Here is a 56,919-nt window from a genome sequence, read left to right as displayed (position 1 = left end):
TTCAGCCGTACCAGGGTCGGCAATACCGAAGTGAAGCAACGTGCTCGAGGCGCGAGCACGCCAACGTCCAAGCCAGGGCGTACCGATTGCGCAACGACGGAGCGTATTCATGCGCCGACGATGCGTAGCCTTCGACTTTCGCCATTCTCCACCCCGAGCTATCATCCCCGACACAACGCCGCCGGACTGCCTCGAATACTCGTCGCTGGACAAATCTAGCCGATCGCCGCCGGCCGCGCAAGCGCCGCCGGGCATCGAGCTCGCACTCGCGCTGAGGCGGTGCGGGCTCGCCCTGTCTTATCGAACGAATCTAGATCCGGGGTAAATTCTGGAAGGTCTGATGCTTCCCTGCGTTTTCGAGTGCCAATGTCTCGACCCCGCCGGGAAGTATGTCGATTCGGACTCTCGGGCCGGGGATCGTATTCGCACCGTCACGGAAGACCGTGAAGACGTGATCCCCGCCCATGATGACCTCAACCACGTCGATGACCGGATCGACCGCCGGCTCCGCTGCCCACGTGTTGGTATCCGTGTCGACGCGAGCCCATCGCACATGGGTAACGCGGCCCGTATCATCATTCAGGCGAACGCCATTGATGGCAAAAACGCTCATACGTGTCTCCTGTCGATTGGCAATCATGTGCGGCTAGCCGTTGCGCTTCTTGTCCCCCCTACGCTGATGGCCGCCTCGGGCATCCTAGCATGCGCCTGTCGGCACACCAAGGCGCTCCGATAAAGAACGTCGATCGACGGACGTCATGCGCGCGAAGATGCGTTCATTTCCCGCTATGCCAGCCGGTCAGCCGGTCTCGGCACCCCGAAGATTTCCATCAGCGTGCGCGCGTTGCGCTGCCCCTGATCCTCGTAGTTGTTGTTGAAGAATGCCGCGACGTTCTGCGCGCCTGCCAGATGCCGGCGCATCTGTTCAGCAAGTTCACGCAGCTCCTCGTCACTATAGTCGTAGTTGAATCGGTCGCCGGAGCTCGCGTGCCCCTTCTGGTTCCAGGTGACGGTATTACGCCCATGAAAACGCACCACGGCCAGCGACGGATTCGTTATCGCCCAGACCGCCGGCACGCTGTTGGCGAAGCCTTGCGGCTCATCCACAACCGTATGGACCAGCCCGTGATCGGACAGGAACCGCAAGGTCGCCTCGTGATGCCCGGGCGCGAACCACGACCGGTGCCGGAACTCGACTGACAGCGTCACGTCCGGCAACTGCCCGATGCACGCCTCAATGTGCGCGAACGCGGGCGGCCCGAACGTCACCCACGGCGCAAACTGAAAATGGACCGCACCCAGGCGTCCGGCGGCGCGCAACGGCGCAATGCCGCGACGATAATCCGCCCACAACGCGTCGACGACTTCGGCCGGCATGTCCTTGTAATACACGTTCGGCGTTTCCCCGGGCAAGGCTTCGCGCACCGCGGGCGGCAATGCCACGCGTGGCGTCTGGTGGTGCGTGAGTGCCCGGAACGCCTTGATATGGAAAACGAAATCCGCCGGCGTGCGCTCGACCCACTGTTGCGCGTTGTAGGCGCTCGGCATCGCGTAATAGCTGCTGTCGACCTCGACGGCCGCGAACTGACTCGCGTAGTAGGCCAGCCGCGCCGCCGGCGTACTCGCGCCACGGGGGTAGAAGCGTTTGCAGGCAATCAGGGATTTGTCTGTCCAGGATGCCGTGCCGATGCGAAGCTGCGCCATGCCCACCTCCGGAATTGCCAAGCCGCGCCTCGCGCGGCACAATGATCGCCAATTCGGCGTGCCGGTACATCGGCCGCCATGCCAATCAACGCGTCCCTCTCCCAAGACTACGCTCATGACCGCTTCTGCGTCCGAGACGTTGCTGATCAACGAGGCCGCCCGCCTCGCGGCACTGCGCCGCTATGATGTCCTCGACACCCCGCCGGAACCAGAGTTCGACCGCATCGTGCGGCTCGCGACGCATATGCTGGGCGCGCCGATCTCGTTGATCTCGCTGGTCGACGAGTCGCGCCAATGGTTCAAGGCGCGCCAAGGTCTCGACGCGGCGCAAACCCCGCGCTCCGTATCATTCTGCGCCCACGCGATCACGAGCGATGAGGTTTTCGTCGTCCAGGACGCGCAGAGCGATCGCCGCTTTGCCGACAACCCGCTCGTCAGCGGCGCGCCGCATATCCGCTTCTACGCCGGGGCGCCGCTGCGTACGCCGGAAGGCCACCCGCTCGGCACGCTATGCGTCATCGACCATCATCCGCGCACGCTCGACGCGGAAAAACGCGGCCTGCTGGCAGACCTGTCCGCGTTGGTCGTCAACGAACTCGAACTGCGCCGCGTCAACCGCGCGCTCCACGCGATGGCGACGACGGACCCGCTCACGGGCGCACTCAATCGCCGGGCGTTCCTGCAGGAAGCCGACCGCGCGTTCGCCCGCGCGCGCAACGAGCCGCGAAACCTGAGCACCCTGGTGCTCGATATCGATCAGTTCAAGGCGATCAATGACCGCTGGGGACACGACACCGGTGACCGGGTGATTACGGAACTCTATTTGATCGCCCGCAGCGTGCTGCGCAAAGGCACCCACGTCGGACGCCTCGGCGGCGAAGAATTCGCCGTGCTGCTGCCCGATACGGACGCTGTCGGCGCCGGTCACGCGGCCGAGCGCCTGCTCAAGGCCATCGGCGCCGCCCAGGTGCCGGGCCCTGCCGGCCAGGTGCGCTTTACCGTCAGCATCGGCATCGGCGGCATCGCCGCCGACGACAGCCAGTTCAGCATGCTGCTGCGGCGTGCCGACCAGGCGCTCTACTCGGCCAAGCATGCCGGACGCAACCGCGTGGCAGCCAATTAGCCATGGGAAAGACGCGCATCGAAGCGTTCAGCGATGGCGTTGTCGCCATCATCATCACGATCATGGTGCTGGAACTGAGGGCCCCGCACGGCAGTGAACTGGACGATCTGCTGCCGCTCGCCCCGACGTTCCTGACCTACATCCTCAGTTTCATCTACGTCGGGGTGTACTGGAACAATCACCACCACCTCTTTCATGTGGTCCAGCGCATCGGGGGCAGTGTCCTGTGGGCGAACCTTCACTTGCTGTTCTGGCTGTCGCTCGTGCCGTTCGTGACCCGCTGGATGGGCGAGAACCACTTCACGCCATGGCCCACGGCGTTGTATGGCGTCGTGCTCGCCATGGCGGCCATCGCCTACTATCTGCTGACCCGGGCGCTGCTCGCGCAGCACGGCGAAAACGCCAAGCTGGCCGCCGCGCTCGGGCGCGACGTCAAGGGCAAGCTGTCGGTAGTGGCATACCTGTTTGCCATCGCGCTCTCGTTTGTCCTTCCGGCGGTATCGCTCGCGATTTACGCGATCGTGGCGTTGGTCTGGCTGATCCCGGACCGTCGCATCGAGCACGTGATCGAGCGTTGACACGCGGGGCAGAGGCCGCGCCGGCGCGGCCCGCCCCGTCTGCCCCACTTGGCAGGCGGGCCCGGACGGGCGACAATGCCCGCCTTGCACGCCCCGCACCGAACGGGCGTGACCTAATCGAAGTCCGTCATGCAAAACCTTGAATTTCAGTTGACCGGCGAGTTCGTCGCCCTCAACGACCTCCTCAAACTCGCCGGCGTAGTCGATTCCGGCGGCGCCGGCAAAGCGCTCGTTGCCAGCGGCAACGTGTCCGTCGACGGGAAGATGGAAACCCGCAAGACGTGCAAGATCCGCGCCGGCCAGACAGTGTCGCTGACCGGGGTGCGCATCCGCGTGATCGCCGCCTAGGGAGAAGCGAGGATGCGCGGCGCCTTCCGGTAGCCCACAATCAAACGTGTGTTCCAAACCCTGCCTCGACGAATTCCGGGTATTTCCGACGAGTCGAGCACGGAGTGTCACACGCCGAACGTTATACTAGCCGGGAAAGCTGCGTACCGTGGCGCGGCCGCCTCGAAAACCCGTACGCGTCGGTCCAACGAAACGAACAGGCGGCTAGTGGCCGTCAACCGCAAGCCTCAGGGGAAGCTTTTGCGATGGTCGAGTCCCGCCAATCGCCGCCAGGCGCGCCTGGCTCTGCCGCCGGTCAGGATGCGCTTCTGGCCGCGCTCGACCGGTCTTTGGCGATGCTTACGCTCGGACCGGACGGCCGCATTGCCGATGTCAACGACAATCTGCTGGCCGCCGTCGGCTACGCCCGCAGTGACCTGATCGGCCAGCCCCACAGCATCCTGAGCGACCCGTCGCAGCCGACCGATACCGACGAACTCTGGCGCCAGTTGCGCGCGGGAAAGCCCGTGACCGCCCTCGTTCGCAGACGCGCGCGCGACGGCACCCCGGTCTGGTTCGAGGCGACCTACAACCCGGTGCTCGACGACCAGGGGCACCTGGTCGAGGTCATCAAACTGGGCGCCGACGTGACCGCGCGCGTCACCCGCGAACTGGCCGACGACGAACGCCTGCACCTCCTCTCGCTGGGTGTCGACGCCACTGACAATGCGGTGCTCATCAGTGACAAGATTGGCCGCGCGCGCTATGTCAACGCCGGCTTCACACGCATGTTCGGCTATACGGCCGACGATATCGTCGGGCGCCTGGCAAGCGAACCGTTCGGCGAGCAGCCGGCCCTGCGCCAGGCATTTCGCGAAAGCCTCATGGCCGTGCGCGAGGGCCAGGGCTGCCACACCGAAGTCCTCGTACTCGACAAGCTGCGCCAGCCATTGTGGGTCTCGCTCGTTTCCAACCCGATCTTCGACGAAGCCGGCGAGCTGATCCACATCGTCAGCCTGTTTACCGACATTACCCAGTCGAAAATCCAGGAAGTCCTCCAGCACAAGGCGCTGGCCGCGATGGTGCGCGACGCGCCGCTCGTGGAAGTGATGACGCTGATCTGCCGCGAACTTGAAACCATCGCGCCGGAGGTGCTCGCGTCGATCCTGCGCGTCGACGAAACCGGCCATTTGCACACCCTTGCCGGCCCCAGCCTGCCGCCGGAGTACCACGAAGCCGTCGACGGCCTGGCGATCGGCCCGTATGCCGGCACATGCGGCACGGCAGCGTATTTCGCCCGGCCGGTGATCGTCACGGACATGGAGACGGATCCGTTGTGGGCCAATTTCCGCTTCGTCGTGAAGCAGTTCGGCCTCGCGGCGTCGTGGTCCATGCCGATCGTTGCAAACGACGGACGGGTGTGCGGCACGCTGGCGTTCTATTACCGTACGAAGCGCGGCCCCGACGCCCTTCACGAGCAGCTGCTCGACGTTTGCGTGCATCTGTGCAAGCTCGCTTTCGAGCGCGATGAATCGCGCGCCCGCATCCGCCAGCTCGCCTTTTCCGACAGCCTGACAGGCCTGCCCAACCGCAGCATGCTGCATGCGCGCGCCGTGCAGGCAGTCGCCAGCGCGCAAGGGCTCGAAGCATCGTTGGCCGTGCTGTTCATTGACCTCGACCGTTTCAAGCAAGTCAACGACTCGCTGGGCCACCAGGCCGGCGACACGCTGCTGCGCACGGTTGGAGAGCGCCTGCGACGTGAATTGCGAGGCGCGGATATCGTCGCGCGGCTCTCGGGCGACGAATTCGTCGTTGTCCTCACCGAGTGCAACCGGGAAAGCGTCAATGTCGCCATCAACCGGCTGCAAACGGCCCTGTCCGCGCCGTGCAAGATCGGCCGCGTGACGCTGATCCCGAGCGGCAGCATCGGCGTCTCGCTGTACCCGGCCGACGGCCGCGACTTCGATACCCTGCTGCAACGCGCCGACATGGCGATGTATCAGGCGAAGCTGACCAACCGGGGCAACGTGTGCTTCTTCAGCGACGATCTCGATGCACGGGCGCAGGAACGGCTCGAGTTGGAAACGGCGATGCGCGACGCCCTGCGCCAAGGCACGCTGCGGCTGCACTATCAGCCGCAGGTGAATCTGCTCGACGAACACGTATGCGGCGTCGAGGCGCTGACACGCTGGATGCACCCGGAGCTGGGCGAAATTGCGCCGAGCCGGTTCATCGCACTGGCGGAAGAATGCGGCCTGATCGGCGAACTCGGCACCTGGACATTGCGCGAATCGTGCCGCCAGTTGGCGGACTGGCGCGACCGGGGCATCGGCATCTCCACCGTGGCCGTCAATCTGTCGCCGACCAATTTTCACGATCATGAACTGCCCCACAAGATTGCCGAAACCCTGCTCGAATTCGGCCTCTCGCCGTCCAACCTGTCGATCGAAATCACGGAAAGCGTGCTGATGGACAATAATCCGAACACCTTGCGGATCATCGACCGGGTGCATGCGCTGGGCGTGCGTCTGTCGATGGACGATTTCGGCACGGGCTACTCGAGCCTTGGCTACCTGCGCCGCCTGCCGGTCTCGGAATTGAAGCTCGACCGGAGCTTTGTCCATGATGTCGCGCGCGACGAAACCGTACGCGCGCTGACCAGCGCCATCATCAGCATCGGCCACAGCCTGCATCTGACGGTCGTCGCCGAAGGTGTGGAAAACGAAGACCAGCGTGCGGTCCTGGTCTCGCAAGGCTACCGTGTCGCTCAGGGGTATTTGTTCTCACCGGCGCTCGCGCCCCACGACCTGGAGCCGTGGCTGGCGCAATGGAACGCCAGCCGGCACGGCGCCACCGACAATGGCGGCGGCGAGCTGTCACGCCAGCCCCCCGTCGTGCCGACGCCGGCCGCAGGCTGACAACCTCGCAATGCCTGGCGCCGCACCCGGTCCGTGCTGCGCAGCCACAGGCCAATGGCCATGCCGAGTACGGCCGGCCCTGCAAATTGGCCAATGGCCTACACTGTAACGACCGTCACCCTGGTATTTCGATTTCGATCATGCCGCAAGTGACTTTTGCGCCCGCGATCCAGCGGCACGTGGCCGTGCCGCCGCTCGATGTCGGCGGCGAAACCGTCGCCGCTGCGCTCCATGACTGCCTGCGCCAGGCGCCCGGCCTGCAAGCCTACCTGTTCGACGACCAGGGACGCCTGCGCCCGCACGTCACCATCTTTATCGACGGCACCATGATTCGCGACCGGCGCGCCCTGTCCGACCGGCTACAGGCCACGAGTCGGGTCTACGTGGTGCAGGCATTGTCGGGCGGCTGAACCCGCGCACAACCGTACTGGAGACATTCCATGGACGAGACGCTTTACGTCGGCACCCGCAAAGGCCTGTTTACGCTGCGCCGCGAAGGTGAACATTGGTCCGCCGTGTCATCCACGCCCGAATTCCGCGGGGAGCCCGTCAGCATGGTGCTGCAGGACCCGCGTGACGATGTGCTGTACGTGGCCCTCAATCTGGGACATTTCGGCGTCAAATTGTGGCGGCGTACGCCCGGCGACACCGAGTGGACGGCCTGCGCCGCGCCCGCGTTCCCTGCCGTGGGCAACGACGATGCCGGGAGTGGCGAAGGCGGAGAAGGTGGCGGCGTCGCAGACAGCGACGCGCCGTCCGTCGAGCAGATATGGTGTCTTGAAGCGTCAGGCGCGGACGCGCCGGGCGAACTCTGGGCCGGCACGATCCCGGGCGGCCTGTTTCGTTCGCACGATCGCGGCGACACGTGGACGTTGGTCGACACGCTCTGGAATCTTCCCGAGCGCTCGGAGTGGATGGGCGGCGGCTATGATCACCCGGGCATCCACAGCATTTGCATCGATCCGCGCACGAGTGCGCATGTAACAATCGGCGTGTCCACCGGGGGTGTCTGGACGACCCGCGACAGTGGCGCGACATGGCGGCTTGCGGCGGCCGGCATGGAAGCCGACTACATGCCGCCCGAACGGCGGCTCGATCCGAACGTGCAGGACGTGCATCGGCTCGTGCAATGCGCGGGCGCGCCCGACGCTTTCTGGGCGCAGCACCACAACGGCATCTTCCGCACGGTGGACGGCGGCAACCACTGGCGCCGCATCCAGGCGCAGCCGTCGAGTTTCGGCTTTGCCGTCGCGGTACATCCTGACGATCCCGACCTCGCGTGGTTCGTACCGGCCGTCAAGGACGAGTGCCGCATGCCCGTTGACGGCCGCCTCATCGTCAACCGCACGCGCGATGGCGGCGAGACATTCACGGCCCTGACCGACGGACTGCCCGCCGAACCCGCCTTCGACCTTATCTATCGCCACGGCCTGTCCATCGACAGCGGCGGGCGACGCCTGGCGATGGGGTCGACGACCGGCGGACTATGGACCAGCCCGGACGGCGGCGATCATTGGCATTGCGTATCGGCGCACTTTCCGCCGATCTATGTCGTCCGGTTTGCCTAGCCCACCATTCAAGGACGTTCGTACGCCGTCGTTTACCTATATGAGGCGCGCCTTTTTCTGACGCGCCTCGGTCTCGTGCACTTCCGAGCTCCGCAGCACAACATGCGCCGGTCTTCACGGCGTATGCTCAACACTACTAATAAATCCATTGGAGTTACCACACATGCGAATCGCAGATTTGAAAATCAGGACACGGCTTGGACTGGGCTTCGGCACCCTCATCGTGATGCTGCTGGCGTTGCTGGCCATCGCGTTGGCGAGATTCATCGCCATTGAACAATCTAACGACATCCTGGTCACCCGCTCGTGGGCCAAGGCGGATGCCGCGCACACCATCAGTTCGATGGTGCGGGGCAACGCGCGCCGAACCCTGGAATATTTCACAACGGATGACCCCGCGCAGCGCAAGGTCGACGCCGAGCGCATCGCGAGGAACCTGGCCAGCATCCAACTGGCACAGGACGTGCTCGACAAGTACGTGACCACCAGCGAAGGTCATGCCCTGATCGCCAAGCTGCGCCAGCAAAACGATGCGTTCATCCTTGCCAATGACGCGATCATCAAGGCGCTGGCTGGCAATCAGCGCGATGTTGCCCTCGACATCGCCCGGCGCGACGCCCTGCCCACACTGGATGTCATGCAAAGCGAAGCACTGGAACTGGTCGCGCTGCAACGCGCCATCGTCGAAAAAAGCGGCGCACAGACGCGTGACGATATCGCCTTCGCGAAAATGCTGATGTCCGGCATCGGGGCGGCAGCGGTATTGCTCGGCATCGGGTCAGTTGCTTGCGGGCAACACCGACCTGTCGGCGCGTACCGAAGAACAGGCCGCATCGCTTGAAGAAACCGCATCGTCGATGGAACAGCTGACGGCCACCGTCAAGCAGAACGCCGACAATGCCCGCCAGGCGAGCCAACTGGCCGTCAACGCCTCCGAGATCGCTGCACGCGGCGGCCAAGTGGTCGGCGACGTGGTAGGCACGATGCAAGGCATTGCGGCAAGTTCGGGCAAGATCGGCGACATCATCGGCGTCATCGACGGCATTGCATTCCAGACCAACATCCTCGCACTGAACGCCGCCGTCGAAGCAGCGCGCGCCGGCGAGCAAGGCCGAGGATTCGCCGTCGTGGCCGGCGAAGTGCGAACCCTTGCGCAGCGCAGCGCGGCGGCCGCCAAGGAGATCAAGACCCTGATTGAATCGTCGGCGCAGCAAGTCACGGAGGGCTCGCGGCAGGTACGCGACGCCGGCCGCACCATGGACGAGATCGTGCAGGCCGTGCAGCGTGTCACAGACATCATGGGAGAGATTTCGGCCGCATCGAGCGAGCAAAGCGGCGGCATCGAGCAGGTCAACACCGCGGTCTCGCAAATGGACCAGGTGACGCAGCAGAATGCCGCGTTGGTCGAGGAAGCGGCCGCGGCGGCCGGATCGCTCGAGGAACAGTCGCGCCGCTTGCGTGAGGCCGTCGCGATCTTCCACATCGCGGGAAATGCGCACGATCTGCTGGCGGCGCCGCTGGACGCCGCCGCCGTGGCGCCCGATATGCCGCGTGCGCCGGTACTCCAGTTCTCGCAAAGCCGCGCGGGCCGCTGATTGCCGGGGCCGCGACTCAAGGCATTTCACCGATACGCCGAACGCGGGCGTTGAACTGCAGCGCCCAATCAGGCCGGTGGCTTGCGCCCGGCTTGCCTCGGCCACGCCGGCAGATGATGTCGGCGTGGCCGTCGTGACCGGGGAATCGACATTGGAGTATGATGACTTTTGCTCATTTCTCCCTCACCTTGACCGAGGTGTACCGTGGCCCGAAAAACCCCTATCGAGCGCTATCGCAACATCGGGATCAGCGCCCACATTGACGCAGGCAAGACAACGACGACCGAGCGGATCCTGTTCTACACGGGCGTCAACCACAAGCTTGGCGAAGTCCACGAGGGTGCCGCCACCATGGACTGGATGGAGCAGGAGCAGGAGCGCGGCATCACGATTACCTCGGCCGCCACCACCTGTTTCTGGCGCGGCATGGCCGGCAATTATCCCGAACATCGCGTCAATATCATCGACACGCCGGGGCACGTCGACTTCACGATTGAAGTCGAGCGTTCCATGCGTGTGCTCGACGGCGCCTGCATGGTCTACGATTCGGTTGGCGGCGTGCAGCCGCAATCCGAGACGGTCTGGCGCCAGGCCAACAAATACCGCGTGCCGCGCATCGCGTTCGTCAACAAGATGGACCGCATCGGCGCGGACTTCTTTCGCGTGCACAAGCAGATCCACGAGCGGTTGCGCGGCAACGCCGTGCCCATCCAGATCCCCATTGGCGCGGAAGACAACTTCCAGGGCGTGGTCGATCTCGTCAAGATGAAAGGCATTGTCTGGGACGAAGAGTCCAAGGGTGTGAAATTCGAGTACGTCGACATCCCGGCCAACCTGCAGGCGACGGCCGAAGCGTGGCGCGAGAAGATGATCGAAGCCGCCGCCGAGGCCGACGAAACCTTGCTCGAGAAGTATCTCGGCGGCGACGGCTTGTCCGAAGACGAAATCCGCCGCGGTCTGCGCAAGCGCACGGTTGCCGGCGAGATCGTGCCGATGCTGTGCGGCACTGCCTTCAAGAACAAGGGCGTGCAGGCCATGCTCGATGCGGTGATCGATTACCTGCCCTCGCCCATCGACGTACCCGCCATCGAAGGTCATGACGAGGACGACAAAATCATCGAGCGTCATCCGTCGGACGAGGAGCCGTTCTCGGCGCTCGCGTTCAAGATCATGACGGACCCCTTCGTCGGGCAACTGATTTTCTTCCGCGTGTATTCCGGCGTGGTCCAATCGGGCGACACCGTGTACAACTCGGTCAAGACCAAGAAGGAACGGCTCGGCCGGATCCTGCAGATGCACGCCAACCAGCGGCTTGAGATCAAGGAAGTGCGCGCGGGCGACATCGCTGCCGCAGTCGGCCTCAAGGAAGCGACCACCGGCGACACCCTGTGCGATCCGGAAGCGGTCATCATTCTGGAGCGCATGGAGTTTCCGGAGCCGGTGATCTCCCAGGCCGTCGAGCCCAAGACCAAGGCCGATCAGGAAAAGATGGGCCTCGCGCTGAATCGTCTCGCGCAAGAGGATCCGTCATTCCGCGTCAAGACCGATGAAGAATCCGGCCAGACGATCATCTCGGGCATGGGCGAGTTGCACCTTGAGATTCTCGTGGACCGCATGCGGCGCGAATTCGGCGTGGAAGCGACTGTCGGCAAGCCGCAGGTGGCCTATCGGGAGACCATTCGCAAGACCTGCGACGAAGTCGAAGGCAAGTTCGTCAAGCAGTCGGGCGGCCGCGGGCAATACGGTCACGTCGTGCTCAAACTCGAGCCGCAAGCGCCCGGCAAGGGCTACGAATTCATCGACGCCATCAAGGGCGGCGTCGTGCCGCGCGAATACATCCCGGCCGTCGACAAAGGCATTCGCGAGACCTTGAACGCGGGCGTGCTGGCCGGCTATCCGGTCGTCGACGTCAAGGCGACCTTGTTCTTCGGTTCGTACCATGACGTCGATTCGAACGAAAACGCGTTCCGGATGGCCGGTTCGATGGCGTTCAAGGAAGGCATGCGCCGCGCCGATCCGGTGCTGCTCGAGCCGATGATGGCCGTCGAGGTGGAAACGCCCGAAGAGTTCATGGGCAATGTGATGGGTGACCTGTCGGGTCGGCGCGGCATCATGCAGGGCATGGACGACATCATCGGCGGCGGCAAGATCGTGCGCGCCGAAGTGCCGCTGGCCGAGATGTTCGGCTACTCGACAGGCCTGCGCTCGCTCACCCAGGGGCGCGCCACGTACACGATGGAGTTCAAGCACTACGCCGAGGCGCCGCGCAACGTCTCCGAGGCGATCATCAGCGCCAAGGGCAAGTAGCGAGGCAACCGCAGACCCGACGTCAGGAAGGGGTGCGCTCGCACCCCTTTCTTTTTTTACGGACACGTCGCCGCGGTGGGAAGCCGTCGTCCGGCCAATGCAACCCTGCCATGGGTCTCACAGGCGCCGGTAACGATCCGACGCGCCTTGCAGGAAGTCGCCGATCAACCGTTCGTGCTCCGGATGCGGCATGTAAGCCAGGATCATGGTCACGTGCTCAAGGGTTGGCGCATGGTTCACGATCGCATCGAGCGACGCGCCGTTGACAGAGGGAAGCAGGCCTTCGAGGTGGATTCCGTCACCCGACAGATCGGCGTAAAGTCCATCGGCGTTGCCGGCGCCCAGCGTATCAAGTGTCTTGAGCTTCGCATGGGAGAATTCGTGAATCAGATCGGCTACCAAATCGTCGGTCGGTGTCAACACAAAGCAGTCTCGCCTCAGATAAATGATCGGCATCCCCAGGCGCTTGACCGGAATCGGAAACTCGAACGCGCCGGAAATGGCAAGCCCGGTTGTTGCGAGGTCGGCGACGCCCGGCGGTGGATTCCCCTCGAACGTAGCAAGCGCCACAGCATCCTCTCTTTGCTTACTGAATTCCGGGAAGCCATCGCGCAGGTCATGCAGCAGCACGCCAAGTGCCAAACGCAAGTCCGATTGCTTCAGTGCGTCGCCAGGCGCAAGCCGTGCGAGCAAGTCGTTGACTTGACTCTCGGTCGCCGGGTCGATCAGTGTCCGGCAAGCGTCGTCGAGAACGGTCTGCACGCGCGTGAAAGTGGCATCGAATTTCTGCCGCGTACCGGCATCGAAGTCCCGGACGTACGACAACCTCATATGGCCGTTTCCCGCGGTTGCCACAATCCCGCGAGGCTCAGCAGACCGTATTTCCCGAAACCGCTGATACAGCGCCACAGCGCGCTCATCGGCCCGCGTCACGAGAAATTTGCCCAGAGGTACAAAGGGCTTGTTCCACCCGTCCGGGATTTCAAAATCGTAGTGGCGGCCATCGGCTTCGATCATCCCCATGCATCGGTCATCCAACGTGGCATAGGTCCCATACGGCGAACTGATCACGAAATTGCGATGCATACCGCTTTCGGTAACGATCGGGAGCGCGACGTTGACGAGACGGCCGGAAGCGTCCAGCCTCGCATGCAGTTGGGGGGTCACGGCCAGCGGCCCGCTGGACGAGAGCGGAACATCCCGGGCCAACGCCGGGCCCTGGGGGATATCGCGCCGTAGCACCCTCCCGTCCCGCACGAAATACTCCCGCCTGACAGTCCCCTGATATGGCAATGGCTCGTTCACGACCACGCTGTCCATGCGCCCCGTGGAAGCAGCAATCATGGTAAATCCTGTACCGGGGCGGTACTGGTGGATCGGCAACCGGTTGGCGAGATGCTCGTCCCAAAGACGATAACGATATTCGGGGCCATTGCCGGCCAAGACACATGTGCCGCCGGACCGGCCGGCGCGCTTGCGCCGGCACAGGCGCGCGTCCGACGCATGCGTGGCGTCTTCCGGAATCGGCACTTCGGTCAATTCGCGAGTGCCGGGCACCTTCGCTTCGTACATGAGGGCTCTGCCGTAGGGCCGCCCACTGGCGGGATTGGCAGGATAGACCCTTTGCCCGTCGCGCCAGACGACGACGTCCCGATACCCGCCGACATCGGCGAGCGCAAGCCTTCGGCCATCAACATCAATCGTGTGGCTGTTCATCCTGGCAATGTTCGCGCCCGGCCGCACGCGCCAAAGACCCGCCTGCGCCTCGAAGATTTCCCGGTAGCGGTGACGGCGTTCCAACACGTCGAGCAGCGGCTTGAGTGACCGCTTTCCCGCCAGCGCCTGCCTCATTGCCGCGATGCCGGAATTGAGCAGGCGAGACGCGTCGTGGGCCAGTTGAAAACCGGGATCGAACATCAACACGGATTCGCGCAAGAAGGACTTCGATTGCCGGCCGACCTGCGTCAGCGCATCCATCAAGCCCGACAGCTCGGATGCCCCGGCAGCGGCCCCGCCTTGCGCGGCGAGCCGCGCCGCGAGCGACTTCCATTCGGCCCCGCCCACGGTCGCAGCCAGGCGCGTGCCCGCTTCAGCCAACGTCACACCAGCATGCCCGAGCGCGATGCCCGCACGCGCCACCGGGATCACGCTGAGACCGTCAAGCAGGCATTCGGGCGTCGCCCAGGGCGATGCCGCTTCCACGTCTTTTTCGCAGCCAACGAACGGGATCAGCCGCAGGAGGAAGTCGTGCCATGTTTGCCGGCGCCGTTCTTCGTCGGTCTCGTGGCGCGCCGTCTCGCGAAAGCTCTCCAATGCCGTGCCCAGAAATTGCACCACCGCTTCCACGGCATTCGCATGGCGGCCCAAGTCATGCACGGGCTCCGCGACATCGGAAGGATAAGCGGCAAGCCGCCTCTCAATATCGCCCATCGATAACGCTTCATTCGCTTGAAAGAACGCTTTGACATCGGCGCGCACCAGTTTCGCGACGTCGCCGTCGAAGCGCGCAAGAATGAAGTTGCCGTGGGTTATCCAATAATGACGCGTTGCAAAGCGACCGTATTCTTTCGCCGTGATATCGATGATGATGCCGGTTTCCGACGAAGAGACCCGCACGCACCGAGGCGATACGCCCAGCGCCATCCCACCGCAGCGCCATGTGTACCTGATCATGATCGGGCGCCGGATCTTCCACGCACCGCAATGCCAGAAATGCGCGTCTGTGGCATCCATCATGTCGATCTGGTCGCGAATCAGCGGAACGATATGCGAACGCATCAGGTTTTTCACGGCTTCGCCGAACTCCGCGTCGAACCGCTTGTTCAGATCATCTGGCGAGGCGACCTTGTTCGCCATTTGCTGGCGCAACCATCCGTCCATGCCACGAACGTCCGAAAGACAATTCGCCATGGCGATATCAATCAGACGATACACGCCTTCGCGGCCCATGCAATGAAAACCCATGTGCTTGAGACGCCGCGAATGCCGATGTCCGACCTCAATCGGGCGATCCGCCCAGATGTGTGCGGCCTCCATCACGCGCCGGTAGATATCCGCGCGCGTTGGAAGGCCGGCTTCGAGCGATGCAAGCGCGCCTATCCTGCCGAATTCGAGATGCGTTTCCTCGATGAAATGCGTGAGCGCTTCATGGAAGGTCGTTTCGGTGACCGGGTCGGCATTGCGCAGATCGATGGTGCCCTGGGCATGCGCCGACAACAGGATCGCGGGCAGATGGGCCGCGTAGAACGCATCACTTGCCGCTGTTTCGTTCGCTTGCGGAAGTGCGGCGGCCGCCAAGGTGATCAGGGCGTCGGGCGGCGTGCGCCAGGCATGCGTTCCCACCATATCCGCCCCCATACGCAGCAACAGCCATCGCAGGTTCCCAAATCGAATGGCAGGCGATAAATCGTGCCTTGCCAGCGTCGGCTCGAACAGCGCCATCAGGCAGTCGTAGACCCATGCCCGGGCGCCGCCCAACACGCGGCGTTCTTCCAGCGAAAACACCGCGCCCGCCACGCCCTTTTCCAACGCCTGAAAGGTCATGGCGGTGCGCGCCGGGGACTGGCACTGCACTGGCGAAGGCCTGAGGATGCCGTGCGACAAGTCGAGAAGGTGATGCCTGAGCCGGCGGACGGCTTTTGCGCCGTGGCCGTACACGTCGCTCGGGTCGAGCAGTACCAGAAACAGCCGGTTGAACAGCATTAGCCGGAACTCCGGATCGACTTCAACGCCCGCCGGGAAGCGAAATCCGAGCGCGCCCTGCAACCGTGTCATCAGACCGGCGAAACCTTCCTGGTCGAACCTTTCAGGCGCGTTGGGCGCCTGCATGCCGCCGGACGTCGGACCAAGGCACGCATGAAGGGCGCGCAGCCGATGCGCCGGTGTCGGGCTCTCGTGTCGCAGCGCTCCGCATTCATGCAGGTAATCGGTAATGCCCGGCAGGGCGGCGCCAATATCGAGGTATTCCAGCCAGTCAGCCGAAGCTTGTGCGAAAGGTGCTGCCGGTAGCGAGGGCCCCGCTGCCGGTGCGGCGTCGTCCGCCGTCGGACCGGCAGCGCCATCCGCTGGCTCCTCGACGCCGCTGACGAGCGTCGTCAACAACAGCACGCCGGTCATCGCGCCGACGAGGGAACTCAACTTCAGCGCGGGTGCGGTCCGTCCCCGCCGGCCGCACGAGCGCCACGAATCTCCGCCGGGGATACGAAGATCGTCCCACAACGGCCCCCCGTTTGTGGCCGCGCGGGCACGCTGGTTATGCGCACCGCGAAAATCATGCGGCGCGAACCGGCCCACCCGGCGCCGGTGATCAACAATCGAGACGCGGGCCCCGAGGTTGACGTAGCTGTTCCGCTTCGACGAATTGGCTCTCACTTGCAGTCCTCGAAGGTCTACGAAGAAAACGGCGTGGACGCGACTCGTCAATCCGCGCCACTAAAGTGCGATCACGGTATGCCGCGTCGAATTCCCGAATTGCCTCGCACTCACACAGGTGGGCGCGTTTCCGGCCTCGTGCGGGCCTGGCCGGGCGTCACCTCACGGCGCATGTTTGCGGACACGTGCGCCTGAAGCACGCCGTCGAATGGAAAGTAGTACTGCATGGCGTCGGCAAAACGTGCCTTCCAGGACTCCGACAGGACGATGCCGTCCTCTGCCGCCTCGTAAAGATCGAGGATGATACGCAGCGTGGCGCGCGCCTCGCACACAGCGTTCGTCACCATCCGTGGTCCGGAGATTGCCGACAGATGCTCTTGGTAGACGGGTGTCACATCGCCCGGCGATTCTGCCAGCGCTTGGGAGATATTGGGGTGATATCCGAGATTGCGCCAATTCTGGAAGCTGGATTCGATGACCCTGCCGACGGTCGGATTGCCGGGCAGCGACGCCATGCAGCCGACGTCCATATCGGCGTGTTGGCCGGCGCGAAATGGGTCCACCATGCGGCTGAAGAAAACATCGCCCTGCGCCATTCGTTCGGGCAGCGTCACCCCGCCCGGGCGCAACGGATCCGTAATATCGAGAAGAATGCCGCCGTGGCGAAGCAGCAGCGGGTACCGGAGAACGTCGTACTGCACGAAGCGCGGCGCCCACCGCTTCGCCTCCAGAAACTGGTGCCAGCCTTGGCCGCTGACGAACGCCTTGAACCACTGTGACCGTCGCACACAGCGCACGACGACGTCCGGCGCCTCCTCGCGGATCCTGCGAGCGATCGCGGTGAAGTTCTCCTTCTCGCACAGCACGTGAAAGCACAGCGCATAGGACGGCGAAGACTGCCGAAGTTGACAGGCATTGTGACGCAACCGCTCCACCACGCCGTCGGGCACCGTCTCATCAATCCATAGCTGGTGGACGACGCGCGGGATGGCACGGCGCACTTCGTCCGGCGGCACAACGGGCGCCTGAATTGCGTGGTGGTAGCCGAGCGCCGTTAGCAGGTCGCACTGCGCGTCCAACGACAGCCGTTCCTGCCTCGCGGGCGGGCACCGCGCATGCCACATTCCCTGCGCGTCCGCATGAAAATACTGAAGCGCCTGACGGCTTGCAGCAAACCATGCGCCATATTCAAGATCGAATCGGACCTTGATGCGTCGCGCATTGAAGTCGATCGCGAACGTCCTTAGGCCCACGCCGTCGCTGTGGCAACCGACATGCCTGATCGATGCAGCGCGCGTGGCGGGAGAGTCCGGCACCGATGCGATCGGCGTCTGTTGTCGCGCGCATGCGAGCGCGGCGCCCATCTCGCCCGGCGTCGTGGCCGAGCGGCCGCCATGCGGGGCCGGCATATCTTCGCGGGACGGCTGGCCGATTGATGACGGCAGGTTGGACGACGGAAGCGTTGCGGATGGCCCGGCATGATGCATGACAGCGTTCTCCGGCGGCGAACGGGTTCGTGCCAGCGTGGCGCGAACGTTGAGATACGCTTGAGCATAGCGCGCGGCCAGCGACGCGCTTTCGTGTCAGGACATGCCATTGGCGACTTCCGGCCCGATATCAGGCGCGCGCGCATGCACGAGCCATCCCGGAAGCATGACGCCGGTAATGGGGCTGATTTTTCGAAGCAAAAATTAGCCCCGTTGGCAGCCTCGCGACGTGTGTCAGAAGGTCAGCGGCCACGGCGCGTCAACGCGACAAAGGACGACATCGCGCACCTTGCAGCTTGTGACAGGCGCTGGCGCGTGGCTAGGCTGGCCATCCCAACCAGCTGCGAGGAGACCTATCATGCAAGCGCCGCCGTTCACGCTCGACGAAACGACTCTTCTGGTCAAGCGACAGGGTGTCGAAGTTCGCCTGTCCGCACAGGAAACCGTGCTGCTCACGATATTCCGCAATCATCCCGGCGCCGCATTGCGAAAACACGACCTGATGACCCAAGTCTGGGGCCGCAAGGCGGAGTGGATGGACGACGCCGCCCTCGTGCAACTGGTGTCGCGCCTGCGCCGCTCGCTGGCCCCGCTCGGACTCGCCCGCGCCATCGTGACCGTCGCGCGCATCGGCTATCGCTACGTGCCGCCGGCGCAAGCGGACGAACCCCCGCACAACGCGCCGCGCGACACAGCGGCCCACGCCGCGATCGCCCATTGCGTCGCGCGCGAAGGCTATGGTGAAGTCCGCTGCGGGGCCGTCACGGTCCGCGTGCCACAACTCGAATACCGGCTGCTGCGCCAACTGCTTGCCCAGCCGCACGCCGTACATGACAAACGTACACTGATCACATTGCTATGGCCTGAGCGCCCGGGTCAGGACGACACGAATCTGATGCAGGTCGTCTCGCGCTTACGGCGAAAACTGATCCCGCTCGGCCTGCACCGCCAGATCGTTACCGTGCCGCGCGTGGGCTACCGCTTCCAGGGTGCGCCGCACGCGCCAGCCGCACTCCACTCCCCGAAAACCGGCAGCGCCGGCCGGCGCGCCACGATCCGCCGGCGCGCCGCCGCTGTCCTGTTGGTCACGTGCGCCATGTCGGTTGCGCTCGCCGCCGCAATGACGCCGGACATATTCGTCATCCTGGCTGCCTTTGTCATGGACCTCACGCGCACTTGACTCACCATTTGCACTGGTCACCGGCCGTCCCACCCCCGACGCTGCAAATGCCGATGGCGCCCTGCGTATCCCAAAGCGCCTCCACGGCATTTCCATCCACGTTTCGAGAGGACATCATGACGAAAACGCCACAATCTGAAGCGCAGGCCCCCGATGCAGCCAGCCAACTCGTGTACCCGGCCGATCCGGCCGACGGCGCGACCGAGGCCACCTACGCACGCAACGCCTTCGCGCCGGATACCGCGACGTCGCAACTATCGTATACGTCTGCACGCGTCGCGCGCCGCCTGTACAACCGTTACACGGCGCCGGCCGGTAACGCCTGCCAGGTCTCCGGCTACTACACCGATTGGTCGCAGTATGACGGCCGGCTCGACGGCAACACTGATAATAGCGCCGCCGGCCGGGGCGTCGACCTGATGCTGCTCGATCCGTACGCGTACGACCGGCTCGCGATCGGCTTCGCCGGCATCGTCGGCGACCAGGGCGAGAAAGCGCAAACGATCGCGCGCGCCGCTGCCGACTTCGGGCGCACCCCCGATCAGGCGACGTTCGCCGACAGCTGGGGCGACGTGCTCAGCTACCGCAACTGCGGCTTCGACGGCTGGGTCTCCAACGACGTGGTGCCGATGTTCCAGCAGTCCCGCGCGCAAGGCGTGCTCGGCGGCTTGCGCCAACTGCAAGCGCAGAATCCGTCGCTCAAGCTTGCCATCTCAATCGGTGGATGGACCATGAGCCAGGCCTTTCACGGCCTCGCGGCGAGCCCGGCGCGGCGCGCCGTATTCTGCCGCAGCGTGGTCGATCTGTTCGAGCGCTTCCCGATGTTCTCCGAAGTCGATCTCGATTGGGAATATCCCGGCGCGCCCGGCAATACCGGCAACGACTACGACGACCAGGACGGCGCGAATTTCGCCGCCCTCATTACGGCGTTGACGCAGGCATTGCGCGCGGCGGGACGCGAGGACGTGACGATTTCTGTTGCCGCGTCGGCCAATGTGAACGATCTCCGGCAGGCCAATCTGCCGGGATTGATTTCGGCCGGTGTCACCGGGATCCATTTGATGACCTACGATTTCTTCGGCACGCCATGGGCCCCTGCGCTGGCCCATCACACTAACCTGCACGACGTGGATCCCGCTGCGGCGTCGGGATTCAGCGTCGACCGCGCGGTCGACTACCTGCGCCAGACCGGCGTGCCGCTCGAACAGGTGCATATCGGCTATGCCGCGTACAGCCGCAACGCGCAGAACGCCAACGTAACGCAATTCTCGCCGCTGGCGGGAACGTATGCGCCGGATGGTGATGTCGCCACCGGCACGTTCGAGTCCGGCACAACGGAGTGGTACGACACAATCTACAACTACCTCGACCTCGAAAACCAGTGCGGGCGCAACGGATTCACGCTCTATACGGACCCGGTTGCCGACGCCGATTTCCTCTACAACGCGGCAACGGGCCTGTTCATGTCCCTCGACACCCCTCGCACGGTGAAAGCCAAAGGCGAGTATGTCCGCAAGAACGGGCTCGGCGGCCTGTTCACCTGGACGATTGACATGGACAACGGGGTGCTCGTCAATGCCGCGCGAGAGGGGCTCGGCCATGCGCTCACGCAGACCGCGGTCGACATGACGCCGTTCTATGTGGCGGGCAACCAGGGCCCGGACGCCGGCGAGTAACCGGCAGCGGCCAAAGGAGACACGATGCACTATCTTTTCGAACGACTGCGCGAGCCGTCCACCTGGGCCGCGCTGAGCGGCGCGGCGTTGGCCATCGGCGCGCAGCCGGACCTCATCCATGAAATCGCACAGGCCGGCGTCGCGCTGGCCTCCATGATCGCCATGGCCCTGCCCGAACGGGCCGACGCGCGGTGGCACGACGCGGCCGGACAACCCTGACGCCACCGCGCCCGGTTTCGCCGGGGCACGCCTCGCCAAGGCGTGTCCTGGCGGCCACTTCCCGGTAAAACCGCGCCACCCTGACAGGGCCGCATTTCACCGCAAGCATTCCTGCAAATTTCGTCTAAAGCTTCTTCATCGGACGGCCGTTATGTGCTTATGCGCCCGAATCGCAAGCGCTTGGCCATACCTGTCGGGCGCCTCGCATGCGGATTTCATCGCCTTATTTTGATCGGCAAGCGAACCTGTAACATTCGGCAGCTATCATGCGCGACGTGCTTGACCATCGCGCGTCTCAAGGCCAGCCGATGCAGCACCCGCAGTCGTGGGACCGGCGCCAGACCGGCCCGCTTGACATTCGACCAGATAAACAGATTGACCGCATTCTCCGGGGGCCTTATGAAGCTGATCCTGCTTGCGCTTGCCGCATCTTTGTTGACGGTCGTCTTGATGGTGCAGGCTCGTGGCGAGCCGGGCGATGCGGACATGCCCGCTGCACGCGCATCGACCCCGGCGAGCGTCGTGGAACGCCCCGCCAGCCGCACGGAAAAATCCATCTGGAACACGCGGCGCAAGATGCATGCCGTTCGTCAGGAAAACTGATCGCATCGCGCCAAGTGTTTGGGAACGATCCGATGGCGTAGCCCTAAAAACGGCCGCCAAGCCGCACGCGTAGGCTACCCGGCGTTGCTGCGCCGCACCAAATTTGGGCATCGTCTTAAGCGTCTCTAGTCTTTATACTGGAGAAGCGATACAGGCGAGGAGACAAGAATGATGCCCACCATTCACTTCAATCTTTACGACCTGACCTTGTTCCTGCCGATGGCGGTGGCGGGTGCCCTGCTTGTCGGCGGCATCCCGGTAACGACACGGGCGACGCGCTACAGCCTGCGGGCGATCGGCGCGGTCATCGGCGCGTTGGTGGCGCTGCTGGTCGTCGAAGCGCTACCGATACTCGTGTAGCGCCGCACACGCCTCCGCGCATGGGGCGACGCTGCCGTTGCCCTGCCCCCTTTTGTTTCGTCGAGTCCCGAGACGTCGTTCGACGGCGTCCGGTCATGGCGCGCTGTCATCGCAGGTTCATGCGCAACGCCTAGTCTTCCTCTGGCAACCACGGTTGCGCTGTTACCCTCTCTGTTGCGCCGCCGACACCGTTCGGCGGTCTTTTTTTGGGCATACGAATTTTGTCGGGCTGGCGCATCACGACGGCGACGGCCGCCAACCTTTCGCCTACAATCTAGCGATACCTTTCTCCCAAACCGGAGGCCGGCATGTCCGACGCGCTGTCACGCGCCTTCGCAGTGGTCGTCAACCGTTACCGCTCACCGCGCAACTACACGGTGACCGTCGAACGTGCCGGCGAAATGGTCGCCAAGAATGTAGGCCTGTTCTCCGACGGCTTCGCTGGCGAGGCCCATCTGCTGGTCGGTCTGTTCGATAACGAAGCCGATGCCTGGGCGCTCGCGCACAAACTCCAGCGCACCCGAACCACCATGCTCGCGCTGCTGCGCACGCCTGCCGCCATGGGCGCTTCGTCATCACAGCTCGCGCCGCCCGCGCTGGACCCCAGCGATTCCTGAACCGAGCGGCGTTCGCGTGCGCCGCGTATCACGTCAGTCAAAAGAACTGTTTCCCAATTCCCGTGTGACGTCATAGAATTCGGAATTCCGTATTCAAGATTCAAGATTCCAAGGATCGATGACGTTCCCCAGCCTGCCGCCGAGTACGGCCCGCCGCGTCGCCCGCCGTCAACGGCTGGCCCGTTTGGCCGGGCAACGCGAGCCCGATATCAGCGTGAACAGGCCCTAAGCCATGCACGCCGTACAAGCCGTCGTCTCCGCCGCCCTGCCGGTCTTCGGGTTGATTCTCGTTGGTTATTTCTGCACACGCCGTCAATGGCTCGGTCCGGCGGCCATGGACAGCCTCAACCGGTTCGTCGTCTATCTTGCCCTGCCCGCGGTCCTGTTCCAGTCGATGGCGCAGACGACATGGTCGCAACTCGTCAATCCGGGATTTCTCGGCGCGTTCGGCGGCGGCATGGCCGCGACTTTCCTGCTTTCCTTCGTGCTCGATCGCGCGGTGCGAGGCCGCCTGACCGACGCGAGCATCGAAGGCATGGGCGCCGCTTACCCCAACGCGGGATTCATGGGGCTACCGCTGTGTCTTGTTGCCTTCGGGCCGGACAGCGTGCCGGCTGTCGTCGTGGCAATGTTGCTCACGGCAACGGTCCTCTTTGCGATTTCCATCGCCATCATCGAGACGGATCAGCAAACTTCGCCAAACGTGAAGCAGACCGTCGGCAAGGTCACCCGTGCGCTCGTGCGCAACCCGCTCGTCGTATCGCCATTCGCCGGGATGGCGCTGGCCGCCGCACACGTATCCCTGCCGCAACCGGTCCTGCACTTCACGCAACTGCTCGGGGGGGCCGCCAGCCCCTGTGCCCTGATCGCCATCGGCATGTTTCTCGCGCAAAGCGCCGGTGCCGCGAAAGCGCCGCGTATTGCGAAATCCGTTGGCCGGCTGGTCGGTCTGAAGTTGATTTTTCAACCGGCGATCACCGCATGGCTCGCATTCCGCGTGTTCGACCTGCCCGCCTTGTGGTCGCACAGCGCGCTGCTGCTGGCCGCCCTGCCGATCGGCACGGGCCCGTTCATGCTCGCGCAGCTCTACGAACGCGAGGCCGCCGTCGCCTCCCGTGCCATCCTGCTCTCGACGATCGGCTCAGTCGTCACTGTCTCCCTTCTCATCGCCTGGTTCAGCACGCATTGAACGCCGCGTGACATCGTGTTACCGCATGAAAATTCCGCGCGTTACGTAACACGCCACGTAACACGCGCGGCATCGACGTCCGGCGGCCCCCGTTCAGAGCCTGTCTTCCAGCGGCAACGTCATGCGCAACGCCGCTTGTGGCGTCACCACAACGCGATCGCGCCCACTCCGTTTCGCTTGATAGAGCGCCCGGTCCGCAGCACCGAGCAATCGTCCCGGCAAGTCGTCAAGATCGCCGCAGTCGCGGGGATCGACGCCCGCCAGACCGATCGAAATGGTCAGCGGCACCCGCAAGCCGGCATCGTCAAGGACATTGAGCCGTGCCACCGCGCGCCGGACACGCTCCGCGACGGTCGTCGCCCAGCCCTCTTCCGTTTGCACCAGCAGCGCAGCAAATTCCTCGCCGCCATAACGCGCCAGCGTATCCGTGACGCGCAGTTGCTGCCGCATGCAGACGCTGGCCGCACGCAAAGCGCGATCGCCCGTAGCATGGCCGTGCGTGTCGTTGACGCGTTTGAAATGATCGATGTCGATCAGCAGGCAAACAAGCGGCGCGCCATAACGCTTGCCGCGTACGACCTCCTCGCGCAGTCGCTGGTCGAAGTAGCGGCGGTTCGACAACCCGGTCAGCGGGTCCGTAAGACCGATGCGCTTGAGCCGCTCCCGGTTCCACATGTTTTCCAGGCAGACCGCCGCGACAGCACCGAAGCGCTCGAGAAAATCGGTCGCCATGTCTGGCGCGAAGCGCTTGCCATCGCGGCTGCCCAGCGCCAGCACGCCGAGCCAGCGACCATTGCGCGCAAGCGGCATCACCACCGCGCTGGCCGGCGGACGCCCGCCGAACAAGGCAGCGTGCCTTTCACGCGGCGTACCGATCCAGAGCTTGCCGTCGCCGCGAACCGCCTCGAACGTGCCCGCATCCTCGGCGATGCAGAGGCCCCCGCCAAGCGCGCGGCTCCCGTCCGCCGAGTCGAGCAGATCGCGCAGCGTATCGTCCACTTCGGCGAGCATCAGCCGGACACCCGCCAAATCGAAGTCGAAACGCAGACGATTCAGCACAACCTCGAGGAACTGGCCGAAATCTGGCGCGCCGATAAGTGCCAGCTCCATGTCCTGGAAGCGTTTGAGCGCGCGCTCGTTGCGCTGCACGGTCGCCAGCAGCGTTTGTAGTCCGTCTAGCGTCGGTGCTTGGTGGGTGGCCACGATGGGTTCTCGGCTGAGATGAGCGCTTGCCGTTGGCTAGTAATATCGGCAAGGGCGATCGAATTTTAAGGCCAATTATGAAAATACTGAAAAAAACCGTCACGGCCTTGCCCCCCACGCCCCCGCCATGAGCCGGTCTATGCGGGAATTTCCTTCCCCCCTCTCTGACAAGGGGTCCAATCGTTCAACGCGAACGTCGTGTACTCCGGCAAGGATTGCGGGAGCACGCCGGCACGAACAGTACTCGCGTGGCGTGCCCGCGCAGCGCCTGGTGAATCTGTGCGTCGGCGTGAGCAGGATATTCAAAGTTTGCCTTGCGCGGGCGGCTCATCAACATCAAACGTTTCATTCCGCTTTCCTCGCTGCCCTTTTTTGGCGCGTTGTCATTCTTGTTTCATCGGCAGCCCATTCCTGTGAGCAAAACCGGTGGATAAAAAAGTCTACCGGGTTTTGTGCGGCGAGTCAGTCGAAAGGATGGAAGGCCATTCATCCGCTCAGCGAATGCAAAGCTTGATACTCATGGCGCGGCGGCGTGGCAAATCGGGGTAAACACCGATGCTCGCTGGAAAGTCATACCGCAACGCACAATAGCGATGAGAAACCGGGCGGCACGGGTGGGAATTGCCCCCTGTCTGCGATACCGGAATCGGGCTGGCCGGCCGGTTGCATCGGGCTCCTGCCATTTTCCGGCATCCCGGTTGCAGCGGTTGGACGATTCGCCGACCGGACGGCCGGATATGGCAATGTGTTGCGGCGACGCAGCGATTCATGCCCGGGAACTGGCGTAGATCAATGATCCGTGGGTTTTCTCCCTTGACACCATGTGCCCTTTCCCGTAAAAAAACGCTTGCATGCACGTTTTATGGCGAGTCACGTGTTCATTGATTTGTCGCGCCGCGTCACCTCGGTTGTCCCATTGATCAGCTTGGATGTCATGCGCCCTTGAGCTTCTCGCTCGCTCATTTGAAAAACTTTAAGGATTTACGAAATGGCAACTGGTACCGTCAAGTGGTTTAACGACGCTAAAGGTTTCGGCTTCATCACTCCGGACGAAGGCGGCGAAGACCTCTTCGCACACTTCTCCGAGATCCAGTCGAAGGGCTTCAAGTCCCTGCAAGAAAACCAGAAGGTCACGTTTGACGTGAAGATGGGACCGAAGGGCCGTCAGGCCAGCAACATCCAGCCGGTGTAAGCTTCACCCAACACGCGACGCTGTACCTGAGCGTCGTGACGGCGGTTCTCCGCCGCACGGCGCGAGGGCGGATCTGCCAGGCTCAGGGCCCGGGTCCGTTTGAAAGCCCCGCTTCACGCGGGGCTTTTCCGTTGAATGACCCGTCGGGGGTCAGCGGGATTCGAGGCAGCGCATGGCGGCCATCATCATGTGGCCGCGGTCGGGCACGCAACGGTCGCCGCAGGTGGCGCTGTCGGCGACGTTCGACGCGAAATAGCGCATGACGGGCGAATCGTCCCCGTCATCGTGCGTACTCTTGATCACGGCAGCGCCGAGCACGGCAATGATGCCGGCAAAGGTCCCAATCCGCAAAGCGGAACGCAGCATAGTCTTCATGATTGTCTCCTTCCACAGCCAGCGCTCGTGGATGCCGCGCCGCGTACTGCGCGAATGTCCCGATACGTTTTTTGGTCAGGCTAGCGGGAGTGCGTTGCACCCGCATGGTCCAATTGGACTAGAGAAAATTCAGGCCGCCGGCGGCACGGCGTTCCCGGCCCCCGGGGTCTGGTAAACCATGGGGCGGGAAGCCGACAGACAGGCCGCCGCAACGGCCGTGACGGCACCCGGCACCGGATCGCGGGCGTATGGCGCCACGACCGCGAGCGCGCCGGCGGACAGCGCACTGGCTTGCCCGCCCAGATCGAATCCCGGTTCGAACAACCAGTTTTCGATGACCCCGAAACAGAAGGCCTCGAATGCGATAGCCGCCATCGGCACATGCGACGAAGGGACGCAAGCGCGTGCGAGGCACGCACTGGCAAATTCACGAAGACGGCCGGACAGCGCCCGGCGTTGCGCACGGACGATATCGGCGCCATGCGCTTCACCCCATTTGAACAGCGGGGCTGCAACGTGGCGTAACTCGGGGTCGCTCGCGACGCGCTCAAACAACGTCCGGGCCGCCTGGCGCAGCATCTCGAGGGGTGCGGCCGAGGCGTCGCCCGCGAAGATCGCCTCGAACGCGTGGACAGCGGACGCGCACACGGCCGCCATCAGCTCGCGCTTGTTGGCGAAATGTCCGTAGACCGCGCCACGAGTGACGCCGGCCGCGACGGCGATGTCGTCGAGCGTCGCGCCCGTGTAGCCCGTCGCGCAGAACACGGTCCGGGCGGCGCACAGAATTCGCTCGCGCGTGCGCGCCGCCTCGGCATGAGTTCGGCGAGCCATGACGTCCGGGGTGCGTTACAGGACTTCGAAGAGTCCGGCAGCGCCCATGCCGCCGCCAATGCACATGCTGACGACCACATACTTGACGCCACGGCGGCGCCCTTCGAGCAGGGCATGACCGACCATGCGCGCGCCCGACATGCCGAACGGGTGTCCGATCGAGATCGCGCCGCCGTTGACGTTCAGCCGATCGTCCGGGATGCCGAGCTGATCGCGCGAGTAGATCACCTGGCAAGCGAAGGCTTCATTGATTTCCCACAGCCCGATGTCGCTCACTGACAGGCCATGGCGCTTCAACAGCTTCGGAATCGCGACGACCGGACCGATGCCCATTTCCTCCGGCTTGCAACCGCCAACGGCCAACCCGCGGTAAGCGCCCAGCGGACGCAAGCCGCGCCGCTTGGCTTCGTTGGCCGACATCAGCACGGATGCCGACGCGCCGTCCGACAACTGCGAGGCGTTGCCGGCCGTGATGAAGCGGCCTTCCCTGGCCCACTCACCCGTCTTCCAGACCGGCTTGAGCGAGGACAGGCTCTCGAGTGTGGTGTCAGGACGGTTGCCTTCGTCGCGCGCGAGCGTGACTGTTTCGTTGCCCGTGACGTTGCCCTCTTTGTCGAACAGTTGCTTGCTCGTCGTGAGCGGGACGATTTCATCGTCGAACAGGCCTGCAGCTTGCGCAGCGGCGGTGCGCTGCTGACTGCGCAGCGAGTATTCGTCCTGCGCCGCGCGCGGGATTGCGTAACGCGTCGAGACCACTTCCGCCGTCTCGATCATCTGGATGTACGCCGCCGGTTGCGCCGCGATTGCCGCTTGCGACTGGGCGCGATAGGCATTCTTGTGCTTGTTCTGCACCAACGAGATGGACTCCAGCCCCCCTGCGACGGCAACGTCATACTCGCCGGTCACGATCCCCTTCGCGGCTGTCGCGATCGCCAGGAGCCCCGACGCGCACATGCGGTCGATGGCCATGCCGCCGACCGTGTCAGGCAAGCCTGCCGTGTACGCGCACAAACGGCCCAGGTTGTAGCCCTGCGTGCCCTGCTGCGCGGCGATGCCGAGGATGACGTCGTCGACGTCGCCTCCGGCCACGCCGGCTTTTTCCAGCGCGGCACGAATCACGTGGCCGCCGAGCACCGGTGCTTCGGTGTCGTTGAATGCGCCGCGATAGGCGCGTCCGATCGGTGTACGTGCGGTCGATACGATGACGGCATCCTGCATGCTGAACTCCCTGGAGGTATTACAAACTCATTCGTTGAAAAAGAGACGGCTGATCGTGTCGACGACACAGCCGGGACGTTCCTCGCCCTCGACCTGCATCGTGACACGCACGGTCGCCTGCACGCCGCCGCCGACTTCCTGCACGGCGAGTACGAGACCATGACCGCGCACCCGCGCGCCGACTTTCACCGGCGCGGGGAAGCGGACCTTGTCGACGCCGTAGTTCACGCCCATCTTCAGGTTGTCGTAACGCGCCAGCGCCGGCAGGAAGTAGTTCGCCAGCGACATCGTCAGATAGCCGTGGGCGATCGTCGTGCCGAAGGGGCCGTCCTTGGCGCGTACCGGATCGACATGGATCCATTGGTGGTCCCCCGTCGCTTCCGCGAACAGGTCGATGCGGCGCTGGTCGATCGTCAGCCACTCGGTGACGCCGAGATCGGCGCCCACGGCGGCGAGCACATCAGCGGCCCTTGCAAACGTGGTCGGCATGGCGGCCCTCACGCGTGCTGCGAACTGACGGACACGACTTCGCCCGTCATGTACGACGAGTAGTCGCTGGCCAGGAACACCATGACGTTTGCGACTTCCCAAGGCTCCGCGCCGCGCCCGAACGCTTCGCGGCTGGCAAGCTGATCCAGCAATTCCTCGGAAGCGGATTTCTTCAGGAATGCATGAATCGCAATGGACGGCGCAACGGCATTGATTCGTACGCCGAACTCGGCGGCCTCCATTGCGGCACACCGGGTGAACGCCATCACGCCCGCCTTGGCGGCGGCGTAATGCGCCTGGTCGACCTGCGCGCGCCAGCCGAGCACGGAGGCATTGTTGACGATCACGCCGCGCCCGCGCGGCTGCATCGAACGCAATGCGGCGCGGGTCATGCGGAACGTGCCGGTCAGCGTAATGTCGAGCACGCGCTGCCATTCGTCGTCGCTCATGTCGACCACCCGGCAGCTCGTGCCAAGACCGGCATTGTTGACGAGCACGTCGATGCCGTCCATCTGTTGTTCGGCCTGGCTGACGAGCGCCTGTACCTGGTCTTCCTTGCTGACGTCGCACAGCTGGCCGTAGACGGCCTCGAGACCGGTGGCGGTGCGAATCGCGGCGACGGCTTCGTTCAGACGGCGTTCATGCACGTCGGAGATGAACAGCGCGCGGCAGCCTTCCTCGGCAGCGCGTTGTGCCACGGAAAAGCCGATGCCGGCGCCGGCGGCAGCCGTCACCAGCACCGACTTGCCGCGCAGCAGGCCATGCGCCGGGACGTAATCGGGAGCAGCTTTCATGATTGAGACCTTCCTTCGGATGAGCGGCGATCAGGCGCCGTAGACCTTCTGCGGCGGCACCGCTTCGGCGATGAGTTTGTCGACCACCGGCGTCAGCTCGGCAGGGCTCCAGCGGGCGCCCTTGTCCACGGTCCTGCCGGTGCGCCAGCCGTCGGCCACTGACAATTCCCCGCCCTTCGCTTCGAAACAGCGCCCCGTGACATGGCGCGACGCGGTGCTGCCGAGCCACACCACGATCGACGCGACATTCATCGGGTCCCAGGCGTCGAAACCGTTTTCCGGCTTCTTCACCATGTCGGGCATGGCGCTCTCCGTCATCGACGTACGCGCGGCGGGCGCCAGGCAGTTGACGGTAATGCCGTAGCGCCCAAGTTCGGCCGCCTGCACCAGCGTCAGCGCGGCGATACCGCCCTTGGCAGCCACGTAGTTGGACTGGCCGACCGAACCCTGCAAGCCTGCGCCCGAGCTGGTGTTGATGATGCGCGCGTCGACGGCGTTGCCCGCCTTGGCCGCATCGCGCCAGCGTTTCGCGAGCAGATTCGCGAGGCAGAAATGCCCTTTCAGATGCACTCGCATGACCTGATCCCAGTCGTCTTCCGACAAGGACAGGAACATGCGGTCGCGCAGAATGCCGGCGTTGTTGACCAGCACGTGCACTTCGCCGAACTCGGCCACGGCCGCATCGATGATCGACTGCGCGCCGGCCATGGTCGTGATGTCGCCGCTGTTGGCGAGCGCCCGGCCGCCGGCTTCGCGAATCTCGCCGGCCACGGCATCTGCCGCTTCCAGGCGGACGTCGTTGACGACTACGTTCGCACCTTCGGACGCGTAGGCCAGCGCATACGCGCGGCCGAGACCGCCGCCGGCGCCGGTAATGATGACAGTACGATTCTCGCAAAGACTCATGATCAAATTCCCTTACAACCGTTCGATGATGGTGACGTTCGCCTGCCCGCCGCCCTCGCACATCGTCTGCAGCCCATAGCGGCCGCCGCGGCGTTCGAGCTCGTGCAGCAGCGTCGTCATCAGCTTTGCGCCCGAGGCCCCCAACGGGTGACCCAGCGCGATGGCGCCGCCGTTGACGTTGGTGCGCTCGTGCGGATAGCCCGTTTCCTTCAGCCACGCCATCACGACCGACGCAAACGCCTCGTTGATCTCGACCAGATCGATGTCGTCGAGCGACATGCCGGCACGCTTGAGGGCATGCTGCGTTGCCGGGATCGGCGCGGTCAGGTGCCAGATGGGATCGTCGGCACGCACCGACAAATGATGGATACGCGCGCGGGGCGTCAGGTTGTAGCGCTTGAGCGCCGTTTCCGAGACGATCAGCAGTGCCGCCGACGCATCGCACGTTGAACTCGACACCGCCGCCGTGATCGACGGATACGCCGGATCGACCGGCTCGAGCGTCGCCATTTTTTCCAGCGTGCTTTCGCGCGCGGTCTCGTCCATTGCGAGACGTCCTTCGACCGGCACGACTTCGCGATCGAAAACGCCTTCGCGAATCGCCGTCAGCGCGCGGCGATGACTCTCCAGCGCGAACGCTTCCATCGCTTCGCGCGTCGCCCCCCAGTGATCGGCGATGCGCTGCGCTGCGTAGAACTGATTGACCGGCGCGTCGCCGAAGCGCTTCTGCCACCCTTCGCTTTCGGCAAACGGAGTCGTGAAGCCAAGCGCTTGCCCCGCCAGCATCGCCGATGAAATCGGAATGCTCGACATGGTCTGCACGCCGCCGGCGAGGATTACGTCCTGCGTGCCGCTCATGACCGCCTGCGCAGCGAAATGAATCGCCTGCTGCGACGAGCCGCACTGGCGGTCGACGGTGGTGCCGGGCACGCACATCGGCATGCCCGCCGCCAGCCATGCGGTGCGCGCGATGTCGCCCGCCAGCGCGCCGATGGTATCGACGCACCCGAAGATCACATCGTCATAATCCTCCGCCGGCACGCCGTTGCGCTCGACGATGGCCTTGATGACGTGGGCGCCCAGATCCGCGCCGTGCATGGTGGCGAGCGCGCCGCGGCGCTTGCCGGTCGGCGAACGCAGTGCGTCGACGATATAAGCCTGAGCCATGATCAGCGGCCCTCCTGGGTGTTGCGGGGCGAGTCGACCGGCCCCAACGGGCCGAGCGGCGCATCGGCGCCGAACAGGCTGTCGCCCATCCGCGATTTGTGGAATGCGCGATCGCCCCAGGCGGCGTCGAGTACCCATGCGCGCTTGGCGAACATCTGCAAATCGACTTCCCACGTGTAGCCCATCGCGCCGTGCACCTGAATGCCCTTGCGCGCGGCCGTCCATGCAGCGTCGGCGCACACCAGCTTGGCGTGCGAGACCAGCAACGCACGTTGCGGTTCGTTGTGCGCGATCGCGTAGGCCGCGCGGTACAGCACCGGCTTGGCGAATTCGATTTTCGTGACCACGTCGGCCAGATGATGCTTGACCGCCTGGAACGCGCCGATCGGGCGGCCAAACTGTTTGCGCTGGGCGACGTAATCTACGGACAGGTCGAGCATGCGCTGCGCCAGTCCGACGAGCTGCCCGCTCACATTGATCGCGCCGCGATCGAGCGCTTCGTCCCACAGGCGCTGCCCGGCAGCGGCATCGGCCACCCGCGTCGCGGCGCCCGGCGTCCAGCGGACCTCGGCCAGCCGGCGCGAACCGTCGATGCTCCCTTGCGGCACGACGTCCACCGCAGCGCGCGGTACCGCGTGCAGTTCGGTGCCGCCCTTGACCACGTTCGGCAACAGCAGGAGATCGGCCAGATGCGCGTCCGCGATCAGCGGATTGACGGGATGCCCGACGGCGATGCGACAGCTGCCGTCGGCCACGCGCGGCAGCCATTCGACACGCACTGCGTGTTCCGCCGGCAAACCGGCGAGCATGCCGGCGCCGACATAGGCAGTATCGGCCAGCGAATCGGGAATGGCGTAATAACCCAGTTCCTGTGTCATCAGCACCCAAGCGACGTCGCCCTGCCCCAGCCCGCCCTCGTCCTCGGAGACGGACAACGCGGTCAGTCCCTGTTCTGCGATTTTATTGCGCAGGTTCGGGGAGCGGCCGCCGTCCGTCTCCCAAATCTCGCGCAGCATTTCCGGCGCGGCTTCCGTCATCAGGAAGCGGCTGATCGAATCGCGGAACGCCGTCTGATCGTCAGTAAAAGTAAAGTCCATGAACGGTCTCCGCTTAGCCCTTCGGCAAGCCCAGCATGCGCTCGGCGATGATGTTGCGTTGAATTTCGTTCGTGCCGGCATAGATCGGCCCGGCCTGTGCGAACAGGAAGCCTTCAAGCCAGTCGCCATCGGCGACGGCGCGGCCGCCCACCCACTCGCCCTGCGGGCCGAGGATGCGCATGGCGGTCTCGTGCATTTCGAGATCGAGCTCCGACCAGAAGATCTTGTTGGTGCTCGACTCCGCGCCGATCTTGGCGCCGCGATGCAGGCGTCCGACCGTGTGATAGGCCGACAGGCGGTACGCCTGGGCGCCCATCCAGGCGCGTTGCACCGCTTCACGAATCGACGGATCGCGATCCGCCGTGGCGCGATTGGCCTGATACAACTCGACCAGCTTTTGCGCCGTGCGCTCGTAGCGCGCCGGCGAGCGCAGCAGCAAGCCCCGCTCGAAACCGGCCGTCGCCATCGCCACGTGCCAACCCTGGCCCTGCTCACCCAGACGGTTCTCGACCGGCACGCGCACGTCGTCGAAGAAGACCTCGGCAAACGCCTGCTTGCCGTTGAGCGCCGTGATCGGGCGAATCGTGATGCCCGGCGAATCGAGCGGCACGAGCAGATACGTCAATCCGTGATGGCGCTGCGAATCGGGTTCGCTGCGGAACAGGCCGAAGAGCCAGTTGGCGAACAGTGCACGCGTCGACCAGGTCTTCTGGCCGTTGAGCACGTAGTGATCGCCCTGGCGGACCGCCCGGCTGCTGATCGCCGCCATGTCCGACCCGGCATTCGGCTCCGACCAGCCCTGCGCCCACATGTCGTCGCAGCGCGCCATGCGCGGCAGGAAGCGCGCCTTCTGTTCGGGCGTGCCGAACTCCATCAGCGTCGGCCCCAACAGCAGAATGCCATTCTGATTGACACGCATCGGCGCATCGGCGGCCCAGTATTCCTCTTCGAAGATGAGCCATTCGATCAGGTCGCTGCCGCGCCCGCCAAGGGACTTCGGCCATGTGACGCTGCTCCAGCCCGCATCGGCGAGCACCGCTTCCCATGCGCGATGCTGCTCGAACCCTTCGCGCGTGTCGTAACTGCCAAAGGGCTCCTTCGGCACGTTTGCCGCCAGCCACTGGCGAACTTCCTCGCGGAAGGCCTGTTGTTCGGGTGTGTAATTCAGGTTCATCGGGCGCCTCCCACGCTTACCGTTGCTTCTGAACTGCGACTTTCAAAACTTTGCGTCGCGCTTCTCGACGAACGCATCACGCGTTTCGGCGGAATCGGGACTCATGTAGGCCTGCAGTGTGAATCCCTGCTCCCACCGGTATTTGTCTTCAAGGTTGCCGTCTTCGACGCCGTTGAGCGCTTCCTTGGCGATACGAATCATGGCGGGACTCTTGGCCGCAATCTTCGCAGCGATCGCCAGCGCCGTCTCGCGCAACTCGGCACGCGGCACCACCCGTTCGATCGCACGCGCTTCGAGCGCTGCCTGCGCGCCGATCATTTCGCCCGTGAAGAAGAGATAACGGGTCTTCTGCACGCCGAACATGCGTTGCAGATGGGCCGCACCGCCCATTGCGCCACGGTCGACTTCGGGCAGGCCGAACTGGGCGTCATCGGCCGCGATGACGATGTCAGCCGCACCGCAGATGCCGATGCCGCCGCCGAGCACGAAACCGTGCACGGCCGCGATGACCGGCACGGTATTGCGATGCACTGCCTTGAACGTGGCGTAATTGCCCGCATTGACCGAGATGATCAACCCTTGATCGGCGGCCAGTTCCTTGATATCCACGCCGGCGCAGAACCCGCGGCCCTCCGCACGAATCACGATGACGCGCACTTCCGGCCGCTTGCCGGTAGCATCGATCGCGGCGGCCAGGCCGTGCCAGCCTGCGGCATTGAGCGCATTGACGGGCGGACGGTCGAGCACGATCTCCGCGACGCCGTTGTCATGAATCTGAATCTGAAATTGTTCTGCCATGTGAAATCCTGAAATGTCTGTTCGTGCCTGGGGCGGGTCAGCCTTGCACCTGCCACTCGGCCAGGCGCGCCGCCGCTTGCGCGACGATCCCGTCGATCACTTCCTCGCACGACTGGAGCCGGTCGATGATGGCCGCGACCTGCCCGGCCGACATCACGCCGTCGGCGGGTTCGCCGTCGATCATGGCGCGCTGCAGCAGCATCGGCGCATTGGCGGCCATGACCGTCTGCGCCACCGTCGACGAATCCTCGCGCAAGGCCTGCCACAGCACCTTCACCGCATGACTTGTCGTCATGCCGGTCTGCTGCTTCCACGCCAGCGCCGAGCGCAGCGCAATCATCACGCGACGCGCGGGCGACGCCTTGGCGAGGCGATCCAGATATTCGTTGTCGATCATCCGTTGCGGCATGCCGTCAATGAGATGCGATACGCGAATCCGGTCCGTCTCCTTGACGGCAACGTAGCGTGCCAGCGTCTGCGGCGGAATGCGGTTGTCGGTCGTCATCAGGAAACGGGTGCCCATGGCGATGCCTTGCGCGCCGAACGCGAGCGCCGCCAGCAAGCCGCGCCCGTCGTAAAATCCGCCTGCCGCGACGACCGGCACATCGACCGAATCGACCACCTGCGGCAGCAACACCGTTGTCGGCACGGAACCGGTATGACCGCCCCCCTCGCCGCCTTGCACGGTAATCACGTTCGCGCCCAGTTCAATCGCCTTCTGCGCGTGCTTGAGCGCGCCGACCGTCGGCATGCAGACGATGCCCGCATCGCGCAACCGGCCGATGGTCTTCTTGTCCGGGCCGCGGCCGTAGCTCACCGCGCGAATTTTGTGGCGCACGGCAAGATCGAGCAGTTGTTGCGCATTCGGCTGGAACATGTGGAAATTCAGCCCGAACGGCTTGTCGTCTGTCAGCTTCCGGACGTTCTCGATCTCGGCCTCGATCTTGTCGGCGGCGATCGTCGCGCCCGCGAGAAAGCCGAAGCCGCCGGCATTGCAAGTTGCCGCCACGAGTTCGCTGCCGGCGACCCACCCCATCGCCGTCTGGATGATCGGGTAACGGCAGCCGAGCAGTTCGGTCAGCGGCGTTCGCAATGCCGCGGGCGTCACCGGAAATTTTTCGGCGCGGGCGTTCATTTCGCCTCGCTTTCGGCCGCTGCCGCGCCGTTTGCCGCCGAGGCGCCGGACTTGTTGGCCGATGCCATCGAACGCGCGTCATGGCCGCCAAGGTGGCCGTTGCCGAGCAGCTGGCCATGCGCATGCGCAAGGTGGTGATAGCCGTAAGCCATGTCCATCGTCGTGCGCAGCCCCTGGAGTTCTTCGACGCCGTTGATGACCTGCTTCGTCAGCGCCAGGCCCAGGCGCGGTTGCTGGGCGATGCGCTCGGCCATGGCGTAGACTTCGCCCTCGAGCGCGTCGCGCGACACGATGCGATTGACCATGCCCATCTGGTACGCCCGGGCCGCCGGCATCCGTTCGCCCAGGAACAGGAATTCCTTCGCAATGCGCGGATTCAGTTCATGCGCATGTGCGAAGTACTCGACGCCCGGAATGCCCATGCGCACGACCGGGTCCTGGAAGAACGCGTCGTCCGAGGCCACGATCAGATCGCACACCCAGGCGAGCATCAGGCCGCCGGCCACGCATGCGCCCTGCACCATCGCGATCGTCGGCTTCGGAATCGCGTGCCAGCGGCGGCACATCCCGAGATACACCTCCTGCTCACGCGCATAGTTGAACTCCGCGCCCGGCTTGTTGGTGTGGTCATACCAGAGATGCGCGCGATCGAACGACTTGTTGACATCGCGGCCCGGCGTGCCGATGTCGTGGCCCGCCGAGAAGTGCTTGCCCGCACCGCGCAGCACGATCACGCGCACGGCGTCATCGTCGACGGCGCGCGCGAACGCGGCGTCGAGCGCGTACGTCATCTGCGAGTTCTGCGCGTTGTTGAACGACGGCCGGTTCATCGTCAGCGTGGCGATGCCGTTGCTGACTTCATAGAGGACCGGCGTTTCGGTTTCGTACGAAGCGTCGTCGGGACGGTCGACGAAAGCGTCGTCGGGGCGTGTATTTGTATTCATGACTGGCTCGTACGGTCTCGGTATTGCGTCGTTCAAATCGGGCAGAGGCCTGTGCGCTCGCGCGCGTCAGGCACCCATGGCGCTCGCGCGCAGGTTATGGGGATCGAGGGTTGCCAACAACGCCAATTCAGCGGCCGTCGGCTCGGGGGTGGCCGGCACCTCCGCCGGCACATGCACCGGGAAGCCGGTCGCTTCCTGCACCTGTCCGACCGACACGCCGGGGTGCAGCGAACGCAGTTGCAGCGTGCCGCCCGGGCCCGCGAAATCCATCACGCAAAGATTCGTGATGACAAGCCGCAAGTCGATGTCGGTGGCCGACCAGCCACGCGGCAAACGCGCCGGATTGCGGCCGATGGAGGCGACCATGTCGACTTCGCCTGCCACGAACACCTTCGGGCTGTGATTCGGCACGAAGAACGAATTCGCATGCGAAATCGAATTGCCCGGGAAGCCGCGCACACCGAGCATCTGGACCTTCGGCGCACGGTAGTCGCTGCCGATCATCGAGATGTTGGCCTGGCCGAAACGGTCCACCTGGGTCGGTCCGACCATGGCGTGGCGCTTGCCGCCCCAGACGTTGTCAAAGATGCGCGCGAAGCCCATCCACGTTTCGCGCTTCGGCGCATAGCCGTTACGCGGGCCGACCGGCACGGGTTCGCTCACGAGCCACGCTTCCGAATCGGTCATCATCAGATCGCGGTTCAGGCTGGCCATGCACAGCGACGCGGCCAGACGCGGCACGATGCCGATGCCGGTGGCGAGCACTTCGCCGTCGTTTTGCCAGGCGCGCGCCGCAGCGCAGATGACGCGGTCCACCAAAGTGATTTCACTCATGTCGCAACTTCCTCAAAACACCGGCAGAGCCAGTTGACGAATCTTGTCCAGGCCGCCGACGCGCGCCTGATACTCGGCTTCACCGCATGCGACGTAGCGCTCGAAGTACTGGGCCCAGCCCTGAGGATCGCGTGCGCTGGCGGCGTATTCCTTGAAGTGCGCGGTGTCGAAGCCATACAGCGGCGCGCACGAACTCGGATGCGCCCCGCCCGGCAGATGCACCACGCCTGCGGTTTCCGAACGCTCCCAGAACACGTAGCGGGCTTCATCTTCCTGTGCGAAATGGGACGTCTCGACGAGTTCGTCGCAGCTCACCAGTGTGGTCTGCGCGGCGCGGGCGAACAGGTCGTCCATGTAAAGATCGGGGCCCTTGACCTGGCAGACGCCGCGCGCATCGGCGCGGTCGACGTGCAGCAGCGCGACGTCAAGCGCGAGCGCGGGCATGGCGACCCACTCGCGGGCGTCATAGGGCGAATCGACTGTCTTGATGGATGGGTTATGACGCAGCACGTCCGTGCCGAGGCCGACCGATGTCGGAATGAACGGCACGCGCATGGCGGCGGCCTTCAGGCCGAGCATCAGCATGCCTTCGTCGATTTCCATGACGTCGAGCGCCCCGGCCTGACGCGCCGCGCGGAAGTACGGCTCCAGCGGGATGAAGTCGAGCGAGACGAACGCAAACACCAGCTTCTTGACCTTGCCGGCCGCGCACAGCATGCCGACATCCGCGCCGCCGTAGGCGACCACCGTAAGATCCTTGGCGGGCGAGCGCAACAGTTCGCGCACCAGCGCCATCGGCTTGCGGCGCGGGCCCCAGCCGCCGATGCCGACGGTCATCCCGTCCTCGATGCGCGCCACTGCCTGGGCCGCCGTCATCCGTTTATCTGCCATGCCATCCTCTTGATTGCAAAATCCTGATTGCCGCCGTGCGACCGGCGGCGTATGGTCGCTGTGCGCTGTTACGCCTGGCGCCCAACCGAAAAATCATGCCCCCACAGGCTCACGCGCGTGAACTCGTGGACGATGTGCTCCTTCCAGTCCACCATCGCGCCGCCGTAGCCGTATTCGATGTCAAAGTTCGACGGGCACTTCATGTAGAACGAGATCATCTTGTCGTTGGTGTGTTGGCCGAGCGTGGCCGACAGCGGCACGTCGTGCGCGGCGCGGCGGTCGAGGGCACGGCCGACTTCGGGCATCGAATCGACTTCGAGCATGATGTGCACGCACTTCGATTCCGCCGGGAACGCCGCAAATGCGAGGCTGTGATGGCGGGCGTTGCTGCAGTGCAGAAAGTGGATCGGAATCGTGGGGCCGTCGTCGCCGGCGGGCTTGAAGTTGTAGATGTCCGACAGGCCGAAGCCCATCACATTGCGGAAGAAATCGACCGTCGCCTGGAAATTCGGCGCCGGCAGCACCGTATGCCCCATGCCGATATCGCCGGTGATGAACCGGGACACGCCGGCCGGCGAGGCGAAATGGAGGAAATCCGACTGGAAGCCCCAAACGACTTCGTGACGGTTGCCCGAGGGATCGTCGAATGCCACCAGTTGCTGCACGCGGCGGTGTTTGCACAACGCGGCGTCGCCCTTCTCGAGCGCCACACCCGCGGCTTCAAGCGCTTGCACGGCGGCGGCGAAGGCGTCGCCATCGATGACTTCCCAGCCGGAGGCCACGTAACCGTTGCGCTGGCCCGCGACGACCGCGATGCGGAACTGCCGGTCGTCAACCTTGACATATAGTCCGTCGCCCGGCGCCGTCAGCGTCATTGCGCCGAGCACCTCTTCGGCGTACACGCGCCATTTCGCCAGGTCGGTGGTCTCGGCCACAACGTAAGCCAGTCCGCGAATATCGATCATCTGCTGAGCCTTTTCCGGTTGCTTGGGGGGCCGGGCCGCATAAGCCCGGGCTTCAGGCTCCATATTCCGGTCTGGCGGCCCGTTTCGCATCGTCCGTAAAGACTAACGAAACGGGCCACAAGCCAGTCACCACAAGGCTTACCGCGCGACCGACGCCCCCATCGCCGGGTAGTCCGTGTAACCGGCCGGGCCGGCCGTGTAGAGCGTCTTGCGATCGAAGCGGGCCAGCGCCGCCCCTTCACGCAAACGCGCCACCAGGTCGGGATTGCCGATGTAATGCCGGGCGAACGACACCGCTTGCCCCTCGCCGGCCGTCAACAGCGCTTCCGCGCCTTCGCCGTCGAGCCCGTCGTTGAGGATCAGCGCCTCGCCGAACTGCTCGCGGGCGAGCGCAAAAGCGTCGATTTCCGGTACCGGCGCGCGCATGACATGCAGATAGGCGATGCCCAATGCCGCCGCCTGGCGCATGACTGCGGCATGCGACGCGGCGGAATCCTCGTCGGACGTCCCGTTGTAGGTATTGCCCGGATTCATGCGCAGCCCGACACGGCCGGCGCCGATGCCGTCGGCCATCGCGGCCAGACACTCGCTCATGAAGCGCGCCCGGTTGGCCAGGTTGCCGCCGTACTCGTCGTCGCGAAGATTCGTGCCTGAGCACAGGAACTGCATCGGCAGATAGCCGCTCGTGCCGTGGAGCTCGACCCCGTCGAAGCCTGCCTCGCGCGCGCGGATCGCCGCGAGGCGATGCTCGTGCACCACGGCGCGGACCTCGTCGGTGCTCAGCGCGCGCGGCGTGTCGTACGGCTGCATGCCGGCCGCATCGGTGAAAATCTCGCCTTCAGCCTGCAATGCGCTCGGCGCGACGGTCTCGACCCCGGCCGGCTTGATGAAACGGCTGCCGATACGCCCGCTATGCATGATCTGCAGGACGATCTTGCCGCCACGCGCGTGCACGGCGTCCGTCACACGCCGCCAGCCGTCGATCTGCGCCATCGTCTCGATGCCCGGCTGCCGGCAGTACGCCTGGCCGGTCACGCGCGGCCAGGTGCCTTCGGCCACGATCAGCCCGGCGTCTGCGCGCGCCGCATAGTACCCAACCATCAGGTCCGTCGGCACGCCGTCTTCGCGCGCGCGGTTGCGCGTCATCGGCGCCATGACGATGCGGTTGGCCAACTGGAGTTCGCCGAACGTTACCGGCGTAAACAAATGCTTGTGCATGCCCCCTCCTCAGCGCACACGGATCTTCGGCGCGGGCGTACCGCGCCGCATCGTCTCGAGAAACCGTTCCAGCGGCGCCGGGGCGGTCACTTCGGGCAAGCCGTCCTTGTCGGCGCGGTCAGCCCAGAATTCGCGATAGGACGGAAACAGTTCGTGGAATGTGCCCCAGTACGGCTGACGGCCGGGCCAGCGCATCTTCATCTCGCCGATCGGCGGCTTGTTGAGATCCGTGGCATACCAGTAGCAAGGCAGGCGGCGGCGGAACAGCCAACGGCCGTCGATGCGTTCGTAGTCGTCCCAGTAGAGCATCTGCATGATGACCCACTCGTTGCCGCACTCATGCTCGTTCTTGGAATAGACGACGCCGGTGGCGTGGTCGCGGTCCTTGAACTCGATGATGTGCTGGCCGAGGTGATGCGACGTGCCCGTGAACTGTTCGCGCAGTGTGTCGGTCTGCCATGCCTTGAAATGCTCACGGCCAACCTTGTCGCGTCCGACGCGGATGTCGGGCGCGAAGAGGTTAACGTGAGCGTCCATGTCGCGCATGTCCAGTGACAGCGCGTATTTGGCGGCGAGTTGACGGATTTCGTCCAGCGATTCAAGCCGGTCGAGGCGCTCGGCGAGCGCTGCGACCGACAACGCCGCGTGAGGTGTATCGTTTGCCATGGGTTGCCTCACTCCAACGCGGTGGTCAGCACGGCGGTGCGGCCGCCGTCGACCGGAAGGGCCGCGCCGGTGATATACGACGCTTCATCACTGGCGAGGAACAGGATCGCCTTCGCCAGCTCGTCGGGCTGGCCGACGCGCTTCATCGGAATCAGCGCCTCGGTCTTGCGGCGCGCCTCGGGGTCCGTCAGCATGCCGGCCGTGCCCGGGGTCTCGACGACCGCAGGGATGACCACGTTGACGCGAATCCCCTGCGCCGCACCCTCGGCTGCGGCCGCGCGCGAGAAATTGATGATGGCGGCCTTGGCCGCCGAGTAGCCGGCCATATACGGCGTGCCCAGCAAGCCGCAGATCGACGACAGATTGACGATCGACCCGCCGCGCGCCTTCATGAGCTTCATCGCGGCGCGGGTGCCCCAGAACGTGCCGTCGACCGACGTCGCGAAGTTCGCATGCCATTCCTCGGTGGAGGTCGCCTCGATCGCATTCCACGTAAACGCCATGGCGTTGTTGACGAGGATGTCGAGACTGCCGTGCCGCTCGGCCGCGGCTTCGATCGCTTGCGTGAAACCTGCTTCGTCGCTGACATCGCACGAGACGGCTTCGGCGCGGCCGCCGAACGCCTTGATGCGCGCGACGACCTCGTCGAGCGGCCCCTGACGGCGGCCGCACAGCACCACCGTCGCACCTTCGCGCGCGAAGCATTCCGCGGTAGCGGCGCCAATACCGGTGCCGGCACCAGTGACGAGCGCGACTTTGCCTTCCAGACGTTTCGTCATGGGAATCTCCTTAAATGAACGCCATACCGCCATTGACAGCGATGTTCTGGCCGGTGATGAACGACGCATCGTCGCTCGCCAGGAACAGCGCCACGCGCGCGACCTCGTCCGGTTCGCCCATGCGGCCCATCGGCACGGCCTTGACGATCGCGTCGTTCCATTCATCCGGAATGCCTTGCATCATTGGCGTGTTGGTCGGCCCCGGCACGACCGTATTGACGCGAATCCCGGTAGCAGCGAGCTCACGCGCGGCGCTGCGGGTCAGCCCCATGACGCCGGCCTTCGAGGCGCAGTAGTGGCTCGGGCCCTCACCGTTCAGGGCGGCGGTGCTGGCCAGATTGACGATATTGCCTTTCGTGCCGAGCGCCTGCATCGTGCGGACCGCTTCGCGCAGGCAATAGAATGTCCCGGTCAGATTGACGCCGATGACGCGCGCCCAATTCTCGTCGGGCGTATCAGCGAGCGCATCGACCGAGCCGATGCCGGCGTTGTTGACAACGACATCGACACGGCCCAGCTTGGCGACGGCTTCGGCAAACACGGCCTTGACAGCGGCGCTGTCGGCAACATTGACGCTGCGGGCGAAGCTGCCGTCGCCGGGCGTGCCGGCGAGCGTTTCCTCCGCAGCGGCGAGATTCAAATCCAGTGCGACGACGGCCGCCCCTTCTTGCGCGAACAGACGTGCGATGGCGCGTCCCATGCCTTGTCCAGCGCCGGTAACCAGCGCAACCTTGCCTGCGAGTCTCATCTCCTTCTCCTTATCCTGTTTCGAACGAATCCGTTATTTGTCAACCGGTTAGCCGCACTGGGCGGGGCCGGAGTTGACCAAAGCGTAGAGAGTCGAGGTAGGCATGCCATCGTCCGATGGGACTAGCAAACGCTCCGTAGGCGGCCACGGCATTAGCGGCGGCCCACTGTGGCACCACGTCCAGCGGGGCGCCGCCTCGCAATTGACTTCACGCGGTTGACAGCACGCATAGGCCAACTCCGATTCCTGAGTCAGGCCGACATGGGCTGGACGGCCGGCTCCACCGATCGGAAAGCGCCTATGCATGAGGGTTTCACGGCATTCCAGCACCGGGCGCGATTCAAAAGCGTGTCCAAATGCGTAATTTCACGCGCATTTCCGGTGGCATTGTGGTGTCACGCCTGAGCGTCGCGATGTGAGCGGCGTGTTCAAGGCAACGACGACAGACCGGCCGCCGCCACGAGCAGTGCTGCGGCCGCCGCAATCAGTGCCGATAACTGCCCGCCGGGGCATGAAAGGAGTCAGAAATGATAGTGCTCAACGAATTCATGAGCGGCTTGCTGCGCCGCGAACTACTGCCTGCTGCCGCGTTACCGCCGGTACTGCAGGGCATTCTCGACGGCGGCGTCAAACGGGTGGGCGAATGTGTGGTTTTCGGCCAGTTGCATTCGGCGGACGAACTACCGCCGGCCGAGTTATTGCAACAGCGCTACGTGGATCTTGCGGGGTATGAGGCCACGCGTAACAAGGTGGCGATCGACACGCACTGCGAGGGCGCGCCGATGTCCACGGCAGTGCGTTTTCTGAACGAATTTGCGCTTCGCTGGCCCGATGGACTGGGCACGGCGGTGGCGATTGTGGAGTGCGACAACGATGAAGCGTCGGGGTTATCGTGCAAATTCCGGTTTCACGTCAAGCGCGAGGGCATGACATGGATCGACCGCGAATGCATTGACCACGTCACGCAAGCGATCCTGATCCGTGAAATCGGCGACCAGAGCGAAGCGTCGTCATGGCCGTGTTGAGGCGCTGCGCGTGCGACGTCTTGCCGGGATGATGTTTCGCCCAACCCGCGCATTCACGCGATTGTGCGGCGTTTCGCATGGGCTCAGGCGAAGCGCCGCGCGTATCCTCCGGGGCGCCCCCAGGCGTCGGGCCATATCGTGAAGTGGAGGATTTCCTTCGCGTCGATAAAGAGGGTGTACAGCGGTTCATCCGGAAAGTTGTTGAGCCGAAGCTCCCAAAGCACGCCCTCCACTTGCGACGAGAACGCAATGTCGCGCGCGTTGCGCCCGACCGGGAGCCAATGGACCGGCATTTGACGCAATGCAGGATGGTCACTCCAATTGTCTTCCTTGGAAAACTTCATCGAAACCTCGGGATAACTGGGTGGAGGAAAGTGTGTCGGACGCGGCCTAATGCCACTTCCGACGGCGCACCTTTGGCGTGAATGCGTTTGCTCCGCACCGAGTGGGGCGTCTTGAGGCCGCGAAAGGAAGCGGCGCGCTTGGGGCATCTGCGTCTGCCCCCCCATTTTCGATATCGATTTCGGAATCGCCTTCCTGTGGCGGGCCTAGCATGGAGGACAGGCGATAGACTTCGTCGACGAAGTAACGACACAGGGCGTGCGCGAGATAAACATCCGGGCCTGGCACGCCGGACTGCACGACTTCGATCGCTCGCGCGAATTCATCAGAAGACGCTTCCAGCGCGCGCAACAATGCGGTCGCGTCGTCATCGAGAAAATCGGGATCCATGGTCACCCCAAAAAGTCGATTCAGAGAGAATCGACGCCGCATGGTGCGAACGTCGAGACGATTCAAGCTGGGGGGCAGGATGTCACTACAACCAGTGCGTGCATGAACGCGTTGTGACGCAACTCATAGTACGTACTGGAGACCCCATTGGGAAGGGGTGAAACGGTGATTCGGAAAGTGCCCAAATCATGCCCCCCCCCAACCTCCCATTGAAGCGCCTCGGGGGACAACGCCGCAGACCGCCCGCCTCACGTGACCCGCGCCGTCGAATTTCAGTGAGTCAGTGGACCTGGATCGATCAGTCGGTTTCGTACCGAGGCGAACGCGGACCGTAGAGAATCCCGTTTTCACGACTGGCAGACAGCAATCGCCGACTGGTGATGCCTGCAATTCGGTGGCCCGCATCGGAAACGTTGTTGACAATCTGCTGCAGGGCTGCTGACACCAGTATGCCAATCAATCCTCCGCCCCCGGAATTCTGCTGTTCTTCCTTGCTCGAGGCGCTCGCCGTTCCCGTCCATAGGGCCTTGCCGGATTTCAGATCGACCAATTTCGCGTTCGCCGTGACCTCTACCACGCTGTCGAGCACCCGATAGCGGCTGCCATACTCCTGTACCGTCACGTAGAGTGCGGCATCCGCGCCGAAGATTTCCCTGAGCTTGCCCGGCGCGACCTCATGAATGTCCCCGGCCGTGGTCAGGCCGTTTTGTTTGAACGTTTCCTCGACCAGCGTCACCGGCATCACGTAGTAACCGCTTTCCGCCAGCGGATATGTCATCTGCGACAAGAAGCTGTACGTTGCCTCGACCTCGGGCGAATCGTTCAACGGTGGCAGCACCAGAATTGAGCGTGGACGACTTTCCTTGAATGCTGCATAGTCGATTTGCGCCGCGGGCGTGGCGCACCCGGCAACGAGCGCCGTCACCGACAAGGCGGACAGCAGTTTCAGAACGCTTTTCAACATCTTGTGTCCTCACTTCTTGAAATTTTTCTGGAGAAAATCGAAGTAGGCCGACGACTCCGGGAATAGCGCTTTCTCTGCCTGAAACTGCTGTGTCATCTGATCGTCGTTGCCAACGCTTCCGTACAACAGGCCAAGATGGGCGTGATAGCCCGGTGGCGGCGTGTTTCCGCTTGCGCGGATCTTTTGCAGATCCTCCTCAAGCGCGCTGATCTGAGCTTCCGTACTTTCCCCCTTGAAGTATTCATAGACCTGCGGCTCGTAGCCCTCCCATTGATAAAGCGTCTTGGGAGATGAGGCGCAACCTGCGAGTAATGCGCTGCAAAGCAGTAGCAATGTCAAAAAATGCCGTTGGATGGATGTCATGTTGATGAGTCTTCCGGGCTGCGGGTTATTGAGATTGGTTTGGCTGCCATGCGCCGGTGTCGACGGCGGCGACGAGCTTGTTCACGGCCTCGCGGATCGCCAGATCCAGGACCTTGCCGTTGAGCGTCGAATCGTAGCTGGCGGTGCCGCCGAATCCCACGATCTCCCGGCTGGACAAGCTGTACTCGCCCGCCCCTTGGCTGGAGAACACCACTTCGGACGTGGCGATATTGACGATGTTCAGATTCACCTTGGCGTAGGCGACTTGGGCTTTTCCGCGGCCGAGAATGCCGAAAAGTTGGCGGTCGCCGACTTCCTTGCGGCCGAATGCCGTCACGTCACCGGTCACGACATAGTCGGCGCCCCTCAATGTCTGTACCTGTTGCTTGATCGCGGCCTCCTGCTTGATCTCGTTCAGGTTGTCCCGGTCCAGTACGTTGAACCGGCCCGTCTCCCGAAGATGAGTCATCAGGAGGGTTCTGGCTTGCCCGCCCAGACGATCGATGCCGTCGGAGAAGATGCCGCGCAAATAGCTGGAGCGGTTGTCGAATTTTCCGATGGCAATGGGCGCACGTTTGCCGGCATAGGCGCTGCCGGCACTTTCCACCCTTTGGACCGCCACGGTCTGAGAGCTCTCGGTCGCACAACCGGCCAAGCCGGAAAGCACGATGGCCGCTATAAACAACGAGGTCGTTCTGGTTGAATTCAAGTTTTTGACTTCCAAACGTCATGGGTTAACGAATACAGAATCGACTCAGTCTTGCGACGAGTCTCGACTGCGGGATGGGGGATTGGGGATTGGGAAATTGCTACTGAGGCAGCAGACCATTCGGGCATACGCACTCGTGGTTGCATATACATGTAGGTATACTAAATTTACTGCGAGCATTGCCACGCGAAGACGCTCAAGATATCACACCCCACAGCGACATTGGGGGCCAAATCAGCCTCATTCAGGATTTTCGGAATAGGCCTATCCTGCTGGGTCGAACAAGCGATCTCGCCAAGCATGATCGGCATGATGCGTTTTCTCCAACCGCGGCGCAGCGTTCCTCAGGGATAACGCTTTCAGAACAATCCTCACGCGAATCGTGGAATCATAGGCCGCTGCATTATTTGTGACCCGCGCACTTGATCGCATCGCGCCAGACTTGGTGTTCATGAGTGGAACGGGATAAAAGTTCATGTTCCAGTCGCTGCATTTTTCCCGTTCTGTCATCGCATTGATGGCGCTAGGTTCACTGAGCTTCTGCTTGCTACGTTTGGCCCTCTGGCTGACGTTCGGGGATACCGAAAAGGGAATCGGGACCCCGCCCGACTGGCTCGCCGCTGGCGTCATGGGGGTGAGGTTCGATCTCAAAGTGTTGTCGCATGGCATTTTGTTGAGCTTCGTGCCGATGGCCGGTCTTGTCTGCCTGCCGCGCCTCGTAACGGCAAGTGCGTGGCTGCAGCGCATCTCGGTCGCCTTGTTGCTGTTCGCGGTCAATTTGACGGCGATTGCCCAGTTTTATTACTACGACTTCTATCACTCGCCCTTTTCGCCCATTGTGTTCGGCTTGCTGGAAGATGACACCACAGGTGTGTTGGCATCGATGTGGGCCGACTATCCGGTGTTGCGTGCGTCGTTCGTGTTGATCGGCCTGACGGCACTGCAAAGCTGGGTGGTGTTTCGCTGGGCGGGTGGCGCCGGCGCATCCGGTCCTCCGCGACGGCGAGCGTGGCGCGTCACCCTGGTGTTGATTGGCTTGGGCGTTGCCGCGCGAGGCAGCTTCGATACCTTTCCCCTCCGCGATCAGAATGCGACGGTATCGAGCAACGCGTTCGTCAATGATCTCGTCCGAAATCCGTGGCAGGCGCTATACGACGCAGCGCGGGACCGGCGTGCCCAGATCGATATCAGCACCGAGGCGACTGCCGGTTTGCGTCGGTATGGCTTCTTCGACCTTCCAGCGTTGGCCAGCGCGCTGGGAGCACAGTCTGCCGCGCCCTCCGATCTAGAGGCACTGGCATTTTCGCGCACACCGAAACGCCCCTGGCTGGAAACCCATCCGCCTCACGTCGTTGTTGCGCTGATGGAATCGTGGGGCGCTCATCCAATGCGCTTTGATGATGAAAAGACACATCTCACCGGGGCTTTTCGAAAACATTTGAGTCGGAGCGTCACGCATCCCGCTTTCGTGTCCGCGCAGAACGGAACGCATCCGACGCTGGAGGCTTTGTTGCTCAACACGCCTCTCACGCCACTGACTCAAGGGGAAAACGGCAGGATTGCCCTACGCTCGGCGGCGGCCCTACCGTTTCGTGAGCACGGTTATCGGACGGTGTTTGTGTACGGTGGCAGCAACGTTTGGCGAGGGATTGGGCGTGCGCTGCCGAACCAGGGATTTGATGAAGTCTACGACATGGGGGACATTCTCGCACGTTACCCCAAGGCTGAGCGCACGGTGTGGGGAGTGTATGACGAGTATCTGTTTCGCTTCGCTGGCGACTTGATGTCTGACGCACGACGCCAGGGGAAGCCGGTATTGTTGTTTCTCCTGTCGACAACAAATCATCCGCCGCATAGTCTTCCCGCTGACTATCGCGCAGCGCCCATCAATGTCGACGCGACGCTGCCAATACTGAACGCATCACCTGATCGTGCGGCGCGAATGTTGGAAACGTATCAGTACAGTTCTCATCAACTCGGGCGCTTCCTTGACCGGCTTGACGCGCTCAATCTGTCTGGCCGGACGGTGGTCGCGGCGACAGGGGATCACAATCTGCGCACCTTGTTTCGCTATCGTATGCCGGACGACGCGCTAATTTCACAGCAGGTAATGACTTATCTGAACGTACCTGCGGCATATCGTCCTCCAGGGGAAAACGTCGATCTCACACGAATTTCAGGGCACGCCGATATATTCCCGACGCTCCATCACCTCGCGTTATCCGACGCCCACGTCCCCGCTTTCGGGCAATCCTTGTTCACGGTAGTGCCGGAGCATAGGCGTTATGCGGTGATGAACTTCCAGACACTATTGAGTGATGCCGGCTCAATACTTGCAATGACCGATTCCGCGTCGTCGCGATTGGGGATCGATAGGGGGAGCGGGAAACTATCGGGCACGCCTGCAGATATTTCTCTACTCGACGATCAAGCGAGGGATGCCCGCGCCCGCCTGGCGCTGCAGGACTGGTACACCCGCTGGCAAATCATCGAGGGGCGGGCCCGTGGAAAGCAGTAATCCGCCACGCTGGCTAGTGTGCGCATGGATCGTGGCTTACCTGGCAATCGAATTGTTTGGGCGTGATTTCTGGAAACCCGATGAGCCGTATTCATTCGGAATGACGCTGAACATGATCCTGGGGCAACACTGGATCGTGCCTCATGTCGGAAACACCGCGTTTGTCGAAAAGCCACCACTTCTATACTGGACGGGTGCCGTTGCGGCACTTGCATTTGACGGATGGGCGACACCACAGGTTGCGGTTCAAGGTGTGACGTTGGGCTGGATGTTGTTGACGTTATGGGGGCTGTCGCGCTGTGCGACTTGTTACGGTGGACGAAGACTTGCACTGCCGGCCATCGCCGCGTTTCTCGGCATCGTTGGCGGCATCACGCACATTCACAAGACGACTGCGGACGTTCCGCAGTTGACCGGTGCCGTATTCGCGCTTGACGGTTCAATGCTGGCAGCACGCACCGGTGTCTCGCCGATACGCGCCGGACTATGGCTAGGGACAGGGGGCGGCATTGCTTTTCTCGCCAAGGGATTGATGATTCCCGCTACCATGGCATTGGCGGTCGTGCTGCTTTTCCTGACTCGCTCCAAAGCCATGAATCGCCAACGTTCCCGATTATGGCGTGTGCTCGTTTGGGCAGCGGGAACTTGCGCGCCATGGGTGATGATATGGCCAGTCCTGTTGTGGCTTGAAGCACCCGATCAATTCCATGAATGGTTTTGGCGCGATAACGTGGGTCGCTTCACCGGTCATGGCAACGTCGGGGAATTGCGAGCGAGTTATTGGCGAGATGCCGGCGTGCTCTTTGCGCTGTCGATGCCCGTTTTCGCATGGATGCTCGGCATGGTGGTGCGGCGAGTCAAGCGATTGGCTTTGCGCCCTCCGATGTGTAGTAGCGAGCGGGACGCCGAAAGTCGATACGCACACGCGCGGAGATATGGGTGTCTTGTCAGAATCACGAAGTGGTGGCACGCCATTTCTGATGCTCGTTGCGTTGTGCTGATCTACGTGATCTCGGTGACGATCTTGCTACTCGGGGCTGCATCGATACGCGAGTTGTACCTCCTGCCGCTTTATCCTGCTTTCGCACTCATCGCGGCCCGCCTTGCATCGATACCCATTCGGTCGGCGGGGAAGCGCCTGGGACTGGCAGTGAGCATTGGCGTTGTGGGAGGGTATGGTTGGCTGCAATGGGGACTGCTGGTTTGGGCGCCGGAACACGTGTTGCCGTGGGGCGTGTCAGCGTGGTTGCCTGTGAACGACTTCTCGTTACCTTTTCAGCCTTTCGCATTCGCGGTGGCAATCCTGGTCACAGGTCTGTGGGGATGGATCCTGTTTCGTGGGCGATCCATGTCGCGGGCTTGGGTATGGCTGGCTAACGTTACGCTCATATGGGGAATCCTGCACACGCTACTTCTGCCATGGCTCGATGCCGCGCGCGGCTACCGCGTCACCTTCGTTTCGCTTCGCGAGGCGCTCCCTTCAGATGTTGCCTGCCTTGACACTATCGGCGTTGGTGAATCAGAACGGGCGATGCTGCACTACTGGGTAGGTGTCGTGCCAACGATTGCAAACGGGGCAGGTCCTTCCGAACCGACGTGCAGTCATCTCCTCATTATGGACAAACATGGACGGGACCGTGAGGCGCCTCCATTCGTCAGCGGGAATCCGCTGTGGCAGGGTAGCCGCCAAGCCGATCGCAACGAGCGTTTCAGACTGTTCGAAACGGTTCGGCTTAAGCCCCGCTTGTGATGGCAGGTGCGAATGTTCGTGTTTCGGTCATGAAACACCGCCGCTGCGATGGGGCGGTGTCTCCGGTTGAGGGGGGCCGTGACAACGTCCCCAATCTCGAGGCCGAGCACGAATCCATGCGGCGCTGCGCATTGCGCCACAGGCATCGCCACGCCCGCTATGCCGGCATGCGTGAAGTGTGGTCAGCGCACGTGTCACCCGATCACCAATACCTCTCCATTGAACTCGGCGGCGAACAGAACCACCGCCGGCGCGTCCAGATTGGATGCCCGTTCGCTGGCTTCGTCGAAGGTATTGAACTGCAATGAAAAGATTGACTCTGGCACAAAGGTATCGGCAGGTTGCCCTGTGCTTTCGTCGAGTATCTGTCCGAGATAGAGATTCTTCGTATAGCTCCAGACGATGAATCCTTCGAAGTCCGCCGACTGCGGCGGCAAGCACCGTTGCTCATGCCCGCCCGGTTCGCCTGCCGAGAGCCACCGGGTCAAATCCGCTTTTCGCCGTTTAGCACTCATGAGTTTTCCTATCAAAAATTGCGCCCCCGCTTGATTGCGAAGTCACCGCTCCATGATAGGGAAATTCGAGTGTCGGCGGACGCGGTAATCGCGATTCGAGTGACTTATTGGAATTTACCCATACGCAGATACGCTTGTGAGAGTCGCCCGTCAATGTTTACGTATCGCAGATCGCCGAACTTTGCGGTTCCGAGCCGACGAACTCGCGCCAATGATGAAACTTCACGCTGCCCAACGTGTCCGGCTACTTCTTGAGACCGAGGTAGCCGTTCGTGCCGGCAATTCCCACTGCGGCGGCAGCCAACGCCTTTACAAGACGCGCGACGTCAAGGTCGCGTCGCAGAACATCGCGTAGGTTGTGACTGAAGGGCGGGCAAAGGGGGCGAACAATTTGAGGAGCTAAAAGCCTGAAGGCCGTCGTTGGATGCACGCCATGCGGGCATCCAACGAGATCGCTACTGCAGAGGCTTAGACCAGTGCGGTCACTTCGCGTGAGACGGTGTCAAGTTGCCATTTTAACGGCGAAATCAGGCAATGAAGTTTCTCCGCCGGCAAAGGCCTGCCTGCGTGTCCGTCGAGTAAGTCCAAGAGCGTGTCGAATGCATCCGTCACTTGAAGCAATGTGAGATTCGCGGAGGATATCGTATCGTGCAACTGGCGGTTGATGCCTTTCAATCGGCCCATGATGTCGCGGATAACGCCCTCCTCCGCCAGCACGGCGTCTCGAAGCAGACGATCTAGCGCTGACAACTCATCGGAAAATGTTTCAATCGCAAACCGGAAGGTGGGCGTGCCGGATACGTAATTCTGCATATGATGCTCCAGTGATTTACTGTGAGATAACCCGCATCTCGCTTCCACGCGAGGTGGACGGGCACACAATCGGGGTGGAAGACCGGTCACTGGATCCGGCACACTCGTAAGTGTCCCGACTGAGGCCCGTCCGTTGACATCTGGCAACGGCCGACGAACCGGCCGCGCGAACGCCGCCGGAATCCAGCAATGCAAGGGCTTCCACACCCGCTCACCGAACACTCGGTGAGTGAGTTCAATTGTGAGACAGCCCCACTGCATGCGCCATCAGACGATTCCGAACTTTAACAGGTGTGAGGTGTTTTTCGTTGTCTGGGCATGCCAGCTTGAGTGGCTGACGTGTGTTTGTAGACCTCATCCCGAATAGGCCATGCGGTGGCAAGGATGTTGGCACGACGTCAACCGGTGCGAAGATCGCGCAGGGGTCATTGAGCCCATCACGTTGCCGTCGATGCCTGTCGTGATTGCGCTCACGATCATCTCCCAGTGCCCGTCCGGGCCCACTTCTGCAGCGGGCGATCGACGGAATCAGGGAAATGGATGCCAACGAGGACGGCCGCTGGGACGTCGCGCGATGGCTGTTCTAACCTCCACCCACCCAGCACCCGGCCAGCGACGAATTGCACAATCAAACGCCAGCGTCGCGATGCTTCACGCCTCCAAAATCAACGAACCCGGCGCTTGGCCGGGTTCGTTCTTCCATTGTCCGCGTATCAGTCAAGCCGCCACTAGAGGCTACTGAATCGTGCTATCAATTTCCTACATGCTTGCGGAGCGAACGCCCTTGCCCATTCCTCCGTACGCTTGAACTCCGGTTCGAGGCGCGCAAGAGCCTCCGGCGCCCATAGCGACCATTGGGCTTGGAGAGGCAGGTGGTCGGTTTCGGACTGGATAGCGACAAAGGCATCGAAATCAGGATCTCCGCCCGCAATCCGACCCATCCGATTTTTGATGGCGAGCACCTGCACCGCTCCCTCAAAAAACGATAGTTTTCCATCCAACATCGCTTGGGCTAACGACACCAAACGGCTTCGTTCCAAGATCTCGCCTTCGTTCATCGTGTATTGCCCCTCATTTCAGCGGGATCGATTTCGGCTCTACGATCCGACCGGTCACTGCGTTGCGGTAAGCGTGGATTTCAAACTGCGTTCCATCGGCAGCCGTGTAACTAGAACTGCTTACCTTACTCCACTCACTCGCCTGCCCTCCATACTCTGATGCCAAGCGAGGAGCATCCCGCAGAGGAACATTGGTCCCATTCCCAGCGACGTTAATTCCATTTCCGGATGCCAGTTCCGAAAGCTGTTGCTGGCTCGCCAATGACTTGTTGAGGTTCAAACCGTTGACGGCATTTTCCGCATTGTCAGCGCCAGCTGCAGCGTTTGTGGCAAAAATCGGCTCAAACACCTTCGGCCCATCATTCGGCGTAGCCATGATGGTCGGGCCCTTCGGCCCTTCCTCCGGTGTTGCCGTAATTATAGGCCCGCGTTCGCCTTGGTCAGGCGTTGCCATGATATTCGGGCCTTTCTCCCCCGTGTCGGGCGTTCCGATTATCGTGCCCCCACGTGGGCCATGGTTCGGGGTCGCCGTGGTCCCATCGTTCGTTTCGGGGTCGCTGCGAGTCATCTGCACAGCAAGCCATGCCGCAAATGCGGCGCCCGCCCCCTTGGCAGCCTCCAGCCCCGCCTTGCAAACGTTGATACGGGTCGCGCAGAAGGCCGCCCCACCCGCGATCGCCTCGCCCGCTGCAACCAGAACCGGCGCAATGAAGACCGCGTTGTTCTCGGTCTCGATCTTGCCGCCGGTGGTCGCAGTCGTTACATCAGCACCAGAACCCGTCGCGCCGGCAATCCCCGCGACGATGCTGGTCACAAGATTCGTGCGCGCCTGCTTTTCCTCCGCACTCAGGTCTTTACCCGATTTCCCGCCCGCCTTGTCCAGCAGGTTGTTCAGCACCACGCTCGCCGAGCCCCCCAACGCACCGGCGCCGCAGTCACCCCCCGACGCTGTCGCACCAGCACACGCCACGATGCCCTGCAAGGCCGCCCGCGCCGTCTCGCTCTTCAGCCCGTCGGCAATCGCCTTGACCTTTTCGACGCCCAGGCTCTGGAGGTAGTTGATCGTCGCTTTGGTGACCAGATCGCCCATACCGCCCGTCACGTTGCCGCCTGCCGCTGCCGTGATCGCCGTGACGACTCGACCGTAGTCGCCGCCCGGAGCCCACTTGCGCGCTTCTTGCAGTTCCTGATCGAGCGCGGCGCGTCTTGCCGGGTCGGTCTCCTGGTCGCGCGCTTTTTCCAGCGCATCGGCCTCCTGCGCCCGGTTGGTCACGAACACGCCCACTTCGCGCTGCAGCGCCTCCACGATCTCGAAGCCGGCCCGGATCTCCTGCTCATTAAAGATCTTGGCCAGCGCGTTGCTGCCGTCGCGCTCCGAGGACACCTCGCGGTTCGTCTCGGCGATGGTCTGCCGCGCGGTCTTGCCGGTGATGGCCTGCTGTTTCGCGCCATCGGTGATCTCGATCACGCCGGCGCTGATGCCGCTTCTCGTCGTGCTGGTGGCGCTCCCCGCCGCCGCCACGATCATCGGCGGGGTCACCGACACCCCACCCGAAGCGCGCCCCGAGGCCGGCGCCTCGTGTCCCGGCACCACGCCCGCGCCGGTGGTGGCGTGCCCGGCCTGATCCGTGCCGAGCTTGGCGTCGCTGCCGCCCGAACTGAAGCCGCCGCCGATGCTGACACCCAACGCGTCATACTCGGCCCGGTTCTCGAGGTCGCGCTGCGTCAGGGTGCCCGTTTTCAGGCGATTTGCGCCCGCCTCGGCCGCCGCATCCGTCGAGGCAATCACCGCGCCCATCAGATCGGTGTTGCCTTTGACTTCCACGTCGAAGCCGCCGTCGCCCGCCTTAATGCCCGACTGCTGCTGCACGCTCGCGTAGTCGCTGTTGATCTGCTGGTGGCTCGCGTTGATCGCACCGGATACCGTGCCTACCCCGACGGTCACGCTGCCGGCCAGCGACTGGTCGCGGCTGTGGTAGTTGTCCTTGTCCTGCAGGCTCTCGATCCTCAGGTCGCCGCCGACGCGCGCCGCAACCGACTCGCCACGCGCCTGCGCGCCGCGCAGCGTGGTGTCGCCGCCGGATTCCATCGTCAGGTGCTTGCCTGCCGTGACATGCGTGGTGGTCCAGGTCTGCGCGTCGCCCTCGGCCTTGCCGCGCGAGACGCTCGCGTTGGCCGTGACGCCCACCGAGGTTTTCGTGCCGATGCTCACGCCTACGCCGATGCCGCCGCTTGCGCCACTGCTCTTGCGGCGCGTGCTCGAGATGTTCTCGGCCGCCACCAGTTCGATGGCGCCATCGACGGCAAGCGTCACGTCGCCGCCCGCCTCGATGTCGCCCCCGCGCACCGTCAAGGTCGATTGGTCGCCGGATGGGTCACCACCGCGGTCACCACCCCCCGTGGCCCGGATCGAAACGTCACCGCCGGCCGCCACCGACGACCCGCGCGCACTCGATGCTGTCTGCGTCTCGCGACTGGTCTGCTGCGAGCCGCCCACCGTGACCGAGATGTTGATGCCGCCCAATGCGCTCGGATCCTTCGTCACCGCGTCGTAGGCGTTCTTGCCGGCCAGGCCCACTGTCGCGCCCGCCAGCGCCTGCAGCCGCCCGTCACTGGTCTTGCCTGCCGCCTTGGCCATCTGCCCGGCCGTCTGCGCGGCGGCCAGCACCGGGCTCGACACCGCGACCGTCACGCCCGACTGGCGCACATCAAACTCGCGCTCGCTTTGCGCGCTGTCCCTCGACTCGACGATCGCGACACGTTTGCCGGCGATATCCACGTCGCCCGCGCGCGCCACCACCTGGCTGCCCGCCTGGCGGTACTGCTCGCCCGCGTGAAGCGCCACGTCGCCCGTCACCGAGCCGAGCACGCTGGCGGTGTGCGTGGTCTCGCTGCGCCGCGTGGTCTCTTTCTCCGCGCGCCGGCCGATCGTCACACTCCCTGCGCCATTGCCGAACACCCCGGAGGTCGTCTCGTGCCGGTACTCCGACGAGGCGTGCCGGTTCTCGGCACCCGCGATCTCGAGGTTGCGCCCGGCCGTCACGCTGACGTCGCCCTCGCCCACCACGTTCGAGCCCGTGACGCGCACGTCGCGCGCCGCGCCGACTTCGACGGCGTTGCCCGAGACCGTGCTGCCCTGCGCGAGCACCTCATGCGCGTCGCGCTGCGTCTCTTTGGTGCTGCGCGAGAGCACGCCCGAGCGCGTATCGTGGCTCCACTGCGAGGT

53 protein-coding genes and 1 pseudogene are annotated in these 56,919 nt (G+C 63.6%); 21 read left to right on the top strand and 33 right to left on the bottom strand.

Annotated features, from left to right (window positions below):
* Positions 1–310: 310 nt before the first annotated feature.
* Positions 311–613 carry a phosphatidylserine/phosphatidylglycerophosphate/cardiolipin synthase gene (locus tag PTE30175_RS22490; protein ID WP_150699300.1) on the bottom strand — a complete coding sequence of 101 codons (303 nt, stop codon included), beginning with the start codon at positions 611–613 and terminating at the stop codon, positions 311–313.
* Positions 614–786: 173 nt separating this feature from the next.
* Positions 787–1,704, bottom strand: coding sequence for a DUF72 domain-containing protein (locus tag PTE30175_RS22485; protein ID WP_150699299.1), 918 nt, complete (start codon positions 1,702–1,704; stop codon positions 787–789).
* Positions 1,705–1,819: 115 nt separating this feature from the next.
* Between PTE30175_RS22485 and PTE30175_RS22480 the strand changes: the two genes are divergently transcribed.
* From PTE30175_RS22480 to fusA, 9 genes and pseudogenes are all read left to right on the top strand, one after another.
* Positions 1,820–2,827: a GGDEF domain-containing protein gene (locus PTE30175_RS22480; protein WP_150699298.1), complete on the top strand. Its 1,008-nt coding sequence runs from the start codon at positions 1,820–1,822 to the stop codon at positions 2,825–2,827.
* A gap of 2 nt (positions 2,828–2,829) precedes the next feature.
* Entirely contained in the window at positions 2,830–3,405 is a 576-nt protein-coding gene (locus tag PTE30175_RS22475) for a TMEM175 family protein (protein WP_150699297.1), read from the top strand.
* A 129-nt stretch (positions 3,406–3,534) separates the two neighbouring features.
* The gene (locus PTE30175_RS22470; protein WP_150699296.1) at positions 3,535–3,753 is read left to right on the top strand and encodes an RNA-binding S4 domain-containing protein; all 219 of its coding nucleotides are present in this window, start codon (positions 3,535–3,537) and stop codon (positions 3,751–3,753) included.
* 245 nt (positions 3,754–3,998) lie between these two features.
* A complete protein-coding gene (locus PTE30175_RS22465; RefSeq protein WP_150699295.1) occupies positions 3,999–6,650 on the top strand; it encodes a sensor domain-containing protein in 2,652 nt (883 codons plus the stop codon).
* Positions 6,651–6,790: 140 nt separating this feature from the next.
* Entirely contained in the window at positions 6,791–7,060 is a 270-nt protein-coding gene (locus tag PTE30175_RS22460; RefSeq protein ID WP_150699294.1) for a ubiquitin family protein, read from the top strand.
* Between the two features lie 30 nt (positions 7,061–7,090).
* Complete coding sequence (locus PTE30175_RS22455) at positions 7,091–8,218, top strand: exo-alpha-sialidase (protein WP_150699293.1); 1,128 nt, start codon at positions 7,091–7,093, stop codon at positions 8,216–8,218.
* A gap of 163 nt (positions 8,219–8,381) precedes the next feature.
* Positions 8,382–9,059 (top strand): MCP four helix bundle domain-containing protein, encoded by a 678-nt coding sequence (locus tag PTE30175_RS22450; protein WP_150699292.1) that lies wholly within the window; start codon positions 8,382–8,384, stop codon positions 9,057–9,059.
* Positions 8,992–9,813: pseudogene (locus tag PTE30175_RS22445) on the top strand (methyl-accepting chemotaxis protein); the annotation flags it as partial. The gene PTE30175_RS22450 and the pseudogene PTE30175_RS22445, both read left to right, overlap by 68 nt.
* Before the next feature lie 204 nt (positions 9,814–10,017).
* The gene (fusA, locus tag PTE30175_RS22440; RefSeq protein ID WP_150699291.1) at positions 10,018–12,120 is read left to right on the top strand and encodes an elongation factor G; all 2,103 of its coding nucleotides are present in this window, start codon (positions 10,018–10,020) and stop codon (positions 12,118–12,120) included.
* A 117-nt stretch (positions 12,121–12,237) separates the two neighbouring features.
* Here the strand turns inward: fusA and PTE30175_RS22435 are convergent, their stop codons facing one another.
* Positions 12,238–16,257, bottom strand: a complete 4,020-nt coding sequence (locus PTE30175_RS22435; protein WP_150699290.1) for a hypothetical protein — start codon at positions 16,255–16,257, stop codon at positions 12,238–12,240.
* Between the two features lie 344 nt (positions 16,258–16,601).
* Complete coding sequence (locus PTE30175_RS22430) at positions 16,602–17,855, bottom strand: glycosyltransferase family 32 protein (RefSeq protein WP_150699289.1); 1,254 nt, start codon at positions 17,853–17,855, stop codon at positions 16,602–16,604.
* Positions 17,856–18,336: 481 nt separating this feature from the next.
* Between PTE30175_RS22430 and PTE30175_RS22425 the strand changes: the two genes are divergently transcribed.
* The 7 genes from PTE30175_RS22425 to PTE30175_RS22395 all read left to right on the top strand — a co-directional run bounded on the left by PTE30175_RS22425 (position 18,337) and on the right by PTE30175_RS22395 (position 23,822).
* A complete protein-coding gene (locus PTE30175_RS22425) occupies positions 18,337–19,158 on the top strand; it encodes a winged helix-turn-helix domain-containing protein (protein WP_150699288.1) in 822 nt (273 codons plus the stop codon).
* A gap of 116 nt (positions 19,159–19,274) precedes the next feature.
* Positions 19,275–20,834 (top strand): glycoside hydrolase family 18 protein, encoded by a 1,560-nt coding sequence (locus tag PTE30175_RS22420; protein WP_150699287.1) that lies wholly within the window; start codon positions 19,275–19,277, stop codon positions 20,832–20,834.
* Positions 20,835–20,858: 24 nt separating this feature from the next.
* A complete protein-coding gene (locus tag PTE30175_RS22415) occupies positions 20,859–21,053 on the top strand; it encodes a hypothetical protein (RefSeq protein WP_150699286.1) in 195 nt (64 codons plus the stop codon).
* 399 nt (positions 21,054–21,452) lie between these two features.
* Positions 21,453–21,656: a hypothetical protein gene (locus tag PTE30175_RS22410; RefSeq protein WP_150699285.1), complete on the top strand. Its 204-nt coding sequence runs from the start codon at positions 21,453–21,455 to the stop codon at positions 21,654–21,656.
* A gap of 168 nt (positions 21,657–21,824) precedes the next feature.
* Positions 21,825–22,016: a hypothetical protein gene (locus PTE30175_RS22405; RefSeq protein WP_420819667.1), complete on the top strand. Its 192-nt coding sequence runs from the start codon at positions 21,825–21,827 to the stop codon at positions 22,014–22,016.
* 308 nt (positions 22,017–22,324) lie between these two features.
* Positions 22,325–22,633, top strand: a complete 309-nt coding sequence (locus PTE30175_RS22400; protein ID WP_150699284.1) for a hypothetical protein — start codon at positions 22,325–22,327, stop codon at positions 22,631–22,633.
* A gap of 232 nt (positions 22,634–22,865) precedes the next feature.
* Positions 22,866–23,822 (top strand): AEC family transporter, encoded by a 957-nt coding sequence (locus PTE30175_RS22395; protein ID WP_150699283.1) that lies wholly within the window; start codon positions 22,866–22,868, stop codon positions 23,820–23,822.
* A gap of 93 nt (positions 23,823–23,915) precedes the next feature.
* Here the strand turns inward: PTE30175_RS22395 and PTE30175_RS22390 are convergent, their stop codons facing one another.
* Positions 23,916–25,025 (bottom strand): GGDEF domain-containing protein, encoded by a 1,110-nt coding sequence (locus tag PTE30175_RS22390; RefSeq protein ID WP_224788928.1) that lies wholly within the window; start codon positions 25,023–25,025, stop codon positions 23,916–23,918.
* A gap of 988 nt (positions 25,026–26,013) precedes the next feature.
* Here PTE30175_RS22390 and PTE30175_RS22385 point away from each other — a divergent pair.
* Positions 26,014–26,217: a cold-shock protein gene (locus PTE30175_RS22385; RefSeq protein ID WP_150699282.1), complete on the top strand. Its 204-nt coding sequence runs from the start codon at positions 26,014–26,016 to the stop codon at positions 26,215–26,217.
* A gap of 150 nt (positions 26,218–26,367) precedes the next feature.
* On the opposite strand, the gene PTE30175_RS22380 is transcribed toward PTE30175_RS22385, so the two are convergent.
* From PTE30175_RS22380 to PTE30175_RS22290, 19 genes are all read right to left on the bottom strand, one after another.
* Positions 26,368–26,592: a hypothetical protein gene (locus PTE30175_RS22380; protein WP_150699281.1), complete on the bottom strand. Its 225-nt coding sequence runs from the start codon at positions 26,590–26,592 to the stop codon at positions 26,368–26,370.
* A 129-nt stretch (positions 26,593–26,721) separates the two neighbouring features.
* On the bottom strand, positions 26,722–27,423 hold the full coding sequence (locus PTE30175_RS29075; RefSeq protein WP_191629182.1) for a TetR family transcriptional regulator: 702 nt from the start codon (positions 27,421–27,423) through the stop codon (positions 26,722–26,724).
* A 15-nt stretch (positions 27,424–27,438) separates the two neighbouring features.
* Positions 27,439–28,641, bottom strand: a complete 1,203-nt coding sequence (locus tag PTE30175_RS22370) for an acetyl-CoA C-acyltransferase (protein WP_150699280.1) — start codon at positions 28,639–28,641, stop codon at positions 27,439–27,441.
* Positions 28,642–28,668: 27 nt separating this feature from the next.
* Positions 28,669–29,130 (bottom strand): MaoC family dehydratase, encoded by a 462-nt coding sequence (locus PTE30175_RS22365; protein WP_150699279.1) that lies wholly within the window; start codon positions 29,128–29,130, stop codon positions 28,669–28,671.
* A gap of 8 nt (positions 29,131–29,138) precedes the next feature.
* On the bottom strand, positions 29,139–29,924 hold the full coding sequence (locus tag PTE30175_RS22360) for an SDR family oxidoreductase (protein ID WP_150699278.1): 786 nt from the start codon (positions 29,922–29,924) through the stop codon (positions 29,139–29,141).
* Between the two features lie 30 nt (positions 29,925–29,954).
* The gene (locus PTE30175_RS22355) at positions 29,955–30,830 is read right to left on the bottom strand and encodes an SDR family oxidoreductase (RefSeq protein WP_150699277.1); all 876 of its coding nucleotides are present in this window, start codon (positions 30,828–30,830) and stop codon (positions 29,955–29,957) included.
* 12 nt (positions 30,831–30,842) lie between these two features.
* On the bottom strand, positions 30,843–31,997 hold the full coding sequence (locus tag PTE30175_RS22350) for an acetyl-CoA C-acetyltransferase (RefSeq protein WP_150699276.1): 1,155 nt from the start codon (positions 31,995–31,997) through the stop codon (positions 30,843–30,845).
* 2 nt (positions 31,998–31,999) lie between these two features.
* Positions 32,000–33,094, bottom strand: coding sequence for an acyl-CoA dehydrogenase family protein (locus PTE30175_RS22345; RefSeq protein WP_150699275.1), 1,095 nt, complete (start codon positions 33,092–33,094; stop codon positions 32,000–32,002).
* A 13-nt stretch (positions 33,095–33,107) separates the two neighbouring features.
* Positions 33,108–34,268, bottom strand: a complete 1,161-nt coding sequence (locus tag PTE30175_RS22340) for an acyl-CoA dehydrogenase family protein (RefSeq protein ID WP_150699274.1) — start codon at positions 34,266–34,268, stop codon at positions 33,108–33,110.
* Positions 34,269–34,310: 42 nt separating this feature from the next.
* On the bottom strand, positions 34,311–35,066 hold the full coding sequence (locus PTE30175_RS22335; RefSeq protein WP_150699273.1) for an enoyl-CoA hydratase family protein: 756 nt from the start codon (positions 35,064–35,066) through the stop codon (positions 34,311–34,313).
* A 37-nt stretch (positions 35,067–35,103) separates the two neighbouring features.
* The gene (locus PTE30175_RS22330; protein WP_150699272.1) at positions 35,104–36,201 is read right to left on the bottom strand and encodes an NAD(P)H-dependent flavin oxidoreductase; all 1,098 of its coding nucleotides are present in this window, start codon (positions 36,199–36,201) and stop codon (positions 35,104–35,106) included.
* On the bottom strand, positions 36,198–37,145 hold the full coding sequence (locus PTE30175_RS22325; protein ID WP_150699271.1) for an enoyl-CoA hydratase: 948 nt from the start codon (positions 37,143–37,145) through the stop codon (positions 36,198–36,200). The genes PTE30175_RS22330 and PTE30175_RS22325 overlap by 4 nt, the downstream gene beginning before the upstream one ends.
* A gap of 66 nt (positions 37,146–37,211) precedes the next feature.
* Positions 37,212–37,979, bottom strand: a complete 768-nt coding sequence (locus PTE30175_RS22320; protein WP_150699270.1) for a CoA-transferase subunit beta — start codon at positions 37,977–37,979, stop codon at positions 37,212–37,214.
* Between the two features lie 12 nt (positions 37,980–37,991).
* Complete coding sequence (locus tag PTE30175_RS22315; RefSeq protein WP_150699269.1) at positions 37,992–38,870, bottom strand: CoA transferase subunit A; 879 nt, start codon at positions 38,868–38,870, stop codon at positions 37,992–37,994.
* A 68-nt stretch (positions 38,871–38,938) separates the two neighbouring features.
* Entirely contained in the window at positions 38,939–39,835 is an 897-nt protein-coding gene (locus tag PTE30175_RS22310; RefSeq protein ID WP_150699268.1) for a VOC family protein, read from the bottom strand.
* Between the two features lie 138 nt (positions 39,836–39,973).
* The gene (locus PTE30175_RS22305) at positions 39,974–41,053 is read right to left on the bottom strand and encodes an alkene reductase (RefSeq protein WP_150699267.1); all 1,080 of its coding nucleotides are present in this window, start codon (positions 41,051–41,053) and stop codon (positions 39,974–39,976) included.
* 9 nt (positions 41,054–41,062) lie between these two features.
* Positions 41,063–41,719, bottom strand: a complete 657-nt coding sequence (locus tag PTE30175_RS22300; RefSeq protein ID WP_150699266.1) for a nuclear transport factor 2 family protein — start codon at positions 41,717–41,719, stop codon at positions 41,063–41,065.
* 8 nt (positions 41,720–41,727) lie between these two features.
* On the bottom strand, positions 41,728–42,498 hold the full coding sequence (locus tag PTE30175_RS22295; protein ID WP_150699265.1) for an SDR family NAD(P)-dependent oxidoreductase: 771 nt from the start codon (positions 42,496–42,498) through the stop codon (positions 41,728–41,730).
* 10 nt (positions 42,499–42,508) lie between these two features.
* Positions 42,509–43,246: an SDR family NAD(P)-dependent oxidoreductase gene (locus PTE30175_RS22290; protein WP_150699264.1), complete on the bottom strand. Its 738-nt coding sequence runs from the start codon at positions 43,244–43,246 to the stop codon at positions 42,509–42,511.
* Positions 43,247–43,773: 527 nt separating this feature from the next.
* On the opposite strand from PTE30175_RS22290, the gene PTE30175_RS22285 reads away from it, so the two are divergent.
* On the top strand, positions 43,774–44,271 hold the full coding sequence (locus PTE30175_RS22285; protein ID WP_150699263.1) for a hypothetical protein: 498 nt from the start codon (positions 43,774–43,776) through the stop codon (positions 44,269–44,271).
* Positions 44,272–44,354: 83 nt separating this feature from the next.
* Here the strand turns inward: PTE30175_RS22285 and PTE30175_RS22280 are convergent, their stop codons facing one another.
* The 5 genes from PTE30175_RS22280 to PTE30175_RS22260 form a co-directional block, all read right to left on the bottom strand.
* Entirely contained in the window at positions 44,355–44,615 is a 261-nt protein-coding gene (locus tag PTE30175_RS22280; protein WP_150699262.1) for a hypothetical protein, read from the bottom strand.
* Between the two features lie 46 nt (positions 44,616–44,661).
* Positions 44,662–45,003, bottom strand: a complete 342-nt coding sequence (locus PTE30175_RS22275) for a hypothetical protein (RefSeq protein ID WP_150699261.1) — start codon at positions 45,001–45,003, stop codon at positions 44,662–44,664.
* Between the two features lie 298 nt (positions 45,004–45,301).
* Positions 45,302–45,967 (bottom strand): DUF799 domain-containing protein, encoded by a 666-nt coding sequence (locus tag PTE30175_RS22270; RefSeq protein ID WP_150699260.1) that lies wholly within the window; start codon positions 45,965–45,967, stop codon positions 45,302–45,304.
* 9 nt (positions 45,968–45,976) lie between these two features.
* Complete coding sequence (locus PTE30175_RS22265; protein WP_150699259.1) at positions 45,977–46,330, bottom strand: DUF4810 domain-containing protein; 354 nt, start codon at positions 46,328–46,330, stop codon at positions 45,977–45,979.
* A gap of 25 nt (positions 46,331–46,355) precedes the next feature.
* Positions 46,356–47,039 carry a CsgG/HfaB family protein gene (locus tag PTE30175_RS22260; protein ID WP_150699327.1) on the bottom strand — a complete coding sequence of 228 codons (684 nt, stop codon included), beginning with the start codon at positions 47,037–47,039 and terminating at the stop codon, positions 46,356–46,358.
* A gap of 475 nt (positions 47,040–47,514) precedes the next feature.
* On the opposite strand from PTE30175_RS22260, the gene PTE30175_RS22255 reads away from it, so the two are divergent.
* Together PTE30175_RS22255 and PTE30175_RS22250 are read left to right on the top strand one after the other, a co-directional pair.
* Complete coding sequence (locus PTE30175_RS22255; RefSeq protein ID WP_150699258.1) at positions 47,515–49,557, top strand: LTA synthase family protein; 2,043 nt, start codon at positions 47,515–47,517, stop codon at positions 49,555–49,557.
* A complete protein-coding gene (locus PTE30175_RS22250) occupies positions 49,544–51,307 on the top strand; it encodes an ArnT family glycosyltransferase (RefSeq protein ID WP_150699257.1) in 1,764 nt (587 codons plus the stop codon). The genes PTE30175_RS22255 and PTE30175_RS22250 overlap by 14 nt, the downstream gene beginning before the upstream one ends.
* Before the next feature lie 194 nt (positions 51,308–51,501).
* Here the strand turns inward: PTE30175_RS22250 and PTE30175_RS22245 are convergent, their stop codons facing one another.
* The gene (locus tag PTE30175_RS22245) at positions 51,502–51,822 is read right to left on the bottom strand and encodes a hypothetical protein (RefSeq protein ID WP_150699256.1); all 321 of its coding nucleotides are present in this window, start codon (positions 51,820–51,822) and stop codon (positions 51,502–51,504) included.
* 211 nt (positions 51,823–52,033) lie between these two features.
* On the opposite strand from PTE30175_RS22245, the gene PTE30175_RS28340 reads away from it, so the two are divergent.
* Complete coding sequence (locus PTE30175_RS28340) at positions 52,034–52,177, top strand: hypothetical protein (protein ID WP_191629181.1); 144 nt, start codon at positions 52,034–52,036, stop codon at positions 52,175–52,177.
* 113 nt (positions 52,178–52,290) lie between these two features.
* On the opposite strand, the gene PTE30175_RS28335 is transcribed toward PTE30175_RS28340, so the two are convergent.
* From PTE30175_RS28335 to PTE30175_RS22230, 3 genes are all read right to left on the bottom strand, one after another.
* Complete coding sequence (locus tag PTE30175_RS28335) at positions 52,291–52,635, bottom strand: DUF1484 family protein (RefSeq protein ID WP_191629180.1); 345 nt, start codon at positions 52,633–52,635, stop codon at positions 52,291–52,293.
* 728 nt (positions 52,636–53,363) lie between these two features.
* A complete protein-coding gene (locus PTE30175_RS22235; RefSeq protein WP_150699254.1) occupies positions 53,364–53,693 on the bottom strand; it encodes a DUF2489 domain-containing protein in 330 nt (109 codons plus the stop codon).
* A 13-nt stretch (positions 53,694–53,706) separates the two neighbouring features.
* Complete coding sequence (locus PTE30175_RS22230; RefSeq protein ID WP_150699253.1) at positions 53,707–56,886, bottom strand: hemagglutinin repeat-containing protein; 3,180 nt, start codon at positions 56,884–56,886, stop codon at positions 53,707–53,709.
* Between the last annotated feature and the right edge of the window lie 33 nt (positions 56,887–56,919).

The sequence above is a fragment of the Pandoraea terrae genome, assembly GCF_902459695.1.
Classification (GTDB): domain Bacteria; phylum Pseudomonadota; class Gammaproteobacteria; order Burkholderiales; family Burkholderiaceae; genus Pandoraea; species Pandoraea terrae.
The sequence above is the reverse complement of the archived record's forward strand: the minus strand, read 5'-3'. Positions and strand labels throughout refer to the sequence as shown.

Bases quoted from the DNA above. Each gene is read 5' to 3' on its own strand.
- PTE30175_RS22490 (WP_150699300.1), bottom strand. From the start codon at position 613: ATGAGCGTTTTTGCCATCAATGGCGTTCGCCTGAATGATGATACGGGC.
- PTE30175_RS22485 (WP_150699299.1), bottom strand. From the start codon at position 1,704: ATGGCGCAGCTTCGCATCGGCACGGCATCCTGGACAGACAAATCCCTG.
- PTE30175_RS22480 (WP_150699298.1), top strand. From the start codon at position 1,820: ATGACCGCTTCTGCGTCCGAGACGTTGCTGATCAACGAGGCCGCCCGC.
- PTE30175_RS22475 (WP_150699297.1), top strand. From the start codon at position 2,830: ATGGGAAAGACGCGCATCGAAGCGTTCAGCGATGGCGTTGTCGCCATC.
- PTE30175_RS22470 (WP_150699296.1), top strand. From the start codon at position 3,535: ATGCAAAACCTTGAATTTCAGTTGACCGGCGAGTTCGTCGCCCTCAAC.
- PTE30175_RS22465 (WP_150699295.1), top strand. From the start codon at position 3,999: ATGGTCGAGTCCCGCCAATCGCCGCCAGGCGCGCCTGGCTCTGCCGCC.
- PTE30175_RS22460 (WP_150699294.1), top strand. From the start codon at position 6,791: ATGCCGCAAGTGACTTTTGCGCCCGCGATCCAGCGGCACGTGGCCGTG.
- PTE30175_RS22455 (WP_150699293.1), top strand. From the start codon at position 7,091: ATGGACGAGACGCTTTACGTCGGCACCCGCAAAGGCCTGTTTACGCTG.
- PTE30175_RS22450 (WP_150699292.1), top strand. From the start codon at position 8,382: ATGCGAATCGCAGATTTGAAAATCAGGACACGGCTTGGACTGGGCTTC.
- PTE30175_RS22430 (WP_150699289.1), bottom strand. From the start codon at position 17,855: ATGGGCGCCGCGCTCGCATGCGCGCGACAACAGACGCCGATCGCATCG.
- PTE30175_RS22425 (WP_150699288.1), top strand. From the start codon at position 18,337: ATGCAAGCGCCGCCGTTCACGCTCGACGAAACGACTCTTCTGGTCAAG.
- PTE30175_RS22420 (WP_150699287.1), top strand. From the start codon at position 19,275: ATGACGAAAACGCCACAATCTGAAGCGCAGGCCCCCGATGCAGCCAGC.
- PTE30175_RS22415 (WP_150699286.1), top strand. From the start codon at position 20,859: ATGCACTATCTTTTCGAACGACTGCGCGAGCCGTCCACCTGGGCCGCG.
- PTE30175_RS22410 (WP_150699285.1), top strand. From the start codon at position 21,453: ATGAAGCTGATCCTGCTTGCGCTTGCCGCATCTTTGTTGACGGTCGTC.
- PTE30175_RS22405 (WP_420819667.1), top strand. From the start codon at position 21,825: ATGATGCCCACCATTCACTTCAATCTTTACGACCTGACCTTGTTCCTG.
- PTE30175_RS22400 (WP_150699284.1), top strand. From the start codon at position 22,325: ATGTCCGACGCGCTGTCACGCGCCTTCGCAGTGGTCGTCAACCGTTAC.
- PTE30175_RS22395 (WP_150699283.1), top strand. From the start codon at position 22,866: ATGCACGCCGTACAAGCCGTCGTCTCCGCCGCCCTGCCGGTCTTCGGG.
- PTE30175_RS22385 (WP_150699282.1), top strand. From the start codon at position 26,014: ATGGCAACTGGTACCGTCAAGTGGTTTAACGACGCTAAAGGTTTCGGC.
- PTE30175_RS22380 (WP_150699281.1), bottom strand. From the start codon at position 26,592: ATGAAGACTATGCTGCGTTCCGCTTTGCGGATTGGGACCTTTGCCGGC.
- PTE30175_RS29075 (WP_191629182.1), bottom strand. From the start codon at position 27,423: ATGGCTCGCCGAACTCATGCCGAGGCGGCGCGCACGCGCGAGCGAATT.
- PTE30175_RS22370 (WP_150699280.1), bottom strand. From the start codon at position 28,641: ATGCAGGATGCCGTCATCGTATCGACCGCACGTACACCGATCGGACGC.
- PTE30175_RS22365 (WP_150699279.1), bottom strand. From the start codon at position 29,130: ATGCCGACCACGTTTGCAAGGGCCGCTGATGTGCTCGCCGCCGTGGGC.
- PTE30175_RS22360 (WP_150699278.1), bottom strand. From the start codon at position 29,924: ATGAAAGCTGCTCCCGATTACGTCCCGGCGCATGGCCTGCTGCGCGGC.
- PTE30175_RS22355 (WP_150699277.1), bottom strand. From the start codon at position 30,830: ATGAGTCTTTGCGAGAATCGTACTGTCATCATTACCGGCGCCGGCGGC.
- PTE30175_RS22350 (WP_150699276.1), bottom strand. From the start codon at position 31,997: ATGGCTCAGGCTTATATCGTCGACGCACTGCGTTCGCCGACCGGCAAG.
- PTE30175_RS22345 (WP_150699275.1), bottom strand. From the start codon at position 33,094: ATGGACTTTACTTTTACTGACGATCAGACGGCGTTCCGCGATTCGATC.
- PTE30175_RS22340 (WP_150699274.1), bottom strand. From the start codon at position 34,268: ATGAACCTGAATTACACACCCGAACAACAGGCCTTCCGCGAGGAAGTT.
- PTE30175_RS22335 (WP_150699273.1), bottom strand. From the start codon at position 35,066: ATGGCAGAACAATTTCAGATTCAGATTCATGACAACGGCGTCGCGGAG.
- PTE30175_RS22330 (WP_150699272.1), bottom strand. From the start codon at position 36,201: ATGAACGCCCGCGCCGAAAAATTTCCGGTGACGCCCGCGGCATTGCGA.
- PTE30175_RS22325 (WP_150699271.1), bottom strand. From the start codon at position 37,145: ATGAATACAAATACACGCCCCGACGACGCTTTCGTCGACCGTCCCGAC.
- PTE30175_RS22320 (WP_150699270.1), bottom strand. From the start codon at position 37,979: ATGAGTGAAATCACTTTGGTGGACCGCGTCATCTGCGCTGCGGCGCGC.
- PTE30175_RS22315 (WP_150699269.1), bottom strand. From the start codon at position 38,870: ATGGCAGATAAACGGATGACGGCGGCCCAGGCAGTGGCGCGCATCGAG.
- PTE30175_RS22310 (WP_150699268.1), bottom strand. From the start codon at position 39,835: ATGATCGATATTCGCGGACTGGCTTACGTTGTGGCCGAGACCACCGAC.
- PTE30175_RS22305 (WP_150699267.1), bottom strand. From the start codon at position 41,053: ATGCACAAGCATTTGTTTACGCCGGTAACGTTCGGCGAACTCCAGTTG.
- PTE30175_RS22300 (WP_150699266.1), bottom strand. From the start codon at position 41,719: ATGGCAAACGATACACCTCACGCGGCGTTGTCGGTCGCAGCGCTCGCC.
- PTE30175_RS22295 (WP_150699265.1), bottom strand. From the start codon at position 42,498: ATGACGAAACGTCTGGAAGGCAAAGTCGCGCTCGTCACTGGTGCCGGC.
- PTE30175_RS22290 (WP_150699264.1), bottom strand. From the start codon at position 43,246: ATGAGACTCGCAGGCAAGGTTGCGCTGGTTACCGGCGCTGGACAAGGC.
- PTE30175_RS22285 (WP_150699263.1), top strand. From the start codon at position 43,774: ATGATAGTGCTCAACGAATTCATGAGCGGCTTGCTGCGCCGCGAACTA.
- PTE30175_RS22280 (WP_150699262.1), bottom strand. From the start codon at position 44,615: ATGAAGTTTTCCAAGGAAGACAATTGGAGTGACCATCCTGCATTGCGT.
- PTE30175_RS22275 (WP_150699261.1), bottom strand. From the start codon at position 45,003: ATGGATCCCGATTTTCTCGATGACGACGCGACCGCATTGTTGCGCGCG.
- PTE30175_RS22270 (WP_150699260.1), bottom strand. From the start codon at position 45,967: ATGTTGAAAAGCGTTCTGAAACTGCTGTCCGCCTTGTCGGTGACGGCG.
- PTE30175_RS22265 (WP_150699259.1), bottom strand. From the start codon at position 46,330: ATGACATCCATCCAACGGCATTTTTTGACATTGCTACTGCTTTGCAGC.
- PTE30175_RS22255 (WP_150699258.1), top strand. From the start codon at position 47,515: ATGTTCCAGTCGCTGCATTTTTCCCGTTCTGTCATCGCATTGATGGCG.
- PTE30175_RS22245 (WP_150699256.1), bottom strand. From the start codon at position 51,822: ATGAGTGCTAAACGGCGAAAAGCGGATTTGACCCGGTGGCTCTCGGCA.
- PTE30175_RS28340 (WP_191629181.1), top strand. From the start codon at position 52,034: ATGATGAAACTTCACGCTGCCCAACGTGTCCGGCTACTTCTTGAGACC.
- PTE30175_RS28335 (WP_191629180.1), bottom strand. From the start codon at position 52,635: ATGCAGAATTACGTATCCGGCACGCCCACCTTCCGGTTTGCGATTGAA.
- PTE30175_RS22235 (WP_150699254.1), bottom strand. From the start codon at position 53,693: ATGAACGAAGGCGAGATCTTGGAACGAAGCCGTTTGGTGTCGTTAGCC.